This window comes from Virgibacillus sp. LDC-1 (assembly GCF_030137545.1).
GTDB lineage: Bacteria > Bacillota > Bacilli > Bacillales > Amphibacillaceae > LDC-1.
In genome coordinates this window covers 173015-228134 of the sequence record NZ_JARUVL010000004.1, presented here as the reverse complement: position 1 = coordinate 228134, position 55120 = coordinate 173015, and the positions used below count along the sequence as shown (strand labels likewise).

The following is a 55120-nucleotide window of genomic DNA, read 5'->3' as shown; positions in this document are numbered from 1 at the left end:
ATTGATTACTACAATAATAAACGGATTAAAGAAAAATTGACTGGAATGAGTCCAGTTGAATACCGGAAACAAACCAGCCAATTATCTGCTTAATAATTTAGTCTAACTTTATGGGTTCAGTACATACACATTCATGTGAGCCACTTTTTTTATTTGTTATTGTCTTTATTCTGACTCTTGTTCTGCGGGTACAGTTATTTCTGTAGAAGCAGGTTGGCCTCTTTTTCCTTCATTCGCACCGTTCCTGCCAATTGGCGTAACCGTGATCGTATAGGTTTGCCCAGCCTGTGCCTTTTCAATAATGACGCCATTAGATTGGACAATTTGTTTCTGATTGTTCACGATTACTTCAAATTGAGCAGGGGGGCCATTATATTGCCAGCTGACATCAATCTCTTTATTCTCATTATAGGTAGCAGCTAAAGCTTGAACTGCACCAATATTTCCTGCTTCGTTTTCTTCTTCCTCATCTGGAATTTCTTCTTCTTCCTCAGCTTCAGGCACCTTTACCTTTGTTGACTTTGCTTCACTCTTATTCGCGCTATCATCCTTACTTACGGCAATAACTTGAATTTGATATTCTGCTCCTGGTTCAACTTCGGTAATTTCGATTGTGCGTTCTTCTGTTGATGATAGCTCCTGCATCGAACCACCATTTACACTTGCACTGACATTAAAAACAATATCCTCATCGACATCATGGTTCCAGGTTACTTGGATGGAATTAGAGTCTTCATTGTACGCTGCTTTTAGTTTACTTACTGGATCGATCCTATCATATTTATCAGATTTCTTCTTCGGTTCCGTTCCTTTTACAAACAACTCCGTCACGATTTGTGATTTAGGTGTATATTTACTCGGAAGTGCTGCTGGATTTGAACCTTTTTCAACTGCTACACGAACAACGGAATCGGGCTTTTTAAAATCTCCGGAATCTTTTCCTTTGGATATTTCAGCCATTGTTTCTTTAAATAACTGATTCGCGACAACAGTGTTTTTCTTTGATACATCCTCTTCATATCCAGTCCAAACAGAGACAGTGTAATCCGTTGTATACCCTGTAAACCAAATATCCTTATCATCATTTGTTGTTCCTGTCTTTCCAGCGACATGTAACCCAGGAACATTTGCAGATCTCCCAGTACCTTCTTTGACCACTGTTTTCAGCATATCAGTAATCATATATGCGGTATAGTCAGACATAGCAGCTTTAGGATCAGGGCTTAATTCAACTGTGCGTCCATCAGGGAACTCAACTTTTGTCACTGTGTATGGATCATTGTATATTCCTTCATTACCAAATGCTCGGAAAGCACCCGCCATTTGTAATGGATTAACGTTCGTTTCTGCACCACCAATTGCATCCGTTAAATTGATCTTATCATCTTTAAACGGAATTCCTAGACCTTTGGCGAACTCCATTGCGTTTTTAGCGCCAACTTCTTCAAAGGTTTTCACAGCTGGAACGTTTAGTGACCATTGCATCGCATAACGCGCACTCATCCAGCCTTGATATTTCAAGTTCCAGTTCTTAATTGTTTTATTCGTACCTGCGATCGGATATGGTTTATCATCGTTGAGCTGATGATATGTGGACCATTTTTTATATTCAATAGCAGGTCCGTAATCAAGAATAGGCTTAAAGGTCGACCCAGGCTGCTTTCCACCTTGAATAGCATAGTTCCATTCATCTGTACCTTTACTATTTCTTCTACCACCAACAGCACGAACAGCACCATTTTTTGTATCAAGTACGACTAAACCAGCTTGAAGCTTGTCATCTCCATTATAAGCGATAGGGTTGTTTTCACTGTCGGTTAATAGTGATTCTACATGCTTTTGCGCGTCAGGATCTAAGGTCGTATAAATTTTAAGTCCATCAGTATATATATTGGCATCAAGCTTTTCCTTTACTTCTTTATCAACTGCTTGAATGAATGCTTCGTATGGTGTTGAATCAGGACGATCGCCAGCAAGTAAAGAGGGGATATCCACTTGACTTGCCTCATCGGCTTCGGCCTGTGTTATCTTTCCATGTCTTACCATTAGCTTTAATACCGTATTCATTCTTTCCTTCATTAAATCAGGATTCTCATATGGATTATATGCACTTGGACGTTGGGGAAGACCCGCTAAAATGGCGGCTTCTGGCAAGGTTAATTCATGCAAATCAGTTTTACCGAAATAAACCTCCGATGCCTTCGCAACTCCCCAAGCATTACTTCCGTAGAAAATTTTATTCAAATACATTTCTAAAATTTGTTCTTTAGAATATTCACGTTCTAATTTTAATGCTAACCACATTTCTTGCACTTTCAATTTTATTTTCTTTTCTGGGGTGAGGAAGGATTTTTCTACAACCTGTTGCGTTATTGTACTAGCACCTTCTGCACCAAACCCACGTTTAACGTTAGCGACAACCGCACCACCAATTCGTTTTAAATCGATTCCGCTATGGTCGAAAAAACGAGAGTCTTCCGTTGCCGTTACTGCATCAATAAGAACCTTCGGTAAATCATCAAATTCAACCTTTGTTCGTTTTTCTGAACCAAAATCACCAATCAAGTTTTCGTCCTGATCATATATCTTCGTAGAAAAAGGGTCCGATAGTTTCGATGCATCAATTTCTGGTGCTGTGGCAATATAATATGTAAATAACACGCCAACACCTAGTCCAATTGCGATTAGTAATACAAAGAGAACACGCATTATTTTTTTCCAAAATGGTTTCTTTTTTGATTTTTTTTGTTTTCTTCGTGCAATACGAGATTGGCTATTATCCGCCATTTTGCTTACCTCCAATGAAATGAACTACATTTCCTGTATTAGTCTCTAAATTAAAAGTAAAGTTGTTCAACGATTTCTAAATAGTTTACTCGCGCTTTAAAATCGAATGGAATAGGATAGCCATCCTGAACAATTGCTGCATATGGAATCGACTTTTTACCATCATTTAAATGCGCCTGCCAATAACGCAATAATTTGGTTGCTGGTAATAAAAATGTCTCATCCCTTACAGTGAAGCGTAGGATCATAAAACAAATTCCACCATGCTCGACGACTGCTTCCATATGCGAGATTTGATGCGAATGAATATTCGCTAATGGAAATGCGGTTTTATTTCTAGTTTCTTTTGCTTCAAAATCAATATATTTATTCCGATATATTCCATTATAATCCGTTGTTGATGCTTGTTTAAAATAGGCCTCCGTTATTACCGCGGCACTTCGTTTAGGATAATTTACTTTTACGATTTGTACTGGTGTCGGTTTTTTATGGATAACCGCTTTATTTATCTCTAAATAATACGTATTCGTTATATTAATATCTTCCTCCAATGTCATGCCTCGTTTTCCATATCCATGCTGCAGCTTAGGCTGTATATTGGATGATCCACTGCTCTTTTTCCCATTCGGATAATTCATTTTATGTCCTCCTATTGTATTACAGTATCATATCAAAAATAGAACAGAATGATAACTATAAACAAATAAAAGTACCGATATTTTCATAAATAAAGGTAGGTAGTGCGAATGGAAATGAAATGGAATGATGTCAACTATATTCATTATATAACAAATAAGACCGAATTATATAATATGGACAATATTTCCCGTACAAAGGCATATCAAAACCTGTACTTTCAGCTTCCCGAATTAAAATGGGCATTTGTTGCAAGTATTGTATCAAGAAATGCTGGCTGGAACATGACTGATCTATATTTAAAGCCCTTTAAAAGTATGTTAAGTAATAAAGAGCGCGTACGATTATTCATGACTTACGAACGAGCAAACTGGCTTATATTCTCGGATGCATATCCCCAACTAGAAATTTATCGAATATCGAAAGAAATCCAGAAACCAATGTTTCATTTACTTAACCATTTCAAGGTTTCTAAATTTATGGAAAGGGAGTGGAATTATTTTTGGCAATATAAAGACAGAGATCGGTTACTTATTGCATTAATTATTAATGAACAAAATGTTATTCATCATCCAATTGTTAAACAACCCTTTTATAAGCACCATGTGTTTTTATCAATGCCATACTTGATGCAAAACTTTTTTTGGATGAACGCAGTTTTACTACCGACATTCGATACCAGAATTTATGGTGCAAATGTCCATGGTTTTACGAAGCTACAAAATCGTATTAGCTTAGGGAAAAAACTTGCCTCGATCATCTTTCATCCTGACGTGTATGATGATCTTGTTTTGTTTACGAAGCAAACAGAACATACTGGATCAAGAAAAGACTATGAAAGAAATATAGGTATATCCTTGCCAACAGCTCCAATGTTACGGGCGATTTATCCAGTAGTTGATCATCAAGATATTATTCGTAAGGATTGGTTTACATTAGAGGGTATAAAAGCATCTTGGCTTTTACCAAAACGTACCAAGATTGATTCTTCTATTGGAAATACTTTTTATAAAAAAAGGCATCTTCTATGGAGCTATATGCATCTAAAAACACTGTGGGACAAATAAAGGGATTTGCTCGATGCAAATCCCTTTAAATTAACGCTACGTAGAAGGACGATTCGGTCCTTTTAGCTTTTTATTCCCTTTTTCTAAGGCTTTATACGTTGTTTCCTTCTCTTTAGAGGTCGCTTTATTTTTCTGCGTATTCATCCTTATCCCTCCTTCGCCTTAGTTTGTCTAAATGAGAAGAAAACATAACGATTTTTTCTATTTTTGTTTGATTTATTCTAGTTTTGTCGAAGTTGAAGGACTTTAGCGATTGTTAACGAATTTAAATTTATGTAGGAAAGTAAACTAGATGGGGTGAATAAAATGAGTTTAGCCATGTACAAAGAGAGTCACAGATATATCCAAGGAATGCCAAAGCATGACACCGATCATTTTTTTCTACGTATGAACGAGCAAATTGGAAGGATTGATTCCAGAATAACTATGCGAATAGATGAAGAGGTTACAGTCCAATACCATAACCTGTCCAATGAAATAAGCTGTGTTAGAATTTTAATTCCAAAACAAAATCCCGCGATTAAATAACTCAAATAGGATGTGTTTTGCTGTCATCCATGATACAGTTACATTGTATATTTTCTATATAAAGGATGGGACAGCATGGAGTTAATGATTCAAACAACCGAGCTTCTTAAGCATATAGACCAGTTGAAAGATAACTATGAGCATAATGATCCTCCTCAAAATCAGAAAGACAAGGATTTTTTCCATTATGTAAAAGAGGCGACATTACCTGTCTACAACCTTATAGATGATTGGGAAAGTAACGCACTCACATTCTTAAAAACAAAGCAATCAAATGTTCATCCACAACAAATTATGTCTACTAGAGATAATTTGGAATTACTATTAATGCATAGCTATTATATAGATGTACGACGCAAAAGGTATATGGAACTATACCAGTCTATTTGTTATGTACTTGATAATCTTGTTCAAGATATTGAAGTTAATGACTAAATTGTGAAAGTGCTTTACTTTTCCTAAGTTATCTCTTATAATTACCTTCCACTACCAATAGGGGGGAAGTACATATGGCAAAAGAACAATTGATAGAGCACGCGATAACGATGATGAATAGTGCTTATGTTCCTTATTCTAAATTTCCCGTTGGGGCCGCATTATTAACAAAATCAGGAAAGGTGTACACAGGATGCAATATTGAAAATGCAGCTTATCCAGTAACTTGTTGTGCAGAAAGAGTTGCCATTTTCAAAGCAATTGCAGATGGTGAACGTGACTTTCAGGAAATGGCTGTTGCAGCAGATACTAAGCGCCCTGTACCACCTTGTGGCTCTTGCCGTCAAGTGATGAGCGAGTTTTTCGATAGCGACATGCCGATTTATTTGACAAATCTTCATAAGGATACAAAAACCATTCATATGGAGGAATTGCTACCTTTTTCTTTTCAGCCCACTGACTTAACAGAAAAATAAAGCTAAATAAAAAATGGAAGCTGATTTTTCAGCTTCTTATTTTAATGGTATACTGTAAAAAAGACATAAAAAACAGTTATTCTAATAAGATAATATGAGCAACCAAATATGGTAAAATTACTAATGAACAAGATGAGGTGAGGTTGTATGACACAAAACCGTATGCAAATGAATACAAAGGAAATATTAGAAAAAGATTTTAAAATTTCTATGAGGGGCTATAACCAAGAAGAAGTGGACGAGTTCCTTGATAAAATCATCCAAGACTATGAAGCATTCCAACAGGAAATTGATAAGCTGAAGCAAGAAAATGAGCATTTACGAAAAAATGCAGAAGGAACTAGAACACGTGCTGCTGCAACATCTGGACATCAAGTCAATTATGACATTCTTAAACGTTTATCCAATTTAGAAAAAGCAGTTTTCGGTAAAAAATTTGCTAATGCAGATCAGTAGACATACCAAATTCTTCTAGTGAAATTTTCCCAATCTCATGGTATACTATTTTTACTTTAAAATTGAATACTCACGTAATCGCTGCATGCTATTAGCATGTAGAGGAAAGTCCATGCTCACACAAACTGAGATGTTTGTAGTGTTCGTGCTTGACGAAATCATAAGTCAAGGTAGCTTTCATAAGCTAACGGCAGTGGATCCTCCTAAGTCCGTTTGGATATGGAGTAGTACACTTGAAAGTGCCACAGTGACGAAGCTGAGTTGGAAACAATTCAGGTGGAACGAGGTAAACCCCGCGAGTGAGCAACCCAAATAATGGTAGGGGCACTCTTGAGTAGGGAATCCAACCGAAAAAGAGCCAGGCTATTGCCTGTAGATAGATGATTACGACCTGCGTACGAGGCTGACCACCGTATGAGTACAAATGGTACAGAACATGGCTTACCGAGTATTCAATGGTCCCATGAACGAAGACAACCTTTTTTGTCGGCATAATGCCAACGAAAAAGGTTTTTTGTTGGAGAGATATACGATCGGATACGATGAATAATTAAGGCTTGAATTACATGTTAATTGTCGAGATAAAATTTTCACCACACCAAGAAAGCACTTTTTCAAAAAGAATACCCCTCGAAGGGGCGATTGACAGCAATCATCATTTTTTCGCATCACAATCTTTCATAAATGATTCGATAGCTTGTATAAATGTATCCAAAGTAGGTTCATAAATATTATGATCCGATTCATTGAATACGATTAAACTTGCTTGAGGCATTTTATCTAAATATTTTTCTCCTGCTTCTGCAGATAACGCTGCTCCTTTTTTTCCAGCACGAATAATAAGGGCGGGGCATACAATGGTCGATAACGCATCCCAAAGGATAACTTGAGATGATTCTTTTTGTATTCCTTGTAATGCTGTATAACGCATTCTTTGAGAAAGTGATTTTCCTCTCCAAGGCGGTAAAGATGAGAAAAACTCTACCCACCCTTGTGGGAGTTGTGTATGAATAGCGGGGTAGTCCCCGATGATAAATCCTTTCACTATCTCCTTGTTTTCTAATACGTATTTAATTGCGTATGACACGCTTCTAGAGTAGCCAAATAATATAAAGTCTTTTAGCACTAGATGATTAACAACCGCTTCAATATCATGCTTATGATCATCCAGACTGTATCCAGCTTCTGGAGTGTCGCTTTTGCCACGGCCTCTAAGTGTGATAGTAATACAGTGTCTAGGGGAAAGCTTTTCCATTACGGAAATATAATCTTCTGCTGACTCCGAAAGGCCAGGAATAATTACCAACGGAGTCTGTTTCGTTATATTAGCATTTATTTCAATAAAGTGTATTTTAATACCATTATTATTAATCCAACTTTCATTATAAATCATACTAATCCCACCTTATCTAGTAATGAACATATGGCGTTGTCTTCCATCATCTTAAAGCATGGAAAGGAAGAAATGCATGAACACCTTTGATCAAATTTACAACTTGCGTTATTCGCAAATCAACTACCATCGTAGCGTATGCATAAGCCTCAGTTCGTGAAATCTTATATAAAGACGACATGAAATCCAGCATCTCACTTAAAGCTATCCACATAGCTTCTTCAAGATTTTCATGAAACCCCATTGTCAGCCATCCAGTACTCGTTTTAGCTCTAGGCATTTTAATCGGCATATCTTCTCTTACTGAAAGGGTTAAACTAACTTTTTCCATTGGACATTCAAGGGCGGGACCACTAACTTCTCCATCACCTTGAACAGCATGACCGTCTCCTGTGGAGAAAAGAGCACCGTCAACAGGGATTGGTAAAAATAGTGTACTCCCAGCCTGTAATTCTTTACAATCCAGATTTCCTCCAGATGGCCGCGGAGGGAGGGTGGAATGGTTCCCTATTTCCGATGGAGGCATTCCCATAATCCCCATGAAAGGCTTTAAACCTACACTATAATTGAAATTACCGAATTGACTTTTTCCGACCATTTTTTCCGTATCTAGTTCAAAGTCTAATAAAACTTCTTTTTTTCTGACCATCCCCATTTTCTCATTCCAATAGCTTGGGAATCCTCCTGCTGATGTCCACCCCCATGTCCCAGGGATTACTTCATTAATCTTTATTTCCAACGTTTGTCCGGCTTTGGCTTGTTTGATAAAGACGGGACCAATTAATGCGTGTCCGAATCCATCCGGGTATCGACTCGGATTTATTTCAGTGAATTTCCTTCTTGCTTCCCCCATAGCAGAGCGTCTCTCCGCTCCCCATGCGGCATCTAATGTTCGAAATATGACAGTATCTCCTGTATTAATTTCTAGAGCGGGCTCTAATTCATTACTGAAAAAGCCGTGAAGTGCATTTGCATCAGGTTTTAAATAATGAAGTTCAGACATTTCACACCACCTTTCCATCGTAATATTAAACTATAATTAAATCACTTTTATTACTTTATAAAGTAATTTAAATTACTTTAAATGTCAACTCTTTTCACGTAATAGAGTGATAATATTTACCTCATAATGTTTGCTTTTCTTGATATCCACACTATAACTAATTATATTGCTTTTAAAAGTAATTTTATTTACTATTTATTATAAAGGAGTAAGGAGGCAGAAAAATGAAATCTTCCTTTAAATTAAATACGCATTTATTGAAAAGAAAAGTTCCTAACTTAACGGTTGCTGCTAAACGTGCGGGGCTACGGCCAGCTACCGTTTCAAATCTGACGACTGGCAAGATACCAATTAGCCGAGCTGAGGTTAAAACTTTAGTCGCATTATCCCAAATAGCAGATTGTACATTGGATGAATTAATCATAATAGAAGACGAAACAGAAAAAATAGAAACAGGAATCAAGACAATAGATTTGTTTGCTCCTTTAGTTCGAGGTGGAACTGCTGGACTTGTCGCTCGTCAAGATATGGGACAATTAGTTTTACTTGGTGAGCTTTTTTATCGGATGAGAAAGTTACATTTCTACACAATACTTTTTATGCCGAACACGAATATTCAAGGCTTAAATGATGTGATAAAGAACGCAGATTATTTTAGTTCAACCACGAATGACACGTTTAAAAAACTAAATGAAATAAACCTAAATCAAGATTTCATTATAGGCGTTGATAGATCCATGGTAGTATCCGGTGATTTAACTAATTTAAAGGAACGAATAAGGAAAGAGACGGATCGATCAATTACTTTTGTTATTGTCGATATCACTGGGCAATCTGTAGACGATGATATACCATTCGGTCCATTAGAGTCTTATTGGTCTTTTGATATAGACTTAGTAACAAGGAGAATGTATCCAGGAATTAATCCGATATCTTCAACATCTTCTTTAATAGAAAGTGAATATTTGGATGCTGATCATTTAAGTGTTGTACGCCCAGCCAAAAAATTGCTTCGACGATACAGGGAATTAACGTTTATCGTAAATACTTTTGGCTTTAACAAATTGATCGAAAGAGATCAAGAAGTTTATACCCGTGGATTACGGTTGGAAGCTTTCCTTACGCAACCATTTTATATCGCCGAAGAAGTCACGGCTAAAGCAGGGGAATGGGTTAGCTTGCAAGAAACGGTAAAAGCTGTTCAATCCATACTAGATGGAAAAACCGATAACACGAAAGTAGAAGACTTAATGTATATCGGCGCATTGAATCCTAAATAAGTATTGCAGGAATTTTTTAAAGCACTTCAATTTCTTGGTTATATAAGTGCTCTACACTTTTGGTTCTTATCTTCCATCTTGATGTGGTAAACTGATACTAATACATTTTTGATTTAAAGATGAAAGGAAATTTTGATATGCAGGTTACTTTAATTGCAACAGCAGCTATGGGCTTAGAAAGCGTCGTAGCAAATGAAATAAAAGCACTTGGATATGAAACACAGGTAGAGAATGGGAAGGTAATTTTCGAGGCACCAATTGAGGCAATTCCACGCTGTAATTTATGGCTACGGACTGCTGACCGAATAAAATTATTAGTAGGACAGTTTGAAGTAAAAACGTTTGATGCATTATTCGAAGCAACAAAGGCACTTCCATGGGAAAACTATATTAGTGAGGATGGATCATTTCCTGTTTCCGGAAAATCAGTTAAATCCACGCTTTTTAGTGTGTCTGACTGTCAAGCGATTGTCAAAAAAGCAGTAGCAGAACGATTAAAGCTTAAATACGGGCTCGCAAGCATGCTTCCTGAAACCGGTGCGCTTTATAAAATAGAAGTGGCAATTCATAAAGATATTGCGTCATTAACTATTGATACTTCTGGTGTTGGTCTACATAAAAGAGGATATCGTGTTGGACAAGGAGAAGCACCATTAAAAGAAACGATGGCAGCTGCTTTGTTGCTTTTAACGAATTGGAAGCCAGACTTTCCATTAATTGATCCGTTTTGCGGCTCTGGCACGATTCCAATAGAGGCGGCGCTAATCGGGCAAAATATTGCTCCAGGCTTTAATCGCGCATTTGCTTCAGAAAATTGGTATTGGATCAAACAGAAATTATGGGATCAAGCGTTTGAAGAAGCAGAAGACGCTGCCAATTATGATCAACCGCTGCAAATCCTTGGAACGGATATTGATCATAAAATGATTCAAATCGCTCAAGAAAACAGCCGTGAAGCAGGTTTAGCTGATTTAATTTCATGGAAACAAATGCAAGTCAAAGATCTGACCATTAAGGATGAGGTAGGATATCTTATCGGAAATCCACCATATGGTCAGCGAATTGGAAATAAAAAAGCAGTGGAACAAATATATCACGATCTCGGACAAGTGATGAGCAAGCATCCTGGATGGAGTGTATACATTTTGACTGCATATGAGCAATTTGAAAAACAGTTTGGGAAAACAGCTACAAAAAAACGGAAACTATTTAACGGGTTTATCCGAACAGATTATTATCAATATTTCGGGAAGAGAGCATCAAAATAAAAGACGCGGAGGGGATTCGATGGATTCAGTTCAAAAAATGGAAAAGGATTTTCAAGCATTGCTTCAGGAACAAAGTGCGTACCAAGAAGCAATCGGATTAATTCATTGGGATTTACGAACTAAAATCCCTAAGAATGGGGTAGCGCAACGATCAGAGGTTGTTGGATTTTTAGCAGAAAAACTCCACGAATTAGAAACATCTGAAAAAATGAAGTATTTTATTGACGGGTTAGAAACAACTACCGATAATAACGTATTGCAAAAGGCGATTACTGTTTGTAAAGAAACATATGAAAAAAATCGTAAAATTCCTACGGAAATGCTTAAAGAATACGTGATGCTTCAATCTAAATCAGAAGCAGCCTGGCAAAAGGCAAGAGAAAAAGCCGATTTTGCTTTGTTTCAACCATACTTGGAAAAGCTTGTTGATTATAATAAAGAATTCGCAAACTTATGGGGTTATCAAGACAATATTTATGATGCCTTATTAGATAATTACGAACCAGGTGTGACAGTAAAAACGTTAGATGACGTTTTTCCTAAAGTCAGAAATTCATTGAGTCTCCTTGTGGAAAAGATAAGCCAAAGCACTGTAAAGCCTGATTCTAGCTTGTTACAGACGCATTTTCCTCAGGATAAGCAAAAAGCGTTTGCTATCGAAATTTTACAACGAATGGGTTACAACTTTGATTCTGGACGATTGGATGAGACGATTCATCCTTTTGCTATCTCCCTTAATGCAAATGATGTTCGAATCACGACAAGATATGATGAACAGGATTTTAGAATGGCAGTTTTTGGTACCATTCATGAAGGTGGGCACGCCTTATATGAACAGAATATTGATCCAAAGCTCTATCAGACCCCTTTAGCTACTGGAACTTCCATGGGCATTCATGAATCACAATCACTATTTTGGGAAAATTTTGTTGGTCGAAGCAAATCATTTTGGGAAAGCCATTATGATTTATTTAAACAACATGCGCCAGCTTATTTCCAAACCATTGCCTTTGAAGACTTTTACCAAGCTGTAAATGAAGTTAAGCCATCTCTTATTCGAATTGAAGCTGATGAGTTAACCTATTCGTTACACATCATGATACGTTATGAATTAGAAAAAGCACTAATAAATAGTGAGATTTCCGTAAAAGATTTGCCACACCTTTGGAACGAAAAAATGAAAGATTATTTAGGAGTTGAACCACCTTCAGATCGAGAGGGGCTTTTACAAGATATTCATTGGGCAGGGGGAGACTTTGGCTACTTTCCGTCCTATGCATTAGGGTATATGTATGCTGCACAATTCAACCATGTTATGCAGCAGGAATTAGATGTAGAAGGAATCATCAAAACTGGTGAATTCAAGCCACTGACAAATTGGATGGCTACTCATATTCATCAGTTCGGAAAAGCGAAAAAGCCATTAGAAATTATTCAGGATGTTACAAATGAAAAGTTGAACCCAAATTATCTCATTGAATATTTAACAAAGAAATATCAAGCAATATATCAATTTTAAAAGTTCAAAAGCGTAAAGCGCCGCTTAAAAACAGAGAGATTGGAGCTACGTAACTGAGATAAAGGAATCACGGCGAGGAACGAGTCGCTGATGACTTATCGGAGGGCGCGAAGCGAAATCTAGGCGTTTTTGGCGCTTGAAGCTAGACAATCAAAAGCGTAAAGCGCCGCTTAAAAACGGAGAGATTGGAGCTGCGTAACTGAGAAGGAATCACGGCGAGGAACGAGTCGATGATGACTTATCGGAGGGAACGACGCGAAACTTTCTAGTTTTTAGCGCTTGGAGCTTGATGTGGCTGTTGTTCCATCAAAGCTTTCCACCTCGTAGGAAATTTTATAATTACCGAGATAAATTAAAAAACAGGGGAGAACCCCTGTTTTTTAATTATTTCCGATTGGCCATGCAAATGGCGGTGATCCTGGTGGTGAATTTTGAATAATATCGACAAATGGAATGGAATATGCGAATAGGATTAAAGCAATTGTAATCCCAATCCAAAGCTTCCAATTGTCAAACCACATTGGTGTAGGCTCTGCATCAGCTTCTTCTTCTGCAACTGGAAATTCCTCGATCCCTTTCGGTGCAAAGAAGGTCAAGTGGATAAAAATATACATCATTAGAATGATCCCGATAAATAGAATGGAACCACCAATTGCTTGCGCTAATTGATAACCAATCCATTCCTGAGCTTGTGCGGTTCCTCCATATTCAGAAAACGCAGATCTCCTTGGTCCACCAAGTAAACCTTGGATATGCATTGCAACAGACATAATCGTCATTCCAACCGCCCAAATGATTGTTTGGATCATGCCAAGCTTATTTATTTTTGCAGTTAGCTTTCTACCTGTTAAATGAGGGATAAGCCAGTACGTTACCCCAAAAAACGTGAGTACAACAGTGGTAGCAACGGTTAAATGAAAGTGACCTGTAACCCAAATCGTATTATGAACAACACCATTTACTTGGTGTGATGCATTTATAATACCGCCCGCTCCGCCTGGAATAAATGCGAGCATCCCAACAAAAGGAGCGAAGAATCGAACATCCTTCCATGGCAAATGCCGGAACCAGCCAAACAATCCTTTATGGCCCTTTTTACGTCCGGTTATTTCAAACGTCGCAAAGAGAGAGAAAGCAGTCATCAAGCTAGGAACGATTACCATAAAGGTTAATACGACCTGAATAAATTTCCAAGTAGGATCAATTCCAGGCTCTGTTAGCTGATGGTGAAAGCCTACAGGAATCGAAAAGAATAAAAATAATACAAATGACATCCGTGCAAGCGAATCACTGAAGATTTTACCACCGATAATTTTAGGGATAATTGCATACCAAGCCATATATGCTGGCAATAGCCAAAAATACACTAGTGGGTGACCAAAATACCAAAATAGTGTTCTACTTACTAATACATTAATCGTTTCTGCATACCCTAGCGACCATGGAATGAATTGAACGAGCACCGCAGTTGCTACACCGAGCGATGCAATAAACCACATCACCATATTAATAACGACCATGAATGCTAACAGGGGTGATTTTTCACCAGGGTGCTGCTTTTTCCAAACGTAAAGCTGTCGCCAATTTACAAAACCAGCAATCCAGCTTCCTACAATAACAAGTGCTAAACCAATATAAAATGCCGGATGTGCCTTAAGGGGTGCATAAAATGTATATAGCACACTTGCTTTTCCTAATAGAATGGTAATTGCGGTCATGATTGTACCGATAACCATTACCCAAAGACTAATCCATGCGGCTTTCCGTTGTTTGAACGAAATACCTACTGTTTTTCCCATTAAAGAGAATTGAAATCCGATAATAAAATAGGTTGTAAGAACGAGTCCAAGAATAACACCATGTACAGTAAGTATTTGATAGTATCCAATTCCCCAAGGTAATGTAAATGATCCAGATCGAACGAGCGTTTGAAGCAAGCCCATTAATCCACCAACAAAAAGGGCGATAAATGCTACATAAATAAAAGACATGTATAAACGTGATTCTGCTTTTGTAATAGGCAAGCGTTCCGGTTCATGAACAGGTACTATTTTTTCTAACGCCATTATTCATACACCTCCACAGTGGCATACATCATATGATGACCAACACCACAATATTCGTTACATACGACCGTATATTCACCAGGTTTATTCATTACCGCTTCATAGCTACTAATATAACCAGGTTCCACCATCATATTAACGTTCGTACCAGCTACATTAAAGCCATGCACAACATCCTTTGTCGTTAACTGAAATAATACGGTTGACCCTTTAGGAATGCGAATGGTTCTAACCGCTGTGCCATTTTCATCCTTCCCAAGATCATAATTAAAAGCAGAGGCAACAATATTTACAATATAGCGATTATCATCCACTTTTGTTAATCCGAGATTTTCAGGTTTAAACGCCTCATAAGCTTCCACATTGTTTGGATCAATTGTCACACCATGACTTTGTGGATGTGTTCCTTTCCAAAAGGCTCCATAACCAAGTACACATAAAAAGACAACCAATGAACTAATTCCAAAGATAAGCCAAATTTTTTCATATTTATGCAAATGCATGATGTCTCACTCCCCTTTATCGTTTTTTATCGCGATATAAATAGTGCATAAACGCCAAACCAACTAACGATGAGAAAACTTCCTAGTAATAAGACGGAAATAAGTGTTCCCTTTAAACTAGGACTTTCCTGTTCGTCGCTTGAATGCATTTTTTTATTCGTTTGATCCATCCTTCCCAACTCCTTTGCAAAAGAATTAATTGCTATTTTCATCATACATAAATTGTTAACACAATTTAACAGATTCTCCGTCATTTCACAATTTGTTCAATAACACCCAAAGCCTTTATTCTATTGGTTTTACTAACTGTTTGGTTAATAAAGTTTGTGAAATAATTGTGACCAAAACAAGCATAAAATACCAAAACATGAACAAACTAATACTAAAAAAGCGTGGTTTTCAGCAAAAAATATAGAATAAAAGGTGAAATGATGGCAATTATTAGTTCTGTAGGGTTAGGGATTCCGGAGTTTAATGTCTCTCAATCCAGTATTAAAACTCTTGTTGAACAGATCTTTCCGTATACAAAGAAAGAAGTAGAGCGATTACTTCCAGTGTTTGATAATGCTTCGATCCATAATCGTCAATTTGCAGTAGACACAGCATGGTTTATGGAAGAACATAGCTTTCAAGAGAAAAATGATTTATATCAACAGGAATCTTTAACTTATTCGCTTACCGCAATGGACGATTGTTTAGAAAGCAATCAATTTCATTCTGAAAACATTCCATACGAGGCAGTTGATATGCTTATTTATGTTTCAAGTACCGGAATTGCAACGCCGTCTATGGATGTACGCCTCATGAATGAACGACCGTTTCGAGCGGATACAAAGCGAATGCCTTTATGGGGGCTTGGTTGTGCAGGAGGTGCAATCGGATTATCTCGCGCGTTTGATTGGTTGAGCGCTCATCCGGAAAAAACTGTGATGCTCGTATGTTGTGAACTATGCAGTTTAACCTTTCAAAAAAATGATCGCTCGAAAAGTAATTTAATTGGTACCGCATTATTTGGAGATGGGGTAGGTGCAGTGTTGTTAGTAGGAGAAAAATCCCCCTATAGAAATAAAGGCATTGGAACAAAGGGCAATATTAAAAAAACGAGTTCTTTTACAAAGAAAAATAGTGAATCAATTATGGGGTGGAAGATTACAAACCATGGATTTGAAGTGATCTTTTCTAAAAGTATTCCTAGCTTCGTAAAAACGGTTTGGAAGGATCATGTAATAGACTTTCTAACCGAGATGCAACTAGAAGAGATTGATTCCTTTATTGCGCATCCAGGTGGAAAAAAAGTGCTGCAAGCAATGGAAGAAACGTTAGCCATTGAACAACAAAAGCTCATTCATTCATACAACGTACTGATGAACCATGGAAACATGTCATCCGCTACAGTGCTTTATGTGCTTTTTGAATGGATGCAAGATAACATGCATCCGAAAAAGAAAAGTATTTTGTCTGCTTTAGGACCAGGATTTAGCTCAGAACTATTACTATTGGAGTGGATATAATGGCAATTTGGATGTGGATGCTTCTCATTTTTATTATTTTACAACGACTAGTAGAGCTTGTGATCGCTAGAAACAACGAAAAATGGATGAAAGAAAGAGGAGGTGTAGAAAGGGGAGAGGATCATTATAAATGGTTTATTATTCTCCATTTTTTATTTTTTTTATCGCTTCTTGTTGAGACCCATTTACATGGTCGATCAGCGTATCCATTTAGTTTCTTTCTCTTTTCTTTATTCTTTATCGCACAGTTTTGCCGTATATGGTGCATCTATACATTAGGTCGCTTTTGGAATACGAAAATTATCGTATTGCCACGTGTGGCTTTAATTAAAAAAGGGCCATATAAATATGTGAAGCACCCTAATTATTTTATCGTCGGAATTGAATTATTTGTAATTCCAATGCTTTTTGGAGCATATGCTACTGCAATTGTTTTTCCAATCCTGCATTTGCTTTTGTTGCGAATTCGAATTCCGAGAGAAGAAAAGGCATTAACGAAGGTTTCTTTATAAACGCGAAGGAGACACCGCCGTATAAATGTTCGGCACCTGTCTCCTTCGTGTTTATTTTTTAGGCTGCATATACTTAGCAGCATACATAAATGGGGTGTCCATTATCGCGACAATAAATTTGATTACATACGTCGTAATAAATATTTCCACCCAAATAGATGTAGGGTATTCACCATAAAAAGCAATTGTGCAAAATACGGCGGTATCAATGAGTTGACTTATACCAGTACTTGCATTGTTGCGTACCCATAAGAACTGATCAGATGAGAGAAGTTTACGTACTTTATCATAAATCCAAACATCTGTATATTGACTAATGATGTATGCAGCTAAGCTTCCCGCGGCGATTCTTGGAATTAATCCAAATAAAACGGATAATGAATCATGTGCGAAATCATCCGCTCCAGGTTCGAACACGAGCACAATTTGCATAATCACTGTCATTGTGATTAAAGTAGAAAAGCCAAGCCATACTGCTTTCTTCGCTTCTTCTTTCCCATATTTTTCATTTAAAATATCTGTTGCTAAATAGGCTGTTCCATAAATGATATTGCCAAGTGTAGCAGTCATACCGAACATTTCAATTGTTTTTAACACTTGAATATTAGCGAGCACGGTAGACATCCCAATCCATACGAACAAGCCAACCTTCCCAAACATCTTATAAAAAAATAGTAAGAGGGAAAAATTAATTAGTGCAAATAAAATCCAAATAAGTTCATTTGACATTTATATGCCTCCTTAGTTTTGATAACGCGGGATTTCGCGAACCGCGATTTACAACATGAATCATTATACGGTCTGCATCATAGAAAAGCAATCCCTAATATTTGCCGAAAGCTGGCATTGTCATGTTATTTTCTCGCACACACTGGATATTATGATATAAAGGATGTTCAGTCCATCAAAAAAGTGGTAATCACAATGATTACCACTTTCTAACCTATATTGTTTTCCATTAGCTTTTCTCTACGTTTGCTGCCTGTGGACCACGTTCACCTTCAACAATTTCAAAGGATACTGCTTGGCCTTCTTCCAATGTCTTGAATCCTTCTTCTTGAATTGCAGAATAATGGACAAATACATCATTTCCATCTTCTACTTGAATAAAACCGTAACCTTTTTCCGCGTTGAACCATTTTACTACTCCATTTTCCATGTAAACGAATCCTCCTAAAACTCTCACGTAAAACGTGTTAATACAAAGCAGATCATAGGCCAATTACCAATGTTTTTATAAAGAATTAATATGTCTCTTTTCAGCAATTGACTTGACTCCCTTGCTTGTGTCTAATATAGTTCATTTTCCTATACCAGTCAAGGGATTGCAAGGTATTATACATCAAAAATTTGTTTCATTTTCTAGCAAATCGTTATATAATTGTAAACGCTAACACAAGTGTAATTACGTGCAATTTTAAAAAAATGAATTACACTTGACTTATTATGAGGGAAAGGGAGTTGTATATGAAGACTGATATTGAAATAGCACAACAAGCAACGATGAAACCGATTCATGAAATTGCTGATAGCTTAGGACTAAACAATGAAGATTGGCAGCCTTATGGACATACAAAAGCAAAGATATCTGATGATCTTTATAAAAGGTTATCTGACCGACCAGACGGAAAAGTAATTCTCGTTACGGCGATCAACCCTACACCTGCTGGAGAAGGTAAATCAACCGTAACCGTTGGACTTGGACAAGCAATGAATAGACTCGGAAAAAAAGCAGTTATTGCTTTACGTGAACCTTCACTTGGTCCCGTTATGGGTATAAAAGGGGGCGCAGCTGGGGGCGGTTATTCACAAGTGCTGCCGATGGAGGATATTAATTTACACTTTACTGGTGATATCCACGCCATAACAAGTGCAAATAATGCACTATCTGCCTTAATTGATAATCATATCCACCAAGGAAATGCATTAAACATCGATCCCCGTAGAATTGAGTGGAAGCGTGTAATGGATATGAATGACCGCGCATTACGACAAATCGTCGTTGGTTTAGGTGGCCCGTTACGAGGCATCCCAAGAGAAGATGGATTTAATATTACAGTTGCATCCGAAATAATGGCCATTCTTTGTTTAGCATCAGGACTTGATGACTTAAAACAACGAATCGCTAACATTGTAATTGGATATACATACGACGAGACTCCAGTAACGGTAAAAGACCTTAAAGCAGAAGGGGCACTCACATTATTATTAAAAGACGCAATTAAACCAAACCTCGTACAAACCATTGAAAACACACCAGCAATTATCCATGGTGGGCCTTTTGCCAATATTGCACATGGCTGTAATAGTATATTAGCTACAAAAACCGCTGCAAAGTTAGGAGAATATGTTGTAACGGAAGCTGGCTTTGGTGCCGATTTAGGAGCTGAAAAATTCCTTGATATAAAAACACGAGCTGGTGATTTTAAAACAGATGCTGTTGTTGTTGTAGCAACCGTACGTGCGTTAAAAATGCATGGTGGAGTTAGCAAAACGGATTTATCCAAAGAAAACGTAGCGGCTTTAAAAGCTGGAATGGAAAATCTTAAAAAGCATGTAGAAACAATTGAACAGTTTGGATTACCGTACGTTGTTGCAATAAATAAATTTCCAACCGATACTGACGAAGAACTGCAATTCCTTGAATCCTGGTGTGAATCAAGAAATATTGATGTAGCCTTAGCAGATGTTTGGGCAAAGGGAGGCGAAGGAGGAATTGCACTTGCAGAGAAGGTAATCGAGAAGACGGAAGAAAGCAAGCAATTTAAGCCCATGTATGATCTTAACGAAACATTAGAAACAAAAATAAGAAAAGTAGCGCAAAATGTCTATGGAGCAGATGATATTGAGCTTTCACCAAAAGCAAAAAAACAACTAATGTACTATGAAGCGCAAGGGTGGGGAAAGCTACCTATTTGTATGGCTAAAACCCAATATTCACTTTCTGATGATCCTTCATTATTAGGAAGACCTCGAGGATTTACAGTCAACATTCGTGAATTACGTCCTTCCATTGGAGCTGGCTTTATTGTCGTACTTACCGGAGATGTGATGACGATGCCTGGACTTCCGAAAAAGCCGGCAGCATTGAATATGGATGTAGCGGAAGATGGAACGATTCTAGGGTTATTTTAATGATGAACGAGCAAGATCAATTAATCGCAATAAAACAATATGTAAAGCACCTATTTTCCAAGGATGCGAGTGGGCATGACTTTTATCACCTACAGCGTGTTGCCACATTAGCTTGTACCATTGCAACAACGGAGAAAGCGAATAGCGTTATATGTGAAATGGCTGCATGGCTTCATGATGTTGGTGACCATAAATTATTTAAAAAGCCACAAGCAGCCATCCAAGAGATGAATCATTTTTTAGTATCACTTAATCTTTCATCGGATGAAATAGATCAGATCAATCATACATTAGCGCATATTTCATTTAGTAGTGGGAAGACGCCAGCTACCCTAGAAGGAAAAATCGTCCAAGACGCCGATCGTTTAGATGCGATTGGTGCTATAGGAATTGCCCGAACCTTTGCATACGGTGGTGCAAAAGGACAACCTATGTATGATCCGACCGGAAAGGAAAACAATTCCATTCAGCATTTTCATGACAAACTGTTTCATTTAAAAAGCCATATGCATACAGCAACAGCTAAAACACTAGCCGAAGAAAGACATCATTTTATGGAGACATTTATGGAGCAATTTTTGCATGAGTGGGAATGATAAGTATCCTAGTTCACGTGACTGTGAACACAATACTAGCAAATACGAAGCCTAGCGGTCAGTGAATTTGATCGCTAGGCTTTATTTTAGTTACTAACTCGTTTTGCACCTAAATATTTATCCTTCCAATACGAATTGTTAAGTGCGCTTATTTCGACTCCACGTGATTCTCCCGCATGAATAAATTTCCCATCGCCTATGTAGATTCCCATATGTGATGGTCCAGGCTTATACGTTTCAAAAAAGACAAGATCACCAACGGATGGTTTACTAACTCCACTAGCAAAATTCCACATGTCACTAACTGTTCTAGGAACGGTAACACTTTGTGTTTCATAAACATACTGAATAAAACCACTACAATCGAATCCCCCAGGAGCCGTTCCTCCCCATACATACGGAGTTCCGATTAATGCCTTTGCTGTTTGAATCACTCCAGAATAATCTTGACTTTTCACTTGTACGTTTTTAATTTTCTTCTTTGTGGTAGAGGCAGATTGAGGCTCTACGTCCTCCTTGACCTTAACATCCTTATCCTTTTGATACATCGCCTGTAAGGATGCTTGGGTTACACCTTTTGTTAATTCTAAATCATGTTCTTCCTCTGCTACTTCTAATGCTTTTTGTGTAAGTGGTCCATATATTCCATCAATCTCTCCCTCATAATATCCGAAATATTTTAGGGTATCCTGAATAATTTTTACGTCCTCACTATGCATCCCTGGATAAATTGTCTCGGACATTTTTTCGATTTGGCGAATTTTACGTTTTTTTTCGGCTTTAATAATGGCGTGGATCGTTTCTGAGTCAGCTTCACCAGTTATCGACATTCCATAATCCTTTTGAAACTTCTTCAATGCGTGCTCAGTTAAAATACCAAGCTCCCCGTCGATTTGATCGTCGTAGTAGGAGAGCTTGCTTAACTTATGCTGTAAAATACGTACGCTTTCTCCATGCTCTCCATATTGAAGCTGTTCTGCTTCTTGTAATATTTTATTCTGAAGGGCAGGATATGCATCGACATAAGCAGCAAATGGCTGACTTAACAAATAACTATAAATGAAGGATTGCTTCACTACATGCTCTAGCGTCCCATTCATATGCATTTAACCCCTTTCTATATGACTCTTTTACTACTTTTATGGAGAATTATCTCTATTTATGAATTACGTTTATGTTACAATAAGAGAAAATTAGTTTATCGAGTACATTTCTATTGGAGGGTGCGTAATGAATTATGGGGAGCAAGCTTATTTAGACTTATGCAAACATATTTTAGCTAAAGGACATAAAAAAGAAGACCGAACAAATACAGGTACATATTCTATTTTTGGCCATCAAATGCGCTTTGACTTAAATGAAGGCTTTCCTTTATTGACAACAAAGAAAGTACCATTTCGATTAATCGCAAGTGAATTACTTTGGTTTATAAAAGGGGATACAAATATCCGCTACTTATTAGAAAACAACAATAACATTTGGAATGAATGGGCGTTTAAAAATTGGGTGGAGAGTGACGCATATACAGGACCAGATATGACTGATTTTGGTAATCGTTGCTTACAGGATCCTGCATTCAACAAAAAGTATGAGGAACAAATGAACGCATTTAAACAGCGTATTCTAGAGGATGATGCGTTTGCAAAAACATATGGCGACCTTGGTTCAGTATATGGCAAGCAATGGCGCGCTTGGAAAACATCGAGAAACGAGACGATCGACCAGTTAAAAGAAGTTATTCATTCTATTCAACATTTTCCAGATTCTAGACGGCATATTGTATCTGCGTGGAATCCAGAGGATGTTCCAAGCATGGCTTTACCACCATGTCATACACTTTTTCAGTTTTACGTTGCAGATGGGAAGCTTTCTTGTCAGCTCTATCAGCGTAGTGCAGATGTTTTTCTTGGTGTTCCCTTTAATATTGCCAGCTATGCTTTATTAACACATTTAATCGCCCATGAATGTGGTTTAGAAGTTGGTGAATTTGTGCACACATTGGGCGATGCACACATTTATACGAATCACATGGAGCAAGTAAAAACACAGCTTGATCGAGAAATTCGAGCATTTCCTAAATTAACGATAAACAAGGAAAAGAATTCAATCTTTGATTTTGAATTAACAGATCTTGAGATAAGCGAATATAACCCGCATCCAACTATTAAAGCACCAATTGCGGTTTAAGTTTTTTATTAAGGAGTGTATTTGAATGCTTTCATTATTAGTTGCAATGGATCGGGAGCGGGTAATCGGTGCGAACAATGATTTACCATGGCATCTCCCAAGGGATTTAAAATTTTTCAAAGAAAAAACAACTGGAAATACAATTATTATGGGAAGAAACACATTTGAATCTATTGGTAAAGCATTACCAAATCGAAGGAATGTCGTTCTCACGCGTAATAAGCAGGCTATCTTTCCTGAAGATATTGAGGTTATTCATGATATTGATACGATACTGAAATGGAATGCCGAAAAGCCAGAAGCGGAATATTTCATTATAGGAGGCGGCAAGCTCTTTGAACAAATGCTAGCCTATGCAGATCGCATGTATATCACGATGATTGATGAGACTTTTGCTGGAGATACATATTTCCCCGTATTTTCGACTACGGATTGGAAAATAACATCAAATGTTAAAGGAGAGCGGGACGAAAGGAACCCTTACGACTATTACTTTGTACAGTATGACCGAATATAAACAATGTAACGGAGAGATAAGATGAAGACTTGTGGAGTAATTTTAGCAGGTGGGCAATCTTCTAGAATGGGAACGAATAAAGCATTATTAAACATAGGAGGGAAATCTGCTATTGAACATGTAGCAGATAAGCTCCATGCTTGTTGTGATGACGTTATTATCATTAGCAACGATAGAGAACCGTATATATTTCTAAATCTCTCTATTTTCCCAGATAATTTTCCTCACAAAGGACCGCTTGCTGGAATGGAGACTGCTCTACAAAATGTTCAAGCAGACGCTTATCTATTCGCTGCATGTGATATGCCATTAATTGAGCCAAGACTATATATGTATTTATTAACACAGCTTGGCAATTATGATGCAGTTGTTCCGAGCTATAATGGACAATTGCATCCGTTAGCAGGTATTTATCGTAGAACCATTTTACCTAAGCTTCAGAACCAGCTTACAACAAACAACTTACGTGTCCGAACCCTGCTTGATCAAGTTAATGTGTTATATATGAAGGAGTTCCCCGGATTTGAAAGTGACATACTTGAGAATCATTTTTTTAATATGAATTATCCAGTGGATTATGAAGTAATTAAGACGCGTCAGTGAATCGTTTATCGTTTTATGTTTGTTATATGCTATTTGTAAGCGTTGATATAATGCTTGTTTAATTCTTCTGTGGCATGGTACACTATAATTGAAAATTATTGAATCTTTACGAAAATGATAACTTATAAAAGAGGGTGTAAGCATGAGTTTTCTTTCTAATATCGGCTTTCCTGGACTTATTTTAATTTTGATCATAGCACTTGTTATTTTCGGACCGAAAAAGCTACCTGAAATAGGAAAGGCAGCAGGGCAGACATTACGTGAATTCAAAAAATCGACCCGTGACTTAACGAGTGATGTATCGAATGAAATTAAGGAAACAAAGGAAATAATCAACGATCAAAAATAAAGAACATCCGGAGTGATTTATATGTTTACGAATATTGGACTGCCTGGATTAATCTTGATATTAATTGTAGCTCTTGTCATTTTTGGTCCATCTAAGCTCCCTGAAATTGGTAAGGCTTTTGGTTCCTCACTAAAGGAATTTAAAAACGCTACAAAAGGGATTATTGATGATGATGACAACAAAAAAAATAATACAAATGACTAGTTCTGATTTATTGGTGGAACAAGCATTGTGGATATTTCACTTTAGAAAGGTGTAGGGAATTACCTTACATCTTCTTTTGTGCTCGTACAGTGGGGAGTGGTGGATATGACATCGGATGAAAAAGAAATGGATCTAACTGGACATTTATCCGAATTAAGAAACAGGCTAATTATAACAGGATTATTTTTTATCGCATTCTTTATCGTTGGCTTTGTATATGTAAAAGATATTTACGCCTTTTTTGAAAAGGATTTTACCTTTGAACTGTATGTTAATAGCCCAGGTGATATATTATGGATTTATTTTACAATGGCTGGGATTATTGCAATTATTGGTACCATCCCTGTATTAGCCTTACAAGTATGGCTGTTTATTAAACCAGGATTAACTACAAAAGAACAAAGGGCATCTGTAGCCTACATACCGGCTTTATTTCTATTATTCCTAGGTGGTCTTGTTTTCGGATATATCATTTTTAACCAGCTTATTTTACCTTTTTTATTATCTTTAAATGATGGAATGTTTAACGAGCTTTTTACCGTTGATAAATATTTTCGATTTATGTTCCGAGTAACACTTCCATTTGCGATTTTATTTGAAATTCCAATTATCGCGATGTTTTTAACGAGTTTAGGGATAATAACACCACATTTTTTACGCAAAACAAGAAAGTATGCTTATTTTGTATTAATTATTATAGGAGCGGTCGTTACACCACCTGATTTTGTTCTACAAATCGTTGTGGCTATTCCGATGTTTATTTTATATGAGATTAGTATTTATCTTTCTGCTGCTGTCTATCGAAAAAAACAACAGAAGCATCGTGACTTTATGGAAGAGGAGTAGATTGGAGGCGAACTGAACATGCGATCATTTTATCATTTTATGATGACATACAGAGGAAAAAAGCATCCAGACGATGAAAGCAGGCTTGCAGATTGGATGTTTCATGATCATAATTTTCCAAAGCAAGCAACCTCCTATGATGAAATTAGTGCATATTTGGAATTATATAGTCCGTTTGTTAATGCTATTCCTACATTTGATTCGCTATGGGATACCTATATAACAAAAGAAGCAGATTAAAACAGTAAAGTGGCTATTCCGATTCGGAATAGCCACTGTTTAGTTAACAGAAGTAATTTGCTGAAAAGCAATCTTTTTTGCATGACCATTGTTTATTTGCAGATGAATGTAGGAGGAATATCCATCCCATTGCACAAGTCCTTCGTGTACGTTTACAATTCCATTATCGTAAAACGAGACAGTAACTGGACAATTATTTTTAATAGCTGCAACTAGTTCTCTATTAATCAATTCCGCTTCTTGAATATCTAATACAGGTGGTTTTCGTTTATTATCCTCATTCCACATTTCTTTAAGCAAAACAACATGCTCCGGGAGCATTAGTGAGATCCATTTTATATTACCACGATCTTTTGGCATGACTACACCTCCAATATTTTTATTATATACAAACAAACGTTCCTATATCAATGATTTTATCAAAGAAAATAATGGATTAGCTTCGAGTTATGAATTAAAACAAACGTTTGATTGAATTACAAGAGTCGGCTATTATGGCGATAATTCGCACGCATTCGTCAAAATATACGGGGATATGCGCTGGATTTGTATTTTCCTGCGGTTTCCCGGGAAATAGATTTAGACAATAATCCTATTTCCAATAAAAAGATCGAACTTAATTTTAAAGCAAAACAATAAGGATAGTGGATGAAAGCCTACACGCTTTCCTTTGCCTAACGTACAATAAACTAGATGATTTCTAATGAGGGAGAGATAATTATGGTGTTCCCACCACAAGGTCCGGGTAATTTCATGGCAAACGTTCCAGCACGTATGCCAGGTAATATGTTTATGCCTAGTCAAGCAATGGCTAATTTCCCACAAAGCAATCCTGGTTCCTTTATCCAACGACTTCTACGTCCAGGACTAGGCGGCGCAAATCCAACTTCCATGCTGGGTAATTCAATGATTGGGAATGCTACTGGAGCAGCGGGAAGTTCAGGTGGATTAACTGGTACGCTAAGCAATATTCAACAAATGTTAAAGATGGTAGAAACAACTGCTCCGATGGTAAAACAGTATGGTCCAATGGTTAAAAACCTTCCAGCAATGTTTAGAATGATGCAAGCGTTAACTGATATGGGAAACTCGGAAGAAGAGGAGGATAATAACGAGTCCAATGAAGAAATAGATGAAGAAGAGTCCGAACAAGGGAAAAAGAAAAAGAAGAAAGATAAAGAAAAACCAAAAAATAAAACAAAGAAAAGCTCATCTACAACAAAAAAAAGCGAAAAAAAGATAACAGAAAAAAGCGATGTAAAAAGAAAAACGAAGACAGGGGAGTCTGTTCCAAAACTATTTATTTAAAAAAATATGCGCTACACTTGATTTCTGAAGAGAAAAAGGGAAAAATAAGAGGTAAACATGTCAGAAATGGAGGGAAGCATCAATGACGAATAAGATAGAGGTTGCCACATTTGCAGGAGGTTGTTTTTGGTGTATGGTCGAACCATTTGATCAACGGCCAGGAATTATTAAGGTGGAGTCTGGTTACACTGGTGGCGATGTAGAAAATCCAAGCTATGAAGAAGTCTGCACACATACAACAGGACATGTGGAAGCTGTTCAAATTACATTTCAACCAGAAATCATGCCATACGAAAAGCTTGTAGAAACGTTTTGGCAGCAAATCGATCCTACAGATGTCGGCGGTCAGTTTCATGATCGAGGAGAATCCTATCAAACGGCGATTTTTTACCATAACGAAAAACAAAAACAAATCGCAGAGCAATCTCGAGAAGCTTTAATGGCAAGCGGNTTCATGATCGAGGAGAATCCTATCAAACGGCGATTTTTTACCATAACGAAAAACAAAAACAAATCGCAGAGCAATCTCGAGAAGCTTTAATGGCAAGCGGTCGTTTTTCTAAACCGATTGTAACAAGCATCGTTCCAGCCAAACCATTTTATCGTGCAGAAGAACAGCACCAACATTATTATAAGAAACAACCTTTCCACTATCGATTGTACAAAAAAGGCTCCGGAAGAGAGGCTTTCCTTCAAAAACATTGGCAGCATAATAGAGAAGAACGCATTAAAAACCTGTCAGCGATTCAATACAATGTGACCCAAGAAAATGGTACAGAGCCACCGTTTCAAAATGAATACTGGGATAATAAAGAAGAAGGTATATATGTTGACATTATCTCTGGAAAGGTTTTGTTTTCATCAAAGGACAAATTCGATGCGGGCTGTGGATGGCCAAGCTTTACAAAGCCTGTAGACCAATTTGAAATTACTGAAAACACGGATACATCACATGGAATGGTACGTACAGAAATTAGAAGTAAAGCCGCAAATTCTCATTTAGGACATGTATTTGAAGATGGACCAAAGGAAGAAGGCGGCCTGCGATATTGTATTAATTCGGCAGCATTACGTTTTATTCCAAAAACTGAAATGCAAGCAAAAGGTTATGAAAACTATCTTTATTTATTTAAATAGAAACATTGTTAACCATAATATGATTATGTAAACTAAATATAGAAAAGAGGAAAAACATGCTTCATCTAAAATGGGAAAACAAACCAACAATCAAACAAATCGAATGTGTGCATACAAACGCAAAAAAGTATATGGTGGATAATAAGCTCACCCCGGGAAAGAAATACGATGTAAAAAACGAAACAGAAGAATTTTACTTTATTATCGACAATAGCAACCGTATCGCTGGATTTCGAAAAGAATACTTTAAAGAGTAGTCTATTTTATTATTTAAAAATATGACATATTATAAGGTAACTACTTTCTTTTTTAGAAGCTGAAAGATTCTTTAACTCGTTTCAAGCTTGCTCAACTAAGGCATATTTTGTAATATTAGTAATGGAAGTAGGATTTAGATATACATTATTGAAGGAGGAGACTCTCTTGGCTTTCGTAATTACTTCACCTTGTAAGGGTGAAAAAGCAGGTGAATGTGTAGAGGTTTGCCCTGTGGACTGTATAGAAGAAGGTAAGGACATGTTTTATATTGATCCCGATATTTGCATTGACTGTGGAGCATGTGAAGCAGTTTGTCCTGTTGAAGCTATATATATGGAAGATGAAGTCCCTGAAGAAGAAACGGAATATATTACTTTGAATCGTAAGTTTTTTGAAGAAAGGTAATACCAACCCCATTGTTTATGCAATGGGGTTTTCTTATTATGAAAATAAAAAGCACAACGGTTGGGAATAATAATGTTATTCATAACAGATAAATAGGAGGGCGCAAAAATGAGCGCACAGCAACAGATGCCAGTTGTTCCAGAATCATATTGGTTACAATCGATTAACATTCCAGAATTTCCAACACTAGAAGAGAGCTGTAAGGCAGATGTCGGTATTGTAGGTGGTGGTATTACAGGGATAACCGCGGCATACCTTTTATCCAAACAAAATTACAAGGTCATATTACTTGATGCAGGGAAAATATTACATGGTACTACAGGTCATACAACCGCTAAAATCACCGCCCAGCACGGCTTAATTTATGATGAATTAATTCAGCATTTTGGCGTAGAAAAAGTACAGCATTATTATCAAGCAGCAATAGAAGCTAAACAATTAATAGAAACAATTGCAAAGCAACTAAATATATCCTGTGAGCTTCAAGAGGAACATGCTTACCTATATACAAATTCAGACGACTATATAGTCAAGCTAGAGGATGAATGGAAAGCATACGATAAACTTGGAATAAAGGGTGAGCTAGTAGACAAAATGCCGTTGGATATTCCAATGAAAACTGCTCTAGTGATGTCTAACCAAGCACAGTTTCATCCATTAAAGTATTTAACCGCGCTAACAAAAGCATGTATTGATCAAGGGGTTCGTTTTTATGAGCATACGACAGCAATGGATGTCGAATACAACAACCACCCTGCAATTATTACGAAGGAAGGACAGCGCGTAACATGCCGTTATGTTATTGCTGCATCACATTTTCCGTTCTATGATGGACAAGGATTTTATCCAACAAGAATGTATGCAGACCGCGCTTATATTGTAGCAATGGAGACACCAAAAAAGTATCCAGGTGGAATGTATATTAATGCGGAAACACCTACAAGATCCATTCGTAGCACAAAAATTGCTGGAAAAGACTTATGGTTGGTTGTCGGTGAAAATCATAAAACTGGTCAAGGCAAGCCTACGATCGAACATTATGAAGCATTACAAAGATTTGCTCAAAAGGAATTTGATGCTTCAAAATGTTTATATCGGTGGTCCGCACAAGATTTGACGACGTTAGATAAAGTTCCTTATATTGGTCCAATTACGAAAGAACAGCAAAATGTTTTTATCGCAACAGGCTATCGTAAATGGGGAATGACAAATGGAACAATTGCTGCAAAGATTATCACAGATCACATTATGGAAAAAGATAATCCATACACAGAATTGTTTTCCCCAGCAAGGTTTCAAGCAGATCCAGCTATTCGCAAGTTCACACAATTTAACGCTGATGTAGCAAAGCACTTAATAAAAGGTAAACTAGAGTATCCTGACAATGATGTAGCGCAACTAAAAAATGATGAAGCAACTGTTACACGAGTTCAAGGAAAACGTACTGGAATATATAAAGATATGGACAGCAAGCTGCATATCGTTGATACAACATGTACACATTTAGGCTGTGAGGTTGAATGGAATTCTGGGGATCGAACTTGGGACTGTCCATGTCATGGATCAAGATTTTCATATGATGGAGCAGTCATTGAAGGCCCAGCAAAAAAGCCATTACAAAAACGCGATGCAGCTGAATTGGATTAATCATTTAAAAACAACTTCGATTGAATTTGAAGTTGTTTTTATGTATGAAGTAAAATTTTATTATTTTATCTCAATATCAAAAGTATACTTAGTTTTCGAGATATGAAACACGTTTTCCTCTATAACTTCCTATAATATATATTATGTAAACTAGAAAATAAAACAAACCTATTTCACAAAACGTGACCTCTTTGTTCGATTAAATTATACAGTGGTATTAACACGTTCTAATTCCTTTAAAAAGGAGTGAATTTGTTTTTTTCCTTTAAGAAAATAAACGTTTCTTGCATCTTGTGCTTGAAATAATTGAAACCGTTCCCTCATTTTCTTTTTCCTTCGATAATACGTTGTCCAAATGAACTTTATGAAATCCCAATCCATTTTTTCGGGACAGCCTTCACCGACATCAGGACGAGTTTTTCCTCTATTTTTTAACCAACGCTTAAGAACACGATAAAGGCATATATAACGTGGAAGTTCTAAATAAACAATCGTATCCGCATATTGAGCTCTAATCTCATATGTATTACTATAATTTCCTTCGATAATCCATTGTTTGTTATGGTAAATAATATTTTTTTGTGCTGTCGAAAATTGTTCTATCGTCGCTTGCTTCCAGCCTGGCTTCCAAAATAAGCGGTCTAAATGGTATACATCAACATTTATTATCTCTCCTAGCTTTCTAGCAAACGTTGATTTGCCTACTCCAGATGAAACACCTAGTACCATGATTTTTTCCATATTCTCTACCCCCTCTTCCCTATTACTCCTTTGTTATATATCTAAAATCAATATCTTTCATCACTTAATTACAAATATTTATAATTGTACCATTAATTATGTTACAATTAAATTACTACTAAATTCTATTTGTAAAATAAGCGGTATTATTTTTCCGTTCATACTTTTTTAAGGATATATTAGAAAGGAGTTCCTATGAAAAAAAGAACCTTTATTGTATTAACAACAACAGTTATTATTGTTTTGACTGGCTTTATTTCTTATTCATTTTTAGCCGATACAAATAAGAAAACCGAAAGTATTGTAATAGATAAGGATGGAGAAGTAGTAGAACCATTGAGTGACGATAGTGATAATATTGGTCATTGATGTAGAGAGTTTCCCTATTAAGTGGTAATAAACGGGAACGAAGATGCATTCTTATTTTACAATAATTGCGTTATATCCCACATCTATTCAATAGATGTGGGATATTTTGTGCTTATTTGAGTAGGACAAAAAAGTGGTTTTTAGGTATGTTCAAAGCCTTTGTATTTGTTTTAACATCCATTTCAAAATGCTCTTTTATTGCTTATACCTTTAATGCGCCCCGAAATCCTCTTGAAGCATAATAAGATTCCGCACCATTGTGATAGACAAAAACATGATCATAGCGATAATCACAAAAAATTGCTCCACCTAGCTTGCGAATAGCAGCTGGAGTTTGTATCCAGCTTGATGTTTTCATATCAAAATGATCCAGCTTCTGTAATGCACGGTATTGTTCTTCTGTTAAAATTTCAATCCCCATCGCTGTTGCCATATCGACCGCGTTGTTTTCTGGCTTATGTTTTTTTCTCGACTCTAATGCTTCCCGATCATAGCATACGCTTCTTCGACCTTTGGGACTTTCTACAGAACAATCAAAGAAAATAAATTCATTCTGTGCTTTATCGTAACCAACAACATCTGGTTCCCCGCCTGTTCTTTCCATTTCATTAAGTGACCAAAGTTTTTCAGGATGCGCATCTAGTTTTTCTTGGACTTTATCCCATTGTAAGTCAGGATGACGGTGCATATGTTTTTCAAAACGAGTCTGTAATAGTTGCAGCAAATTTTCCCGCTGTTCTTCAGTTAGCGCTTTTTGTCTACCCTTTTCATTTTGCTTTGTCATGTGTTATTTCCTCCTATTAATTTTTTGATACATAAATGCATACGTTCTCCAAAAAGGTGTCTATTGTTTCATTTTAACTCCTTTCCGATATTGATGAAATAAAATAATGAAATGTTTCTGCTTAGACTTAGCATCAGACAAGTATGTCTAGAAATAACCTATTGATAAGGAGGAGCTGCAATGAGACAACTTGACTGGCACATGATCGTATTTGTTGGTTTTTCACTTATCCAAGATATTTGTTAATATGGGGACTTCCCCGTGTTTATTATTGGGAGATGCAAAAAAGCGCAACCGAATAATGTCATCCAAACTTAGCCGTAGAATATCGACATACCGATCAAAATAATCATGATATCTGCGCAAATATGAATCATCCACGATGCCCAAATCGATTTATTTTTTTCATTTACGATATGAAAGATAATACCAATTAACCACAATCCGAAAAAGCATACAGCCACCAATATTGGACTAAACCACAGAATAATCATCGGTATATGGTATGCTGCAAACAAAACCGGAGCGAAGGCATACGCAAGCTTTCGTGGTAAATTAAAAAAGATAAATCCTCTAAAAAAATATTCCTCTAAAAATGAATTACCAAAGGTTACGTACAGTCCAACCCAAATAAATCCAGTTGCTGATATTCCCAATCGGTCGGTTAAATCTGTTTTAATGGAAGATAAGTCAAGGAATGGCTGTAATATTACAAATGCTAAAAGTACAACTCCTGCCGAGATGAATCCGAGCAGTAGCATACGTGTTATTTGTTTCTTTCCTAGTTTATGTAAGCTAACAGGGGCTTTCCATGTAAAATCTCGGAACACTTGCTTGTATATAAATATGACCAAACCAAATAAAACCACTTTACTTATTGTTTTAATGCCATAATTGATTGGTAAACCGTGTTCAATAAACGCAAGTAAGCTACACGTAACAATGGTGCTAATAAGAATATACTGTGTTCTCGATTTCATGTGATCCCCCTATTTTCTCTATTTCCTTTATTATACAAAATCTCTTCCTTCTATTACGAGTATTTATCAATACTTTTATTTTTCATTGTAAAGACTGAAAAAGCAAACCTATAATTAGCTTGGTTTGCTTTTGTTTTAGGCTATTCTATTACAATGCCTTTGCGAAATTTTTCCATTCTAACATTGCTGCTTTTTTCGTAACCTTTTCCTTGTCATATTTCCACAGTGCATCCTCAAGTCTACAGCTAATTGGTACATCACATTTTATTTCTGCTAGTGTTCGAGACAAGTGTAGCATCTCTAAATCGGCATTTATTTTAGCTTGTACCCCCTTTGGGAGCTGATCAATATTTTCTAGTAACGCATCAATGGTTTCATAGGTTTGTAAAAGCTTGAGAGCTGTTTTTTCACCAATTCCTTTAACACCTGGATAATTATCGGAGCTATCACCCATTAAGCCTTTTAAATCAATCATTTGAGCTGGTTTTATTCCTCTTTTTTCATAGAAGTTTTCATGATCAAAGACTTCATAATTCCCTTGTCCTTTTCGCATAATTGCAACTTTAATGCCTTCATCCACAAGCTGTAAAATATCTTGGTCTCCTGTTAAAATAAGCACATTATGCTCTGTTGCATAATGACGCGCTAATGTTCCAATACAGTCGTCCGCTTCAAAGTTCTCTAATCCAATATTCGGAATATCAAAAGATTCCACTACCTCTTTGACTAAATCGAATTGGGGGATTAATTCCTCCGGCGGTGCAGATCGATTGGACTTATACCCGTCATACAAATCTGTGCGAAATGTTTTACTCCCCATATCCCAACAGCATATCGCATGGGTAGGGCTGAATGTATTGGTCGCATCAAGCAAATAGCGAAAAAACTGATAAACTCCATTTGTTGGGACGCCTGCACTTGTTTTCATAAAGTTTCCACGATAAGCTGTTGCATAAAATCCTCTAAATAATAAGGCCATCCCATCAATTAATAGTATGTTCTGCTTCATTTTCATTTACCTCCATCATTTCACTTGGAATAATTTGATCTAGCTGCTGTTTTCGTTGCTGAAGCTTTGTAACGTCTACCCCATCCCCCATAACAGATAAATGATTATCTACATAAGCAGCAAGCTCTGTGACTGCCTTTTGACGATACGCAGAAAAAATCTGCTCCCATTGCGTTTCATAGGAGGTGTACATATCTTGAGATATCCGCTCCAAATATTCTTGAATGGCAGGTGTTAGCTTTTCGTAAATCGCTTCTTTTACGTTTTCCTTTTCATTGTGTACGAAGAAAGCCTTCGTCCCCTTGAAAAACGATAATGCTTTTTGAAAATGCGCTAGTTCAAGGTGTTGGAACGCTTGTTCGTAAACCGGGGTATTGATTTCAATTACTGGATAATCCGGTAAAACAAAGCGTTCATCAATAGTCGCTATCCTTGTTGTCAATTCTTGTTTCACGTCATTTAATTGTTCACGTATATATTTTTCCACACGTAGAGAAACTGCTCTTGCCTCCTGTAATAACGTATAGCTAGTATCCTTTAGGAGTGACTTTAATGCTTGCTCTAATCCCATCCTACCCGCTTTCCCAGAATCCGTTATCGTTGTCGGATTAAAGGAGTCCTTGAATAAATCATGAAAGTGAATGGACAAGCGTTCTTGAACATAAAATAGCTGTTTTTCAATTTTTTGTTCTAGTTGCTTTAAATAAACTGTTATCGAATGGCTGCTTACTACAGCTTCCATGTCACTTTGTGCCTGTAGAAGCTGTTTCCGATATGTTTCCTTTTCCTGACGCGATAAAGTTGCCGTCTCGATGAACTGTGTTAATGTAGTTTGAATTCGTTGTACTTCAAATAATGCACTGTTCACCATTAATGCAGCAAGATCATGATGGATAAACGCATGAAAATCCTGTTCAAAGGTAGCCATTTTCTCGTTTAGTTGTTTGCTATCAAGCTTATCCTGAAGCGAGTGTTTACTTGATACCGGATAAATTCTAGGCAAACGAATTCCGAGTAACTGTAGTTGTTCCTCTACATAGTTGCTTACCATTTCTAAGTCTGCGGTATGCAGCGCTAAATCAGCTGCATTAATAATGAAAAACATTTTATCGAGCTGAAATGCTTCCTTAACTCTTCCAAGCTGAAGCAAAAATTCTTTATCTGCTTTTGCAAGCGCGTGGTTATAATACGTAATGTATAAAATAACATCCGCATATTTAATATAGTTAAATGCCACATTCGTATGTCGTGCATTAATGGAATCAGCACCAGGTGTATCAACAATGGTGATTCCTTGTCGTGTTAATGCACAATCATAAAAAAGATCAATTTCCTCGATATAGCATGCCTTTGCTTCATTTGTAACCACATCCTGGAATGCATCCAACGAAACGGTCGTTGTTTTTCCAATATGCATATGGAACTGTTCATAGCCTTGGATAAGTGCGTGAATATAAGTGGCATAGATCGGTTCAATGGTATGATTCGGAAGCACTTCTTCTTTTACTTGATGTAGCAGTGCTTTAAATGAATTTGCTTTAGGCAATCGTTCACCAAGCATTACTTCTAAATCGTCTATTAAAGTTTGCTCGCCCTTTAATGTTAATACAACCGTTCCATGTGGTTTTGTATGTGTAACTGGACATATACGTGTAATAACAGCCGTCGTAGGGTTTGGTGAAGATGGTAATATTTTTTCACCAAGTAGCGCATTAGCAAACGACGATTTCCCAGCACTAAATGCACCAAATAACGCAATCGTGATCGCTCTATTTTCTAGGCGCTCTTTTTTATCCTGTAAATCTCTAAGCACTGTTTCAAAGCCTGGCAGGCCTTCTACGGACTTTTCTGTATGTTCCATGATTGGTAGTACCTGTTCGATTGTATGGATAGATGTCGGCTTTTTTTGATTTGATAGAGCTTCTCTAGAGCGTTCAGTAGGCTGTTCCATTACTGCAGCTTCTAATTCACCTTTAACAACTGGTGCCCGATTCGTTTCTATGGCGCTTTTCAACGACCAAATTTGGTCATCCGTTACATCTGGTGCTACCAGACACTGATCAATCGCAGCCATTGCGCTTTGGAGATCATTTTCCAAGTCTACTTCTTTCTGTTTACTAATAAGTTCTGCTTCCAATGCTTGCTTTATATCTTCACTTTTTCGGAGCTCAGTAGCTTGATTTGCTTGTAACGCTGTTTTCATTTGTTCTAAGATACGCCATGATAATTGTTTGTATCGCTGTTTTATATTTGCTGCCAGCTCATTCGTATAATTCAAGAGATAGCTACCATTCAATTCCGCGCCTGGTTTAATTACTTTAAATAAGTCTTCCTCTGTTACGTCGATAGAAAATTGCTGGAGTTCATTTAATATAGATTGATCATGAATCGGATATTGTTTTATTAATGCAGTGAATTTATCTCTTAGCTTCCATTGAATGTTCGATTCGACAACTTGCTGAAAAGCCTCGAGAAACGATTGTAAACGAGCTTGTTTTTCTTCTTCTGTTTTTCTTTTCGCACCAAATAAACCAACCCTAAAATCCTTTTGCAGTGAAGCAAGAAACTGATTTGCTAGATCACGCAGCTCTGCAGGCATAATGTAGGCGTTTTGTAACGTTGTATTCATATCCTGTGAAAAGGCTGATTCGAATACTGCTGGAAGCTCCTTTATCCGATTCATGTCATCCTCTGTTTTTTTCAGCTTCTCTATAAGTCCCGCTTTATTCTCAGAAGATGAAGCAATTTCGGATTGTTGCTCCGCGAATTCCTGCTTTAGCTTTTCTTTATGTGCATGTACGATTTGCTGAAAGGAGCTTGAAGTTCGTAATATAGAAGTTCTATCTTCTTTTAACAAATGAAATAACCGTTCTTTAATCATTTGAAATTGATTTTGCGGATGATCCATATCCTTTAACGAGCAATAATAAATCATTTGCGGAGAAATAGACCATTGCTGAAATGTTTCGGTTACACGTTCATGAAAGGTATGAAAAGCTAATTCCTTCTCTTCATGCTTATCTACTTGATTAACAATTATATTAAATGGGATGCCCATTTCTTGGATCTGTTGCAGAAATACTAAATTTACTTCTGATTGAACATGATTGTAATCCATTACATAAAAAAGCATGTCAACAAGATGGAGCGATGATTCAGTAATTACACGATCAGCATCATCAGCAGCATCAATGCCTGGTGTGTCAATTAGTGCTGTTCGTGGTGGGAGAAGTGCTGAAGAAAGACTAATTTCAATTTGTTGGATAGTATCCTTCGTTGTACAATACGCTTTTAATGCGTCAATATCATACGGTTCTTTATATTCATAGGTGCTTTCATGCTTAAAATAAACTCGAGCAACACCTTCACCAGATGTAACCTTTACAATATTTGCACTTGTAGGGACTGGACTATACGGTAATATATTTTTCTCAAGCAACGCATTTATCATGGACGATTTCCCTGCAGAAAAATGCCCAGCAAAGGCAATGACCATCTCATCCTTCTGTACTTTCTCGAATAGTTCCATAAGCTTTGCTGCATTTTCGACATCATTATGGTCTTGTAGTGTATGATACAATGCAGTGATTTGAGTAGTATCAATCTTCAAGTTTTGGTTTTGCGGTGTACGCATGCTGTACAAATCCTTTCCTCGAAATGCTATCTTTCATTATACGAGAATATAAGAAGTTTAGCTACCGATGCTTTATATGTAAGGCTGTTTAGTTAAGTTTGATTTTTGCTGCAATTCCACACCACGTAACAGCATATAAAATGAAAAAACAACAAATAAAAAAGAAAGCATCGGAAACATTAAAATCCATTGATAATCAAAAATAAAAGCACGCCATTGACCGATTAATCCAGTCCATTCTCGACTAACCGAAATATATACAGGTGGTCCGCCAAGACGAAGTATCGTTCCCCCTAAAAACAAGTTGAAAATCCCAAGCTGTCCAAGAAGTGAAAGCGACAAAACAATTTCTTTTAAAAACATCACAAGCATCGTTCCCTTTAAATGTGGGAAAATATGCTTTACTGCAATTTGTAGCTTGCTTGCTCCGAGTGAAGCGGATGCTGTTATAAACAAACGCTTGTTTAACTCTATCGTTTTCGCTTGCATTGCTGCATATACTCCTGGGAAACCTACAATAATCATTAACAAAACTTGAAGAACGATTAATTCACTCATTTTTAAGGAAGAATTTATTGATATGCCGATTAATGCAAAATAAATAATGATAAATGCTGGTATGCTCCCAAGAAGTCCAAAACCGATGCCTTTGTCTTTTCTTTGATTTTTCCGATTCAATCCAGCCATAACACCTAAGGTTGAACCTAATACAACTCGAAAAAATGCGATTACTAATCCAGCAAACACCGTATATTTAGCTCCATATAGTAGCAAGGTCAATATATCATACCCCCACTCGTCCGTCCCAAAAGGATGCTGTCGAGAAGGTGGATATGGCGCAGCATAAACACCAAAATCGTCTGCGCTATTATAATAATAACCAGATGGCTCCACTTCATCTTTATCGTACGGAGCAAAAAGCGGACCAAATATAGCGACTAAAACAATAAACGAAGATAAACTAATTCCAAGCAATAGTCGAAAATTATTCATAGGAAAAAATCCTTTCTAAAATCACGATAAAAAGCCGAATACTCCAATATAAAAGCACGTACATAATGACCATCGTTAACAGCGTATTCACGGTTAAATTATATTGGTATCCGTCCTTCGTAAAGAGTAAACTGGTTAGTCCACTAATATTAAACAAATACTCGACAATAAATAAATTGCTCATCATGATTGCGATTACCTTATGTAAGTCTGCTTTTAAATAAGGTAATATATTGCGGACAGCATGCTGCATAAAAATATAGAAGACAGAAAACCCTTTCGCTTTCGCTGTTAAAATATAATCCTCTGTTAAGACATAAGCTGTAGCCTCTGAAAGTGTTCGGATGAGATAAATTGTTGGAACAATAATTAACGTAATGAGCGGAAGAAGTAACGCATGTTCATCTGCTCCTCTTGAAGCAACTCTTGCAATATGGAAACCAGTAGATTGATAGACCCATACTACTCCTAATTGTAAAAATAAAATAAAAATAAAATCAGGAATCAATCCTAAAAATCCAATAATATCCTTGCTCCATTCCTTTTTGGATCGACTATACCAGCTAGCTACTATCATTCCGATTATAACTGCAGCTAAACCAGCAACTAGCAAATAGACAAAAGAAAGACTAAAATGTCTTCCTACTGTTTGCAAGAAGTTTGGACTGCGATCTATTCCTTCTTGATAAATAAATGTATCACCGGTTCCAATTCCGCTAATATATGTATTTATTAATCTACTAACTACATGAAAATCGATCATTAGCTTCCCTGATGTGGTATTTAGGGCTAACGGAATTGCGGCTAACATGAGAATAAAAAATACGATGATAAAAAAAGATAAACTTGTTCGAATACGCTGCATTCACTCACGCTCCCGTTCAGTAAACAATGCTGCTTTTTACATAAGTAAAATGTACTACTTACAGAAAATTTGGTCAAGTAACAAAAGTACAAAAGCGCCGTTTAAAAACAGAGAGAGTGGTTCAGTGTAATCCTGATAAAGGAATCAAGGGAGTTAATTCGAAGAAAATAAAAAAATCCTTCTTCACCTATTTTGTAAGAAGGATTTTTTATTTATGAAAGTAGCTAAGTATCTTAAGCTTTATTTATCTGCTCATATTTCCCACCATAATATAGTAATGGCGATCCGTTATTTGTTTTGAGGTCCTCAACCTCTGCAATAAATATCACATGATCTCCCGCTTTATGCGTGTCAACCACCGTGCACGATAGCATCGCAAGTGCATTTTCTATTATCGGATTTTGTTGTAATTGGCTGAAGGGAATTTGGCGATCTTTTTCCTTTTGTTTTGCAAAAATCATGGAAATATCTTTTTGCTCTTCCTTTAAAACACTTAAGCCAAAGCGTTTTGCTTCCAATAATTTTGGATACATACTTGCTTTTTCTGCTATTGAAATGGCAATGAGTCGCGGATTTAATGAAATAGACATAAATGCATTAACCGTCATTGCAAAAACTTCATCTTTATAATCAACGGATACGATCGTTATTCCAGTTGTGAATTTCCCCATAGCATCACGAAATTGACGTTCATCCATTTAGATTCCCCCTTTAAAGTTTTCTATCTATACTTTTTCAGCGTATCATTAAATGGTTACTTTTTGAATTAACTTGCTCTTCCTATACATCATATTAAAATAAAGTGCGAATGTGCAAAAGCAGCAAATTGTATGTAAATACGAATTGTAATCCTTTAGCATGCTCTATTCTAAAAAAGAGCACTCTCCATCTAACGATAATGGGAGAGTGCAGTAATTTTTCAAATCAAACTGGGTATACACCATGTTTTCTTTCTGTAAAGAGAACATTCTTTGCCTCGTATATCTGAAAGCGTTTCGTTAATTCCTCTCGTAATAAATCCGGTTCAATAATCGCATCAATCACTAATTCTGAAGCTAACCGATAAATATCAATGTCGTTCTTATAAGATTCTTGTTTTTCTTTAATAAAAGCAGCGCGCTCTTCTTCCGGAAGTTCTGCTATTTTATTTGCATACACCGCATTTACAGCTGCCTCTGGACCCATAACCGCAATCTGAGCAGTCGGAAGGGCAAGACAACAATCTGGTTCAAAAGCAGGTCCAGCCATTGCATAAAGCCCTGCACCATAAGCTTTTCGAACAATTACGGAAATCTTTGGTACAGTTGCCTCACTCATTGCTGCAAGCATCTTTGCCCCATGTCTAATAATTCCTTGCTGCTCTACTTTTGTGCCAATCATAAACCCAGGAACATCTACTAAGAACAGTAATGGGATATGGAAGGCATCACATAATTGAATGAATTTGGCAGCTTTATCCGCTGAATCAGGAAATAAAACACCACCTTTCATACGTGGTTGATTCGCAATAATACCGACTGGTTTTCCATTCATTCTACTTAATCCTGTAATTAGCTCGGGAGCAAACTTTTTCTTTATTTCACAGAAGCTGTCTTCATCGATAATTTGATCAATTAAATCGTACATATTAAATGGCGCATTTTGGTTTTCTGGAATTAGCTCAGCAATTGTTTTTTCGACCCTTTTACTTTCCTTCGGTGTGAGTGCCTCAGGTTTTACCCGAAAATTAGCAGGGAAGTAGGATAAGTATTTTCGTGCATATTCAATTGCTTCTTGCTCTGATTTCACCAATACATCTCCACATCCGGAAATAGAGCAATGCATTTTCGCACCACCCATTTCTTCTAAGCTAACCTTCTCACCGATTACCTTTTCTGCCATTCGAGGTGAACCTAAATACATTGAAGCATTTCCATCCACCATTATGACGATATCACAAAAAGCTGGAATATATGCACCACCTGCTGCGGAAGGGCCAAACAAAAGACAAACCTGCGGAACTCTACCGGATAATTTTATTTGATTATGAAAAATCCTTCCAGCTCCACGTCTTCCCGGAAACATTTCTATCTGATCGGTAATACGCGCACCCGCAGAGTCTACTAGATATAGCATTGGAATTTCAAGTTTTTCAGCCGTTTCTTGAATACGAATGATTTTTTCTACCGTCCGTTTTCCCCATGAGCCTGCCTTTACAGTCGAATCATTTGCCATTACACATACATCCTGGCCATTAATTCGTCCAATACCAGTAACTACCCCATCCGAGGGCAATGAATCATCCATACAATTGGCGAAAAAGGCATCCTCTACCTCAAGATCTTCATCGAACAGTAATTCAAGTCGACTTCTGACAAAAAGCTTTCCTTTTTCATTATTTTTTTGGTGATATTTCTCAGCTCCCCCTTTTTCAATCGTTTCGATTCGCTTGCTTAATTCATCCAGATAGGACATGTAAAAACCTCCTGAAAATTAGTTCCCTGTATAATTTGGCTTTCGTTTTTCTTTAAAGGCACGCAGTCCTTCCATTCTATCCTTCGTAGGAATTGTTTCCTTATAACATAAATGTTCAATTTCTAGTCCTGTTGATAGATCAACCTCTAAGCCTCGATTAATCGCTTGCTTTGCTTGTCTTAAAGCAATCGGACCATTCGCTGCAATGGTTTCTGCAAGGGAAAACACTTGATCCATTAATTCGGTGTTATCATATAACTGCTCAACGATCCCTAGCTGAACCGCTTCCTCTGCATAGACTGGGGAACCAGAGAATATCAATCGTTTTGCATGCCCTCGACCTATTAATCGTGATAAACGCTGCGTCCCACCAGCTCCGGGAATAATAGCTAGAGTTGTTTCTGTTAACCCCATTTTCACTTCATTTGCAGCGATACGAATATCACAGGCAAGAGCAAGCTCTAGCCCACCACCATACGCTGCGCCATTTATTGCCGCAATTACTGGCATGGTCATATTTTCAATCTGATTAACCGTATGACCAATATAGCGAACTGCTTCGACTACTTGCGCATTGTCCATTCCTTTTCGTTCCTTTAAATCTGCTCCTGCACAAAACACTTTATCTCCTGCACCAGTAATAATCGTGCAATAGATTTCTTTATTGGTATTAATCTGCTCTATTGTCTCATTCAGTTCGTCTAGAAGCGCGCGTGACATGGCATTTGCAGCTTGCGGACGATTTAAAGTTACAAGTGCTACATGCGTTTGGAGCATTTCAAATGATACGAATCCTGCCATGCAACTCCTCCTCCATATTGAAGAGGGCACGAAAAACTATCAAACGTGCCCATCTAGCATGTTTATTAATGTAAAATATGAGATTTATAGATCAACTATTCGATTGTTGCAATAACATCACCTTCATTAACAAAATCACCTTCCGCTACCTTCAACTCTTTCACTGTTCCAGCTTCCTCCGCTCCAATGGGAATCTCCATTTTCATTGATTCAAGGATGACAATATCCTGATCTCCTTCTACCTTTTCTCCTTCGGCTACGACAATCTTCCATACGCTTCCTGCCATTGTGGCTTTTATTTCCTGCATTTTATCCTTCCTCCTTAGTTGTGGTTTAAATAATGTTTTTCAATAAAGCTTGTTGTTGTATTCCCTGTCTTATAAGGCTGTAAATCAATAATTTTTAATAACATTGGGATATTTGTTTTAATTCCCTTTAATTCATACGTTGCTAACGCCGCATGCAATCGCGCTATTGCTTCGTTTCGGTCCTTGCCCCAAACAATCAGCTTCCCAATCATCGGATCATAAAATGGGGTCACGTCGAAATCGCTCGTCACCGCTACCTCATTTCGAACATAATCTCCTTCAGGTAAATGTAAGCTTGTAATATGTCCAGGAGACGGGAAAAAGGTTTCTGGATCCTCTGCATAAATGCGTGCTTCGATGGCATGGCCGTTTATTGCAAGTTCATCTTGCTTCAATTGCAACGCATCTCCATTCGCGATGCGCAGCTGCTCCGCTACAATATCGACACCAGTAATTTCTTCTGTAACAGGATGCTCTACTTGAATACGGGTATTCATTTCAAGAAAATAAAAATTTTCGTCTTCATCAACTAAAAATTCGATTGTCCCTGCATTCGTATATCCAAGTGTTTTTGCGGCAGTTACCGCAGCCTCACCCATTTTCTGACGCGTCTTTTCGGATATAAACGGAGAAGGTGCTTCTTCAATAACTTTCTGATTTCTACGTTGAATCGAGCATTCTCTTTCAAAAAGGTGGATAGCATTCCCTTTTGTATCAGCAAGCAACTGGATTTCTATATGTCTCGCATTTTCAATCTTTTTTTCTAAGAAAATAGCTCCATCTCCAAAAAAAGCCTGTGCTCGCTTAGCATTTCCCGAAAATGCTTTGATTAATTGGGTATCGTTAGCAACAACTTCCATACCGATACCACCACCACCAGCAGCAGCCTTTACCATAATTGGATATCCGATTTCATTTGCTTTTTGGACAGCCTCATCACTCGAGCTGACTGCGTCATACGTCCCAGGTACGATTGGAACACCTGCTTGCTGCATCGCTTTCCTAGCGCTTACCTTATCCCCCATCGTTTTGATGACATCACTCGTTGGTCCAATAAAAATGATTCCTTCTTGTTCACATCGTTCAGCAAATGATCCATTCTCACTTAGAAACCCATAACCAGGATGAATAGCATCAACATTTGCTTGGCGCGCAACAGCTAATATCTTATCCACATTCAAATAGCTTTCATTCACACGAGGCGGACCAATTAAATAGCTTTCATCAGCCTGCTTTACAAAAGGGGCATGCTGATCTGCTTCCGAATAAATTGCGACAGTTTGAATGTGAAGCTTTTTACACGTCCTAATCACACGTGCGGCAATCTCCCCACGATTGGCAATCAATACTTTTTTAATCATACACTTTCCCCCATCCTTGCATAATTCTTCCTACATAGTGAATAGCATTAACAACCTAGCTGCCTAGCAATAACTAAACGCTGCACCTCTGATGTTCCCTCTCCTATTTCTAAGAGCTTGGCATCTCGCAAATATCTTTCCACTTCATATTCTCGCATATAGCCATAGCCACCATGAATTTGGATGGCTTGGTTTGCAGCGCGGAACGCTGTTTCTGTCGCAAAAAGCTTGGCATAAGCAGCTTCCTTTGTAAAAGGCTTATCTTGATCTTTTAACCAGGCAGCTTTATATACCATATTTCTTGCAAGCTCTACTTCCATTGCCATATCAGCGAGCTTGAATTGAATGGCTTGGAAGTTCGATATCGCCTTTCCAAACTGCTTTCGCTCTTTGGCATACTGTAACGACTTATCTAACGCAGCTTGTGCAATCCCTAAACCTAATGCAGCGATTGATATTCTCCCACCATCTAATGTATAAAGAAATTGCTTAAAGCCTTTGGATGGATCACCGAGAAGATTTTCTTTCGGGACGCGCACATTGTCTAATACAACTTCTGCTGTATCTGATCCACGAACTCCCATTTTATCGTAATTACTTGTTATGCTAATCCCTGCAGTATCTGTCGGCACAACGATCGCGGAAATAATATTTCTCCCCTTCTCGTTTTTACCAGTTACAGCAGTTACTATAATCGTTTTCGCATAGCTGGCATTTGTGATAAAGCATTTTTCGCCATTAATAACATAGTTATCGCCATCTAATACAGCGGTTGTCTTTGTCCCGCCTGCGTCTGACCCTGCATTAGGTTCTGTTAATCCAAACGCACCAAGAGCTTCTCCTTTTGCAAGCGGTTTCAAAAAGCGTTCTTTTTGTTCTTCAGTTCCGAAGTAATAGATAGGGCTTACTCCAAGAGAAACTGCTGCTGCATAGCTTAATCCTGTGCTGCCACAAACACGGCCAATTTCTTCAACAGCAATTGCATAGGACAGCGTATCACTTCCTGACCCGCCATATTTCTCTGGAAAAGGAATTCCTAGTAGGCCTAGTTCTCCCATTTGCTCAAAAATATCTAATGGAAAACGTGCTTCCACATCGATTTCAATCGCTCGCGGTTGAATAACATCAACAGCGAAATCGCGTACCATACTCCGAATCATCATTTGTTCTTTTGTCAATTCAAAATTCATTAAACCCCTCCTCAATGATCAACACGATAAACCGACTGGTTGGTCTGTATGAAGCTGACTTTTCACACAGAAGTTTAGATGCACTCACTTTTGCGATAGCAAAATAGATGCAAATGCGTTTTGATCTAAAAACCGTTCATGCAGAATGGCGTGCAAAATTAAATCAACAAAAATATCCCCAATCTCTTCAATTGTTTTTACACCTTCACGCTGATACCATTTATACGTCCAGTTCACCATGCCTAGAATAGCCATTCCCGTTATTTCTACAGATATATCCTGCCGAAATTCCCCACATTGTTTCCCTTCTTCGATTGCTTGCATAATGATTTGTTTAAATTGATCACGCTTTTGCTTTATTTGCAGCTCATATGCAGGTCGTAAATAAATATGTTCTTGATAAAATACGGAAATATGCGGTTTATACAAATCAAATACTTTCACAAAGCTCCTTACAATCGCTTGCAGCTTATCAGTAGGTGAATTAAATTCTGCATTGGCTTTTTCTGCATTTTCAAGCACATAGCTAATAAACGTATCATGGATAACAAATAACAATTCATCCTTGGAGGAAAAGTGATGATAAAATCCTCCTTTTGATGTCCCTACTTGCTCCACAATCTCATTCACCGATACACCATGAAAGCCTTTTGCTTCAAAAAGCGGAAGTGCTGTCTGTATTATTTTTTTGCGTAAATCCGACATAACCCCTCCTCTCCATTATCCAAATATTATCCTATCACATTTTTCAGAAAATATATAGTATTTATTTAATATGCTCCAGAACGAGGTTTACAGATTTAACTCTATACTTCTTCTGCAATATAAAAAGAGTGGGTATGTACCCACTCTTCTAATTAAGCATCCTTTATTTCAGTAAATGGTGTCTCATAAACCGCTTCTCTCCACACCTCTTCTACTTCTCCTTCATGATCTGTATCAATGACAAAGGATCCATTACTATAACGGTCACTTACCGATAATTCTAATGGGAAGATTTGATGTGTCTCACCATGACTTGTCTTAAAATGAATTGTCTCACTTTCATTCCCAACAATAAATCCTTTTACCCGATGTGGCTTGCTCTTTAATTCACGAAGCATGAGAAGTCCTCGTTTAGCACGACTTGTTTTCTCAAAATCTTGCAGTTTCATACGTTTGCAAGCACCTCGTTGAGTAACTAGTACTAATGAAGGTTCAGAAAGATCATCAAAAACTTGTCCATTTACAACATACTCATTTTCTTTTAATTGAATTGCTTTAACACCGGCAGCTCGTTGTCCTACGACAGGTACTTCTGACTCGTGATACCATAATCCATAGCCTTTGTTCGATGCGATAAATATGTCAGAGTAACCATTTGTTAAGCATACATTAACTACTTCATCATTTCCTTTTAAGTTGATCGCAATCAGTGCTTTTGAATAACGTTGTGCTTCATACACATTAATTTCGCTTCGCTTCACTAACCCATTTTTCGTAAAGAATACAATATACGATCCTTCTTCAAATTCACGAACAGGAATACATTCGATAATCCGTTCGTCCTTTTCAATATGCACGATATTTGATATATGCTGGCCAATATCCTTCCAGCGAATATCTGGAAGTTCATGGACAGGGATATAGAGATAATTCCCTTTGTTTGTAAACAACAAAATTTTATCCGTTGTATTGATTTCCATTAATCGAACTAGATGATCCTCTTCTTTGATAGCAAAATCTTCGCCATTGGAAGCTTGATAAGAACGAAGGCTTGTTCGTTTAATATAGCCATCCCGTGTAGCTGAAACGAGAACATCCTCGCTTGCTATCATCACTTCAATATCAATGGTAAGCTCTTCAATTTGATCTTCAATTGACGTTCTTCTTGGATCTCCAAAATCCTTTTTTAGTTGTTTTAAGTCATTTTTAATGGATTGGAGTAATTTTTTTTCACTCGCTAAGATCGCTTCTAAAGCTTGGATACTCTTTTGTAGCTCTTCCGCCTCTTTGTTTAACGTGGTGATATCCGTGTTTGTTAACCGATATAATTGCAACATAACGATTGCTTCAGCTTGTGCCTCTGTAAATTCATATTTACTCATAATTTGCTGTTTTGCATCCTGCTTATCCTTGGATGCACGAATCGTTGCAATCAATTCATCAAGAATAGAAATTGCTTTGATTAATCCTTCAACTATATGCGCTCTTTTTTTAGCATGTGTTAAATCATAAGTCGTTTGTCTTGTGACAACTTCCTTTTGATGATTAATATATGCATCAAGCATTTGCGGTAATGATAACAGCTTTGGCGTTTTATCCTGGATTGCCACCATGTTGAAATTGTATGTTACTTGCAAATCCGTATTTTTATATAAGTAATGTAACACACTTTCACTATTAACGTCCTTCTTTAATTCAATAACAACACGCAAGCCTGTACGGTCAGTTTCATCGCGAACCTCCGCAATTCCTTCGACCTTTCGATCAATTCGAAGCTCATCGATTTTCTTAACCATGTTCGCTTTATTTACTTCAAACGGTATCTCATCAATAATAATTTGCTGACGACCACCGCGCATCTCTTCTACACATGCTCTTGCACGAATAATAATTTTTCCTTTTCCTGTTTCGTAGGCTTTTTTAATTCCATCAATTCCTTGGATAATTCCACCTGTAGGGAAATCTGGTCCTTTCATCGCCGTCATTAGTTCCTCTATGGTCACAGCTGGCTTATCAATCCGCATAATAACTGCGTCAATGACTTCAGCAAGATTATGAGGCGGGATATCAGTAGCATACCCTGCTGATATTCCTGTTGAACCATTTACTAATAGATTTGGAAATTTTGCTGGTAATACTACCGGCTCAGAGTTCGTGTCATCAAAGTTCGGAATAAAATCGACAGTTTCTTTATTAATATCACGAAGTAGCTCTGATGCAATACTAGACAAACGTGCCTCGGTATAACGCATTGCAGCTGGTGGATCACCATCATTACTTCCGTTGTTGCCATGCATTTCAATTAATAGGTTCCGCAATTTCCAATCCTGGCTTAAACGTACCATTGCTTCATAAACAGACGAGTCACCATGTGGATGATAGTTACCAATAACGGTTCCTACTGTTTTTGCTGATTTACGAAAGTTTTTATCATGTGTATTCCGTTCTTCAAACATTGCATACAGAATTCTGCGTTGCACTGGCTTGAGTCCATCGCGGGCATCTGGTAGTGCACGATCCTGAATGATGTATTTACTATATCTTCCAAATCGATCACCAATTACTTCTTCCAATGGAAGATCCAAATATTTTTCTGCTTGTGACAAACCAATTTCCCCCTATTTCCTATGCTCTAACTTGCGATTATGAATGGATTTTTTCATTTTCTAAAATATTGGAATCCTCTTCCATACCAAACGCAACATTTTGTTCTATCCAGTTTCGTCTTGGTTCTACTTTGTCACCCATTAATGTTGTCACTCTACGCTCAGCTCTCGCTAAATCTTCTATAGTGACACGAATTAATGTTCTTGTTTCAGGGTTCATCGTTGTTTCCCATAATTGATCTGCGTTCATTTCACCAAGACCTTTATATCGTTGAACGATATAACCAGACTTAAACTGCTTTATCGCAGCTTGTAATTCATGCTCTTCCCAGGCATAGATAATCTGTTCTTTTTTTCCTTTTCCTTTGGAAATTTTGTATAAAGGCGGGAGCGCAATGTACACTTTTCCTGCGTCCACTAGTGGACGCATGTAACGATAAAAGAATGTTAGCAATAACACTTGAATATGTGCGCCATCTGTATCCGCATCTGTCATTATTATAATTTTATCATATTGCACGTCTTCTAAATCAAAATCGCCACCAACACCTGCACCAATCGTATGGATAATAGTAGATATTTCTTCATTTTTAAAAACGTCTTGTAGCTTTGCTTTTTCCGTATTTATTACTTTTCCTCGCAACGGAAGTACAGCTTGAAACTTTCGATCTCGTCCTTGCTTTGCAGAGCCACCTGCTGAATCACCCTCAACAAGGTATAATTCATTTCGTTGTGGATTACGTGATTGAGCTGGAGTTAATTTTCCACTTAGTAACGTATCTTTTCTACGTTTTTTCTTTCCTGTTCTTGCTTCTTCGCGTGCTTTGCGAGCAGCTTCACGTGCTTCCTTCGCTTTGATTGCTTTTTTAATCAACAAACCCGCAATATCCGCATTCTCTTCTAAAAAGTAAGTTAACTTTTCCGAAACCACATTATCTACAGCAGAACGTGCTTCGGAAGTACCTAATTTACTCTTTGTTTGCCCCTCGAATTGAAGTAATTCTTCTGGGATTCGAACTGAAACAATCGCTGTTAGTCCTTCTCGAATATCTGTACCTTCAAGATTTTTTTCTTTTTCCTTTAATAATGCGTTCTTTCTTGCGTAATCATTAAACGTTCGTGTTATCGCAGTACGTGCACCAGATTCATGTGTTCCGCCATCTCTTGTGCGCACATGGTTAACGAACGACAGCATGCTTTCCGCATAACCATCATTAAACTGAAATGCAAAATCTACCTCAATATCATGAAATGCACCCTCAAAGGATATCACTTCATGTAAGCTATCCTTTTCTGCGTTTAAATATTGAACAAATGCCTTTAATCCTTCTGGATAATAAAACTGTTCTTTTTTGTCAACACGTTCATCCGTAAATTCAATCGTAAGGCCTTTTAATAAAAACGCTGCTTCTAGAAGTCGTTCAGAAATTATTTCAGCATCAAAGACCGTAGTAGAAAAAATAGATTCATCTGGCTTAAAGGAAATAATGGACCCAGATTTCCGCGTTTTCCCTTTCCGTATTGGGGCTGCGGTTGGCTTTCCACCATTCTCAAAACGTTGAAAATAAATTTCTCCATCACGAAAAGTGGTAACTTCTAGCCATTCGGAAAGTGCATTCACAACAGATGCACCAACACCATGCAGTCCACCACTTGTTTTGTATCCTCCTTGCCCAAATTTACCACCAGCATGAAGAATGGTGAATATGACCTCCATCGTTGGTCGTCCTGTTTTATGCATACCGGCTGGTATCCCTCTACCACTATCTTCAACGGAAATGCTATTATCCTTATGTATTGTTACTTTAATCGTATCTCCATACCCTGCTAATGCTTCGTCAACTGCATTATCTACAATTTCAAATACAAGATGATGTAATCCACGATGATCCGTACTTCCTATATACATACCTGGACGTTTACGAACTGCATCTAGTCCCTCTAGTACTTGAATGGAATCATCAGAGTATTGTACTGGTTTTTTTGCCAATCGTGATCGGCTCCCTTCATTCTAAAAAAAATAATAAACGATAAAATATAAACTATCATGCCCATATCATTCCGTACGCATACGAGTGTACATGTCTATTAGTATACTATAACTGAATTCAGCTTGTATAGAAAGTTTACATGAACGTACTTAGCGTTACTTGCTTTTCAAGTCATTTTCAATAAAATAAGTGACTTATAAAAAAAAGACAAAGAAGAGAAGCTCTTCCTCTTCTCTCCTTTAGTGTACAGCTGTTGACTTGTGCTACTTGTAGTAATAGAAGTTTATTATATACTATCTTATTTACTTTTGAATAAGCTGTTGATCAACTAAAAATTGATAAGCAACATCTTCTGGAGACTTATCCTCATAATCAACCTGGTAATTCATTTCCCGCATTTGTTCATCGGATATCATTCCACCTAGCTGATTTAACAATGGTTTTAGCTTGGGATATTTTTCAAGGGTAGACGCGCGCATTAAAGGTGCCCCTTGATATGGTGGAAATAAATGCTTCGGGTCAGCTAACGTAGTTAAATTCATCTCTACCATATAGCTATCTGTAGCATAAGCGTCAATAATGTCGACCTCTCCATTTGCAAGAGCTTCTTGTCTAATGCCCGGTTCCATCGTTTTAATCGAACCAATGTCTAAATTATAAACATCTTGCATCCCAACATAGCCATCCGAACGATCCTTGAATTCTAATGTGAATCCAGCCGTAATGGAATCTTGCACTCTTTTTAGATCCGCTATTTCTTCAAGCTGATTCTCTTCGGCGAATGCTTTTGTTAAACCGATCGCATACGTATTATTAAATTTCATCGGTTCTAGTAGAACCATATTATATTTCTTTTTCATACCTTCTCTTGCTTGCTCGTATACTTCACGCGCCTCATTACTCACTGCACTCTCTTCTAAATGGGTAACAATTGCTGTGCCTGTAAATTCAGGATAGATATCGATACTTCCTTCTTTTAACGCCGAAAAAACAAAAGCAGTCTTCCCTAATCCAGGCTTAAGCGCAACATCTAGATCTGTTTCTTCTTCAATAAGTAGCTTATACATATTGATTAATATTGCTGGTTCTGTACCAAGCTTTGCTCCTATGACAAGATCTGCTCGTTTATTCGCTTGAAAAATAAATGGTAGTGAAATGATAAGCACGGTAATAACGATCATTGCGATGAAAGACTGAAACCCCGCCTTTCTTGATACGTGTTCAAAACCTCGCAATACGAGATCGAGTAATATTGCAAGTAATGCTGCCGGTATTGCTCCTAATAAAATTAAATTAATATCTGCTCCACGATCTAGTCCGAGTAATATCAATTCGCCTAACCCACCAGCACCAATTAACGCTGCAATCGTTGTTGTTCCAACGATCAGCACCATAGAAGTACGGATACCAGCCATAATGACCGGCATTGCAATTGGTAGTTCTATCTTTAGAAGCCGTTTATAGGAATTCATTCCCATTCCCTTCGCAGCTTCCTTTAAAGCAGGATTCACTTCACATATTCCAGTGTAAGTATTCCTTAATACTGGCAGTAAGCCATAAGCTGATAATGCGATAACAGCAGGTACTTTGCCTATTCCAAAAAAAGGAATAAGGAAGGCTAATACGGCTAAGCTTGGAATTGTCTGCATAATCGCCGACATTCCAATAATCGGTTCTGCGATCCGCTTGAAGCGAGTTAGAACTAATCCCAATGGTACCGCAATTAAAATAGCGATAACAAGTGACAATAGTGAGATTTGCAAATGCTCCCAAGTCGTTTCGAATAAAACGTCTTTTCTTTGGAGGAAAACGGAGATAAAATCGCTCATTTTTATATCCCCCTTGCTGTCGCAGTGGAATTTTCATATAAAAAGTGAATCATATCTTCGTAGCTTATTGTTCCTATTAGCCTACCATGTTGAACTACCGGATACACATCAAGCACATTATTTTTCATATGTTTCATTGCTGCGGATAGAGAAAGCTCATTTGACAGTACTGGAACAGAAATCCAGCCTCCGTTTCTCCATGCACCTACATATCTTCCGTCATCGTTCATTACATAAAAAACTTGATTAGATTCCTCATTTTTCTCTATTAAATTATGCTCTTGCACGATGCGTGAACTTTTATTTTGCTGCATAATAACATCGATTGCGGTATTCCACGGAGATTTTCGTTCTCCAATAAAACTTTCAACAAATGACGTTTCTGGATGTAGGATAAGTTGTTGAGGTTGATCGACCTGAATGATTTTTCCATTTCGCATGAAACAAACACGATCACCAAGTGCCAGTGCCTCATCCATATCATGCGTAACAAAAACAATCGTCTTTTTTATTTCTTTTTGCAACGATCGAATATCCTTTTGAAGTTGCTCTCTACTGATTGGATCTAATGCACTAAACGGTTCGTCCATTAAAATAATATCTGGGTCTGCTGCTAACGCTCGTATCACGCCAATTCGTTGTTGTTGTCCTCCTGACAATTCACTTGGCATTCGTTTCTGATACTTTTCAGGCTCTAGTCCTACCATGTCTAATAATTCCATTGCTCGCTTCTGCTGTGCTTTCCGCTTCCACTTTTTCATGTCTGGAACAACAGAAATATTTTCCTCAATCGTCATATGTGGAAATAAAGCAATTTCTTGCAAGACATAACCAATATTCCATCTTAATTCATGAATATTATATTGCCGAATATCTTGGTTATTAATAAGTATGGAGCCTGATGTCGGTTCAATCAAGCGATTAATCATCTTCATAGTTGTTGTTTTTCCGCACCCACTAGGGCCTATTAAAGTCATCATTTCGCCTTTTTTAATTGTTAATGAAAAATTATCCATTGCCTTCGTTCCATCTGCATATACTTTATTAACCTGTTTAAATTCGATCATCTCATCCCTTCCTTTCTAAAAAATAAAGGGATTGCTTCATTCGATCCGCAGGCCCTTATTTACGGAATATTATAACAAAACTTTTATGTTCTTTCATAGCAAGTTCATGATAAAATAAGAAAGAATCGTTTTCTAGATTAGGAATATTGAAGGAAAGTAGGTATGGAAGATGGAGTATATTATTTTTGCAATTATTGCTTATTTACTAGGTTCGATTCCATCTGCTCTTATTGTAGGGAAGGTTGGTTTCAATATAGACGTTCGGAAACATGGAAGTGGGAATTTAGGAGCCACAAATACGTTTCGAGTATTAGGAGTGAAAGCAGGAATTATTGTAACGCTTGCAGATATTTTCAAGGGAACCATTGCAACTTTAATTCCATTACTCTTTGATGCAGAAGTAAATCGACTTATTATTGGTATTTTTGCTGTATTAGGACATACATATCCACTGTTTGCTAAATTTAAAGGTGGAAAAGCAGCCGCAACTTCAGCTGGCATTGTCCTTGGAGTAAATCCACTGTTATTTGTCATTATGGTTTGCTCTTTTTTAGTTACATT

Annotated in this window: 55 protein-coding genes, 1 other RNA gene and 1 pseudogene (1 of these 57 only partly in view); 27 read left to right on the top strand and 30 right to left on the bottom strand. The window is 37.3% G+C overall.

Going from position 1 to position 55120, the window contains the following annotated elements; translation table 11 throughout:
* Positions 1-93 (top strand): IS3 family transposase, encoded by a 93-nt coding sequence (locus tag QBK89_RS05955; RefSeq protein ID WP_481937822.1) that lies wholly within the window; start codon positions 1-3, stop codon positions 91-93.
* A gap of 72 nt (positions 94-165) precedes the next feature.
* On the opposite strand, the gene QBK89_RS05950 is transcribed toward QBK89_RS05955, so the two are convergent.
* Both QBK89_RS05950 and recU read right to left on the bottom strand, forming a co-directional pair.
* On the bottom strand, positions 166-2787 hold the full coding sequence (locus QBK89_RS05950) for a PBP1A family penicillin-binding protein (RefSeq protein ID WP_284140112.1): 2622 nt from the start codon (positions 2785-2787) through the stop codon (positions 166-168).
* Positions 2788-2837: 50 nt separating this feature from the next.
* Positions 2838-3425 carry a Holliday junction resolvase RecU gene (gene recU, locus QBK89_RS05945; protein ID WP_284140111.1) on the bottom strand — a complete coding sequence of 196 codons (588 nt, stop codon included), beginning with the start codon at positions 3423-3425 and terminating at the stop codon, positions 2838-2840.
* 108 nt (positions 3426-3533) lie between these two features.
* Here recU and QBK89_RS05940 point away from each other — a divergent pair, with 108 nt between their 5' ends.
* Entirely contained in the window at positions 3534-4490 is a 957-nt protein-coding gene (locus tag QBK89_RS05940; protein ID WP_284140110.1) for a DUF2515 family protein, read from the top strand.
* A gap of 36 nt (positions 4491-4526) precedes the next feature.
* On the opposite strand, the gene QBK89_RS15110 is transcribed toward QBK89_RS05940, so the two are convergent.
* Positions 4527-4634, bottom strand: coding sequence for an acid-soluble spore protein SspM (locus tag QBK89_RS15110; protein ID WP_481937820.1), 108 nt, complete (start codon positions 4632-4634; stop codon positions 4527-4529).
* Positions 4635-5093: 459 nt separating this feature from the next.
* Between QBK89_RS15110 and QBK89_RS05935 the strand changes: the two genes are divergently transcribed.
* The 4 genes from QBK89_RS05935 (at position 5094) to rnpB (ending at position 6834) form a co-directional block, all read left to right on the top strand.
* The gene (locus tag QBK89_RS05935) at positions 5094-5453 is read left to right on the top strand and encodes a DUF1798 family protein (RefSeq protein WP_284140109.1); all 360 of its coding nucleotides are present in this window, start codon (positions 5094-5096) and stop codon (positions 5451-5453) included.
* Positions 5454-5527: 74 nt separating this feature from the next.
* The gene (locus QBK89_RS05930; protein WP_284140108.1) at positions 5528-5929 is read left to right on the top strand and encodes a cytidine deaminase; all 402 of its coding nucleotides are present in this window, start codon (positions 5528-5530) and stop codon (positions 5927-5929) included.
* 147 nt (positions 5930-6076) lie between these two features.
* Positions 6077-6385: a cell division regulator GpsB gene (gene gpsB, locus QBK89_RS05925; RefSeq protein WP_284140107.1), complete on the top strand. Its 309-nt coding sequence runs from the start codon at positions 6077-6079 to the stop codon at positions 6383-6385.
* A gap of 66 nt (positions 6386-6451) precedes the next feature.
* An RNA gene (gene rnpB / locus QBK89_RS05920) (RNase P RNA component class B) lies at positions 6452-6834 on the top strand.
* A gap of 206 nt (positions 6835-7040) precedes the next feature.
* Here the strand turns inward: rnpB and QBK89_RS05915 are convergent.
* Together QBK89_RS05915 and QBK89_RS05910 are read right to left on the bottom strand one after the other, a co-directional pair.
* Positions 7041-7778 (bottom strand): alpha/beta fold hydrolase, encoded by a 738-nt coding sequence (locus QBK89_RS05915; RefSeq protein WP_284140106.1) that lies wholly within the window; start codon positions 7776-7778, stop codon positions 7041-7043.
* 46 nt (positions 7779-7824) lie between these two features.
* Entirely contained in the window at positions 7825-8781 is a 957-nt protein-coding gene (locus QBK89_RS05910) for an acetamidase/formamidase family protein (protein ID WP_284140105.1), read from the bottom strand.
* A gap of 224 nt (positions 8782-9005) precedes the next feature.
* On the opposite strand from QBK89_RS05910, the gene QBK89_RS05905 reads away from it, so the two are divergent.
* The 3 genes from QBK89_RS05905 to QBK89_RS05895 all read left to right on the top strand — a co-directional run bounded on the left by QBK89_RS05905 (position 9006) and on the right by QBK89_RS05895 (position 12848).
* Positions 9006-10061 (top strand): helix-turn-helix domain-containing protein, encoded by a 1056-nt coding sequence (locus tag QBK89_RS05905; RefSeq protein ID WP_284140104.1) that lies wholly within the window; start codon positions 9006-9008, stop codon positions 10059-10061.
* 137 nt (positions 10062-10198) lie between these two features.
* Positions 10199-11329 carry a THUMP domain-containing class I SAM-dependent RNA methyltransferase gene (locus QBK89_RS05900; RefSeq protein ID WP_284140103.1) on the top strand — a complete coding sequence of 377 codons (1131 nt, stop codon included), beginning with the start codon at positions 10199-10201 and terminating at the stop codon, positions 11327-11329.
* A gap of 19 nt (positions 11330-11348) precedes the next feature.
* Entirely contained in the window at positions 11349-12848 is a 1500-nt protein-coding gene (locus QBK89_RS05895) for a carboxypeptidase M32 (RefSeq protein ID WP_284140102.1), read from the top strand.
* 380 nt (positions 12849-13228) lie between these two features.
* Here QBK89_RS05895 and QBK89_RS05890 read toward each other — a convergent pair whose 3' ends face one another.
* Genes QBK89_RS05890 through QBK89_RS05880 form a run of 3 tightly spaced genes read right to left on the bottom strand, consistent with a single transcriptional unit; the run spans position 13229 to position 15587 of the window.
* Positions 13229-14914: a b(o/a)3-type cytochrome-c oxidase subunit 1 gene (locus QBK89_RS05890; protein WP_284140101.1), complete on the bottom strand. Its 1686-nt coding sequence runs from the start codon at positions 14912-14914 to the stop codon at positions 13229-13231.
* Positions 14914-15417, bottom strand: coding sequence for a cytochrome c oxidase subunit II (locus tag QBK89_RS05885; protein ID WP_284140100.1), 504 nt, complete (start codon positions 15415-15417; stop codon positions 14914-14916). Before QBK89_RS05885 ends, QBK89_RS05890 begins: the two co-directional genes overlap by 1 nt.
* A gap of 26 nt (positions 15418-15443) precedes the next feature.
* Positions 15444-15587: a cytochrome c oxidase subunit 2A gene (locus QBK89_RS05880; protein WP_284140099.1), complete on the bottom strand. Its 144-nt coding sequence runs from the start codon at positions 15585-15587 to the stop codon at positions 15444-15446.
* Between the two features lie 258 nt (positions 15588-15845).
* Between QBK89_RS05880 and QBK89_RS05875 the strand changes: the two genes are divergently transcribed.
* Positions 15846-16928, top strand: a complete 1083-nt coding sequence (locus tag QBK89_RS05875) for a type III polyketide synthase (RefSeq protein WP_284140098.1) — start codon at positions 15846-15848, stop codon at positions 16926-16928.
* A complete protein-coding gene (locus QBK89_RS05870) occupies positions 16928-17440 on the top strand; it encodes an isoprenylcysteine carboxyl methyltransferase family protein (RefSeq protein WP_284140097.1) in 513 nt (170 codons plus the stop codon). Before QBK89_RS05875 ends, QBK89_RS05870 begins: the two co-directional genes overlap by 1 nt.
* 51 nt (positions 17441-17491) lie before the next feature.
* Here the strand turns inward: QBK89_RS05870 and QBK89_RS05865 are convergent, their stop codons facing one another.
* Positions 17492-18169 (bottom strand): queuosine precursor transporter, encoded by a 678-nt coding sequence (locus QBK89_RS05865; protein WP_284140096.1) that lies wholly within the window; start codon positions 18167-18169, stop codon positions 17492-17494.
* Positions 18170-18398: 229 nt separating this feature from the next.
* Entirely contained in the window at positions 18399-18599 is a 201-nt protein-coding gene (locus QBK89_RS05860; protein WP_284140095.1) for a cold-shock protein, read from the bottom strand.
* A 308-nt stretch (positions 18600-18907) separates the two neighbouring features.
* On the opposite strand from QBK89_RS05860, the gene QBK89_RS05855 reads away from it, so the two are divergent.
* Together QBK89_RS05855 and QBK89_RS05850 are read left to right on the top strand one after the other, a co-directional pair.
* Entirely contained in the window at positions 18908-20575 is a 1668-nt protein-coding gene (locus QBK89_RS05855; RefSeq protein WP_284140094.1) for a formate--tetrahydrofolate ligase, read from the top strand.
* Positions 20575-21171, top strand: coding sequence for an HD domain-containing protein (locus QBK89_RS05850; RefSeq protein WP_349774622.1), 597 nt, complete (start codon positions 20575-20577; stop codon positions 21169-21171). Before QBK89_RS05855 ends, QBK89_RS05850 begins: the two co-directional genes overlap by 1 nt.
* A gap of 86 nt (positions 21172-21257) precedes the next feature.
* Here the strand turns inward: QBK89_RS05850 and QBK89_RS05845 are convergent, their stop codons facing one another.
* Entirely contained in the window at positions 21258-22271 is a 1014-nt protein-coding gene (locus QBK89_RS05845; RefSeq protein ID WP_284140093.1) for a C40 family peptidase, read from the bottom strand.
* 130 nt (positions 22272-22401) lie between these two features.
* Between QBK89_RS05845 and QBK89_RS05840 the strand changes: the two genes are divergently transcribed.
* The 7 genes from QBK89_RS05840 (at position 22402) to QBK89_RS05810 (ending at position 26117) form a co-directional block, all read left to right on the top strand.
* Positions 22402-23358: a thymidylate synthase gene (locus QBK89_RS05840; RefSeq protein ID WP_284140092.1), complete on the top strand. Its 957-nt coding sequence runs from the start codon at positions 22402-22404 to the stop codon at positions 23356-23358.
* Positions 23359-23383: 25 nt separating this feature from the next.
* Positions 23384-23875: a dihydrofolate reductase gene (locus tag QBK89_RS05835; protein ID WP_284140091.1), complete on the top strand. Its 492-nt coding sequence runs from the start codon at positions 23384-23386 to the stop codon at positions 23873-23875.
* A gap of 21 nt (positions 23876-23896) precedes the next feature.
* The gene (mobA, locus tag QBK89_RS05830) at positions 23897-24478 is read left to right on the top strand and encodes a molybdenum cofactor guanylyltransferase (RefSeq protein WP_284140090.1); all 582 of its coding nucleotides are present in this window, start codon (positions 23897-23899) and stop codon (positions 24476-24478) included.
* A 142-nt stretch (positions 24479-24620) separates the two neighbouring features.
* Positions 24621-24827, top strand: coding sequence for a twin-arginine translocase TatA/TatE family subunit (gene tatA / locus QBK89_RS05825; RefSeq protein WP_284140089.1), 207 nt, complete (start codon positions 24621-24623; stop codon positions 24825-24827).
* A gap of 21 nt (positions 24828-24848) precedes the next feature.
* Positions 24849-25031 carry a twin-arginine translocase TatA/TatE family subunit gene (locus tag QBK89_RS05820; RefSeq protein WP_284140088.1) on the top strand — a complete coding sequence of 61 codons (183 nt, stop codon included), beginning with the start codon at positions 24849-24851 and terminating at the stop codon, positions 25029-25031.
* A 105-nt stretch (positions 25032-25136) separates the two neighbouring features.
* On the top strand, positions 25137-25877 hold the full coding sequence (gene tatC, locus QBK89_RS05815; RefSeq protein ID WP_284140087.1) for a twin-arginine translocase subunit TatC: 741 nt from the start codon (positions 25137-25139) through the stop codon (positions 25875-25877).
* 18 nt (positions 25878-25895) lie between these two features.
* A complete protein-coding gene (locus QBK89_RS05810) occupies positions 25896-26117 on the top strand; it encodes a YozE family protein (RefSeq protein WP_284140086.1) in 222 nt (73 codons plus the stop codon).
* Positions 26118-26156: 39 nt separating this feature from the next.
* Here QBK89_RS05810 and QBK89_RS05805 read toward each other — a convergent pair whose 3' ends face one another.
* Positions 26157-26477: a YolD-like family protein gene (locus tag QBK89_RS05805; RefSeq protein WP_284140085.1), complete on the bottom strand. Its 321-nt coding sequence runs from the start codon at positions 26475-26477 to the stop codon at positions 26157-26159.
* Positions 26478-26837: 360 nt separating this feature from the next.
* Between QBK89_RS05805 and vrrA the strand changes: the two genes are divergently transcribed.
* From vrrA to QBK89_RS05780, 5 genes and pseudogenes are all read left to right on the top strand, one after another.
* On the top strand, positions 26838-27425 hold the full coding sequence (gene vrrA, locus QBK89_RS05800) for a VrrA/YqfQ family protein (protein WP_284140084.1): 588 nt from the start codon (positions 26838-26840) through the stop codon (positions 27423-27425).
* Between the two features lie 82 nt (positions 27426-27507).
* Positions 27508-28562, top strand: a pseudogene (msrA, locus tag QBK89_RS05795) (peptide-methionine (S)-S-oxide reductase MsrA).
* A 56-nt stretch (positions 28563-28618) separates the two neighbouring features.
* Positions 28619-28819: a DUF6501 family protein gene (locus tag QBK89_RS05790; RefSeq protein WP_284140083.1), complete on the top strand. Its 201-nt coding sequence runs from the start codon at positions 28619-28621 to the stop codon at positions 28817-28819.
* 166 nt (positions 28820-28985) lie between these two features.
* Positions 28986-29225: an indolepyruvate ferredoxin oxidoreductase subunit alpha gene (locus QBK89_RS05785; protein ID WP_284140082.1), complete on the top strand. Its 240-nt coding sequence runs from the start codon at positions 28986-28988 to the stop codon at positions 29223-29225.
* Between the two features lie 108 nt (positions 29226-29333).
* Positions 29334-30872, top strand: coding sequence for an FAD-dependent oxidoreductase (locus QBK89_RS05780; RefSeq protein WP_284140081.1), 1539 nt, complete (start codon positions 29334-29336; stop codon positions 30870-30872).
* Between the two features lie 204 nt (positions 30873-31076).
* Here the strand turns inward: QBK89_RS05780 and QBK89_RS05775 are convergent, their stop codons facing one another.
* Positions 31077-31613 carry a P-loop NTPase family protein gene (locus tag QBK89_RS05775; RefSeq protein ID WP_284140080.1) on the bottom strand — a complete coding sequence of 179 codons (537 nt, stop codon included), beginning with the start codon at positions 31611-31613 and terminating at the stop codon, positions 31077-31079.
* 195 nt (positions 31614-31808) lie between these two features.
* Here QBK89_RS05775 and QBK89_RS05770 point away from each other — a divergent pair, with 195 nt between their 5' ends.
* Positions 31809-31982 carry a hypothetical protein gene (locus tag QBK89_RS05770; protein ID WP_284140079.1) on the top strand — a complete coding sequence of 58 codons (174 nt, stop codon included), beginning with the start codon at positions 31809-31811 and terminating at the stop codon, positions 31980-31982.
* A 202-nt stretch (positions 31983-32184) separates the two neighbouring features.
* Here the strand turns inward: QBK89_RS05770 and QBK89_RS05765 are convergent, their stop codons facing one another.
* The 17 genes from QBK89_RS05765 to QBK89_RS05685 form a co-directional block, all read right to left on the bottom strand.
* A complete protein-coding gene (locus QBK89_RS05765) occupies positions 32185-32766 on the bottom strand; it encodes a DUF4256 domain-containing protein (protein WP_284140078.1) in 582 nt (193 codons plus the stop codon).
* Positions 32767-33080: 314 nt separating this feature from the next.
* Complete coding sequence (locus QBK89_RS05760; protein ID WP_284140077.1) at positions 33081-33746, bottom strand: CPBP family intramembrane glutamic endopeptidase; 666 nt, start codon at positions 33744-33746, stop codon at positions 33081-33083.
* Positions 33747-33894: 148 nt separating this feature from the next.
* Positions 33895-34755: a 5'-3' exonuclease gene (locus QBK89_RS05755; RefSeq protein ID WP_284140076.1), complete on the bottom strand. Its 861-nt coding sequence runs from the start codon at positions 34753-34755 to the stop codon at positions 33895-33897.
* Positions 34730-38389, bottom strand: coding sequence for a dynamin family protein (locus tag QBK89_RS05750; RefSeq protein ID WP_284140075.1), 3660 nt, complete (start codon positions 38387-38389; stop codon positions 34730-34732). Before QBK89_RS05750 ends, QBK89_RS05755 begins: the two co-directional genes overlap by 26 nt.
* A 72-nt stretch (positions 38390-38461) precedes the next feature.
* Positions 38462-39382 (bottom strand): ABC transporter permease, encoded by a 921-nt coding sequence (locus tag QBK89_RS05745; RefSeq protein WP_284140074.1) that lies wholly within the window; start codon positions 39380-39382, stop codon positions 38462-38464.
* Complete coding sequence (locus QBK89_RS05740) at positions 39375-40247, bottom strand: ABC transporter permease subunit (protein ID WP_284140073.1); 873 nt, start codon at positions 40245-40247, stop codon at positions 39375-39377. Before QBK89_RS05740 ends, QBK89_RS05745 begins: the two co-directional genes overlap by 8 nt.
* A 233-nt stretch (positions 40248-40480) precedes the next feature.
* Positions 40481-40945, bottom strand: a complete 465-nt coding sequence (locus QBK89_RS05735; RefSeq protein WP_284140072.1) for a flavin reductase family protein — start codon at positions 40943-40945, stop codon at positions 40481-40483.
* Positions 40946-41171: 226 nt separating this feature from the next.
* Positions 41172-42701 (bottom strand): acyl-CoA carboxylase subunit beta, encoded by a 1530-nt coding sequence (locus QBK89_RS05730; RefSeq protein ID WP_284140071.1) that lies wholly within the window; start codon positions 42699-42701, stop codon positions 41172-41174.
* 18 nt (positions 42702-42719) lie between these two features.
* Positions 42720-43502: an enoyl-CoA hydratase gene (locus QBK89_RS05725; protein WP_284140070.1), complete on the bottom strand. Its 783-nt coding sequence runs from the start codon at positions 43500-43502 to the stop codon at positions 42720-42722.
* Positions 43503-43597: 95 nt separating this feature from the next.
* Positions 43598-43810, bottom strand: a complete 213-nt coding sequence (locus tag QBK89_RS05720; RefSeq protein WP_284140069.1) for an acetyl-CoA carboxylase biotin carboxyl carrier protein subunit — start codon at positions 43808-43810, stop codon at positions 43598-43600.
* Between the two features lie 14 nt (positions 43811-43824).
* Positions 43825-45171, bottom strand: coding sequence for an acetyl-CoA carboxylase biotin carboxylase subunit (locus QBK89_RS05715; RefSeq protein ID WP_284140068.1), 1347 nt, complete (start codon positions 45169-45171; stop codon positions 43825-43827).
* Between the two features lie 47 nt (positions 45172-45218).
* Complete coding sequence (locus QBK89_RS05710) at positions 45219-46361, bottom strand: acyl-CoA dehydrogenase (protein WP_284140067.1); 1143 nt, start codon at positions 46359-46361, stop codon at positions 45219-45221.
* 84 nt (positions 46362-46445) lie between these two features.
* On the bottom strand, positions 46446-47066 hold the full coding sequence (locus QBK89_RS05705) for a TetR/AcrR family transcriptional regulator (protein ID WP_284140066.1): 621 nt from the start codon (positions 47064-47066) through the stop codon (positions 46446-46448).
* 152 nt (positions 47067-47218) lie between these two features.
* Positions 47219-49672 carry a DNA topoisomerase IV subunit A gene (parC, locus tag QBK89_RS05700; protein WP_284140065.1) on the bottom strand — a complete coding sequence of 818 codons (2454 nt, stop codon included), beginning with the start codon at positions 49670-49672 and terminating at the stop codon, positions 47219-47221.
* A gap of 37 nt (positions 49673-49709) precedes the next feature.
* Complete coding sequence (gene parE / locus QBK89_RS05695) at positions 49710-51662, bottom strand: DNA topoisomerase IV subunit B (RefSeq protein WP_284140064.1); 1953 nt, start codon at positions 51660-51662, stop codon at positions 49710-49712.
* Between the two features lie 303 nt (positions 51663-51965).
* On the bottom strand, positions 51966-53492 hold the full coding sequence (locus tag QBK89_RS05690) for an ABC transporter permease/substrate-binding protein (RefSeq protein WP_284140063.1): 1527 nt from the start codon (positions 53490-53492) through the stop codon (positions 51966-51968).
* A 2-nt stretch (positions 53493-53494) separates the two neighbouring features.
* A complete protein-coding gene (locus QBK89_RS05685) occupies positions 53495-54559 on the bottom strand; it encodes an ABC transporter ATP-binding protein (RefSeq protein ID WP_284140062.1) in 1065 nt (354 codons plus the stop codon).
* 169 nt (positions 54560-54728) lie between these two features.
* On the opposite strand from QBK89_RS05685, the gene plsY reads away from it, so the two are divergent.
* Positions 54729-55120 carry the 5' portion of a glycerol-3-phosphate 1-O-acyltransferase PlsY gene (gene plsY / locus QBK89_RS05680; RefSeq protein ID WP_284140061.1) on the top strand. The gene runs 190 nt beyond the window's last position, so the window shows 392 of its 582 coding nt (coding positions 1-392); the start codon lies at positions 54729-54731; its stop codon lies beyond the right edge, outside the window.

Excerpts from the sequence above, each read along its gene's own strand:
- QBK89_RS05950 (WP_284140112.1), bottom strand. The coding sequence starts at position 2,787 with ATGGCGGATAATAGCCAATCTCGTATTGCACGAAGAAAACAAAAAAAA.
- recU (WP_284140111.1), bottom strand. The coding sequence starts at position 3,425 with ATGAATTATCCGAATGGGAAAAAGAGCAGTGGATCATCCAATATACAG.
- QBK89_RS05940 (WP_284140110.1), top strand. The coding sequence starts at position 3,534 with ATGGAAATGAAATGGAATGATGTCAACTATATTCATTATATAACAAAT.
- QBK89_RS15110 (WP_481937820.1), bottom strand. The coding sequence starts at position 4,634 with ATGAATACGCAGAAAAATAAAGCGACCTCTAAAGAGAAGGAAACAACG.
- QBK89_RS05935 (WP_284140109.1), top strand. The coding sequence starts at position 5,094 with ATGGAGTTAATGATTCAAACAACCGAGCTTCTTAAGCATATAGACCAG.
- QBK89_RS05930 (WP_284140108.1), top strand. The coding sequence starts at position 5,528 with ATGGCAAAAGAACAATTGATAGAGCACGCGATAACGATGATGAATAGT.
- gpsB (WP_284140107.1), top strand. The coding sequence starts at position 6,077 with ATGACACAAAACCGTATGCAAATGAATACAAAGGAAATATTAGAAAAA.
- QBK89_RS05915 (WP_284140106.1), bottom strand. The coding sequence starts at position 7,778 with ATGATTTATAATGAAAGTTGGATTAATAATAATGGTATTAAAATACAC.
- QBK89_RS05910 (WP_284140105.1), bottom strand. The coding sequence starts at position 8,781 with ATGTCTGAACTTCATTATTTAAAACCTGATGCAAATGCACTTCACGGC.
- QBK89_RS05905 (WP_284140104.1), top strand. The coding sequence starts at position 9,006 with ATGAAATCTTCCTTTAAATTAAATACGCATTTATTGAAAAGAAAAGTT.
- QBK89_RS05900 (WP_284140103.1), top strand. The coding sequence starts at position 10,199 with ATGCAGGTTACTTTAATTGCAACAGCAGCTATGGGCTTAGAAAGCGTC.
- QBK89_RS05895 (WP_284140102.1), top strand. The coding sequence starts at position 11,349 with ATGGATTCAGTTCAAAAAATGGAAAAGGATTTTCAAGCATTGCTTCAG.
- QBK89_RS05890 (WP_284140101.1), bottom strand. The coding sequence starts at position 14,914 with ATGGCGTTAGAAAAAATAGTACCTGTTCATGAACCGGAACGCTTGCCT.
- QBK89_RS05885 (WP_284140100.1), bottom strand. The coding sequence starts at position 15,417 with ATGCATTTGCATAAATATGAAAAAATTTGGCTTATCTTTGGAATTAGT.
- QBK89_RS05880 (WP_284140099.1), bottom strand. The coding sequence starts at position 15,587 with ATGGATCAAACGAATAAAAAAATGCATTCAAGCGACGAACAGGAAAGT.
- QBK89_RS05875 (WP_284140098.1), top strand. The coding sequence starts at position 15,846 with ATGATGGCAATTATTAGTTCTGTAGGGTTAGGGATTCCGGAGTTTAAT.
- QBK89_RS05870 (WP_284140097.1), top strand. The coding sequence starts at position 16,928 with ATGGCAATTTGGATGTGGATGCTTCTCATTTTTATTATTTTACAACGA.
- QBK89_RS05865 (WP_284140096.1), bottom strand. The coding sequence starts at position 18,169 with ATGTCAAATGAACTTATTTGGATTTTATTTGCACTAATTAATTTTTCC.
- QBK89_RS05860 (WP_284140095.1), bottom strand. The coding sequence starts at position 18,599 with ATGGAAAATGGAGTAGTAAAATGGTTCAACGCGGAAAAAGGTTACGGT.
- QBK89_RS05855 (WP_284140094.1), top strand. The coding sequence starts at position 18,908 with ATGAAGACTGATATTGAAATAGCACAACAAGCAACGATGAAACCGATT.
- QBK89_RS05850 (WP_349774622.1), top strand. The coding sequence starts at position 20,575 with ATGATGAACGAGCAAGATCAATTAATCGCAATAAAACAATATGTAAAG.
- QBK89_RS05845 (WP_284140093.1), bottom strand. The coding sequence starts at position 22,271 with ATGAATGGGACGCTAGAGCATGTAGTGAAGCAATCCTTCATTTATAGT.
- QBK89_RS05840 (WP_284140092.1), top strand. The coding sequence starts at position 22,402 with ATGAATTATGGGGAGCAAGCTTATTTAGACTTATGCAAACATATTTTA.
- QBK89_RS05835 (WP_284140091.1), top strand. The coding sequence starts at position 23,384 with ATGCTTTCATTATTAGTTGCAATGGATCGGGAGCGGGTAATCGGTGCG.
- mobA (WP_284140090.1), top strand. The coding sequence starts at position 23,897 with ATGAAGACTTGTGGAGTAATTTTAGCAGGTGGGCAATCTTCTAGAATG.
- tatA (WP_284140089.1), top strand. The coding sequence starts at position 24,621 with ATGAGTTTTCTTTCTAATATCGGCTTTCCTGGACTTATTTTAATTTTG.
- QBK89_RS05820 (WP_284140088.1), top strand. The coding sequence starts at position 24,849 with ATGTTTACGAATATTGGACTGCCTGGATTAATCTTGATATTAATTGTA.
- tatC (WP_284140087.1), top strand. The coding sequence starts at position 25,137 with ATGACATCGGATGAAAAAGAAATGGATCTAACTGGACATTTATCCGAA.
- QBK89_RS05810 (WP_284140086.1), top strand. The coding sequence starts at position 25,896 with ATGCGATCATTTTATCATTTTATGATGACATACAGAGGAAAAAAGCAT.
- QBK89_RS05805 (WP_284140085.1), bottom strand. The coding sequence starts at position 26,477 with ATGCCAAAAGATCGTGGTAATATAAAATGGATCTCACTAATGCTCCCG.
- vrrA (WP_284140084.1), top strand. The coding sequence starts at position 26,838 with ATGGTGTTCCCACCACAAGGTCCGGGTAATTTCATGGCAAACGTTCCA.
- QBK89_RS05790 (WP_284140083.1), top strand. The coding sequence starts at position 28,619 with ATGCTTCATCTAAAATGGGAAAACAAACCAACAATCAAACAAATCGAA.
- QBK89_RS05780 (WP_284140081.1), top strand. The coding sequence starts at position 29,334 with ATGAGCGCACAGCAACAGATGCCAGTTGTTCCAGAATCATATTGGTTA.
- QBK89_RS05775 (WP_284140080.1), bottom strand. The coding sequence starts at position 31,613 with ATGGAAAAAATCATGGTACTAGGTGTTTCATCTGGAGTAGGCAAATCA.
- QBK89_RS05770 (WP_284140079.1), top strand. The coding sequence starts at position 31,809 with ATGAAAAAAAGAACCTTTATTGTATTAACAACAACAGTTATTATTGTT.
- QBK89_RS05765 (WP_284140078.1), bottom strand. The coding sequence starts at position 32,766 with ATGACAAAGCAAAATGAAAAGGGTAGACAAAAAGCGCTAACTGAAGAA.
- QBK89_RS05760 (WP_284140077.1), bottom strand. The coding sequence starts at position 33,746 with ATGAAATCGAGAACACAGTATATTCTTATTAGCACCATTGTTACGTGT.
- QBK89_RS05755 (WP_284140076.1), bottom strand. The coding sequence starts at position 34,755 with ATGAAGCAGAACATACTATTAATTGATGGGATGGCCTTATTATTTAGA.
- QBK89_RS05750 (WP_284140075.1), bottom strand. The coding sequence starts at position 38,389 with ATGCGTACACCGCAAAACCAAAACTTGAAGATTGATACTACTCAAATC.
- QBK89_RS05745 (WP_284140074.1), bottom strand. The coding sequence starts at position 39,382 with ATGAATAATTTTCGACTATTGCTTGGAATTAGTTTATCTTCGTTTATT.
- QBK89_RS05740 (WP_284140073.1), bottom strand. The coding sequence starts at position 40,247 with ATGCAGCGTATTCGAACAAGTTTATCTTTTTTTATCATCGTATTTTTT.
- QBK89_RS05735 (WP_284140072.1), bottom strand. The coding sequence starts at position 40,945 with ATGGATGAACGTCAATTTCGTGATGCTATGGGGAAATTCACAACTGGA.
- QBK89_RS05730 (WP_284140071.1), bottom strand. The coding sequence starts at position 42,701 with ATGTCCTATCTGGATGAATTAAGCAAGCGAATCGAAACGATTGAAAAA.
- QBK89_RS05725 (WP_284140070.1), bottom strand. The coding sequence starts at position 43,502 with ATGGCAGGATTCGTATCATTTGAAATGCTCCAAACGCATGTAGCACTT.
- QBK89_RS05720 (WP_284140069.1), bottom strand. The coding sequence starts at position 43,810 with ATGCAGGAAATAAAAGCCACAATGGCAGGAAGCGTATGGAAGATTGTC.
- QBK89_RS05715 (WP_284140068.1), bottom strand. The coding sequence starts at position 45,171 with ATGATTAAAAAAGTATTGATTGCCAATCGTGGGGAGATTGCCGCACGT.
- QBK89_RS05710 (WP_284140067.1), bottom strand. The coding sequence starts at position 46,361 with ATGAATTTTGAATTGACAAAAGAACAAATGATGATTCGGAGTATGGTA.
- QBK89_RS05705 (WP_284140066.1), bottom strand. The coding sequence starts at position 47,066 with ATGTCGGATTTACGCAAAAAAATAATACAGACAGCACTTCCGCTTTTT.
- QBK89_RS05690 (WP_284140063.1), bottom strand. The coding sequence starts at position 53,492 with ATGAGCGATTTTATCTCCGTTTTCCTCCAAAGAAAAGACGTTTTATTC.
- QBK89_RS05685 (WP_284140062.1), bottom strand. The coding sequence starts at position 54,559 with ATGATCGAATTTAAACAGGTTAATAAAGTATATGCAGATGGAACGAAG.